Origin of the sequence: Arcobacter pernae (assembly GCF_049472135.1) — a bacterium.
Classification (GTDB): Bacteria; Campylobacterota; Campylobacteria; order Campylobacterales; family Arcobacteraceae; genus Arcobacter_B.
The window spans coordinates 1-57671 of sequence record NZ_JBMOVV010000010.1 but is presented as its reverse complement, the minus strand read 5'-3'; the positions used below and the strand labels follow the sequence as shown (position 1 = coordinate 57671).

The 57671-nt window shown below is 30.4% G+C and carries 51 protein-coding genes and 2 rRNA genes (1 of these 53 running past the window's edge); 24 read left to right on the top strand and 29 right to left on the bottom strand.

Annotation, left to right across the window (positions count from 1 at the left end):
* The 13 genes in view from ACH5BF_RS11385 to ACH5BF_RS11325 are tightly spaced (at most 12 nt apart) and all read right to left on the bottom strand, a layout consistent with a single transcriptional unit that may run on beyond the window.
* Positions 1 to 250 carry the beginning of an NADH-quinone oxidoreductase subunit M gene (locus ACH5BF_RS11385; protein WP_423274355.1) on the bottom strand. Its footprint begins 1277 nt before the window's first position, so the window shows 250 of its 1527 coding nt (coding positions 1–250); its start codon is at positions 248 to 250; its stop codon lies off the left edge, out of view.
* Between the two features lie 12 nt (positions 251 to 262).
* A complete protein-coding gene (gene nuoL / locus ACH5BF_RS11380) occupies positions 263 to 2125 on the bottom strand; it encodes an NADH-quinone oxidoreductase subunit L (RefSeq protein WP_423274354.1) in 1863 nt (620 codons plus the stop codon).
* A gap of 2 nt (positions 2126 to 2127) precedes the next feature.
* On the bottom strand, positions 2128 to 2427 hold the full coding sequence (gene nuoK / locus ACH5BF_RS11375; protein WP_423274353.1) for an NADH-quinone oxidoreductase subunit NuoK: 300 nt from the start codon (positions 2425 to 2427) through the stop codon (positions 2128 to 2130).
* Positions 2424 to 3020, bottom strand: a complete 597-nt coding sequence (locus ACH5BF_RS11370) for an NADH-quinone oxidoreductase subunit J (protein ID WP_423274352.1) — start codon at positions 3018 to 3020, stop codon at positions 2424 to 2426. The genes nuoK and ACH5BF_RS11370 overlap by 4 nt, the downstream gene beginning before the upstream one ends.
* Before the next feature lie 9 nt (positions 3021 to 3029).
* On the bottom strand, positions 3030 to 3650 hold the full coding sequence (gene nuoI / locus ACH5BF_RS11365; RefSeq protein WP_423274351.1) for an NADH-quinone oxidoreductase subunit NuoI: 621 nt from the start codon (positions 3648 to 3650) through the stop codon (positions 3030 to 3032).
* Positions 3651 to 3659: 9 nt separating this feature from the next.
* Positions 3660 to 4652 (bottom strand): NADH-quinone oxidoreductase subunit NuoH, encoded by a 993-nt coding sequence (nuoH, locus tag ACH5BF_RS11360; RefSeq protein ID WP_423274350.1) that lies wholly within the window; start codon positions 4650 to 4652, stop codon positions 3660 to 3662.
* A gap of 1 nt (position 4653) precedes the next feature.
* Entirely contained in the window at positions 4654 to 7128 is a 2475-nt protein-coding gene (locus tag ACH5BF_RS11355; RefSeq protein WP_423274349.1) for an NADH-quinone oxidoreductase subunit G, read from the bottom strand.
* Entirely contained in the window at positions 7128 to 7937 is an 810-nt protein-coding gene (locus tag ACH5BF_RS11350; RefSeq protein WP_423274348.1) for a hypothetical protein, read from the bottom strand. Before ACH5BF_RS11350 ends, ACH5BF_RS11355 begins: the two co-directional genes overlap by 1 nt.
* The gene (locus tag ACH5BF_RS11345) at positions 7937 to 8212 is read right to left on the bottom strand and encodes an NADH-ubiquinone oxidoreductase subunit E family protein (protein ID WP_423274347.1); all 276 of its coding nucleotides are present in this window, start codon (positions 8210 to 8212) and stop codon (positions 7937 to 7939) included. The genes ACH5BF_RS11350 and ACH5BF_RS11345 overlap by 1 nt, the downstream gene beginning before the upstream one ends.
* A 12-nt stretch (positions 8213 to 8224) precedes the next feature.
* On the bottom strand, positions 8225 to 9457 hold the full coding sequence (gene nuoD / locus ACH5BF_RS11340; protein ID WP_423274346.1) for an NADH dehydrogenase (quinone) subunit D: 1233 nt from the start codon (positions 9455 to 9457) through the stop codon (positions 8225 to 8227).
* Positions 9458 to 9463: 6 nt separating this feature from the next.
* Positions 9464 to 10267 carry an NADH-quinone oxidoreductase subunit C gene (locus ACH5BF_RS11335; RefSeq protein ID WP_423274345.1) on the bottom strand — a complete coding sequence of 268 codons (804 nt, stop codon included), beginning with the start codon at positions 10265 to 10267 and terminating at the stop codon, positions 9464 to 9466.
* The gene (locus ACH5BF_RS11330; RefSeq protein ID WP_423274344.1) at positions 10267 to 10776 is read right to left on the bottom strand and encodes a NuoB/complex I 20 kDa subunit family protein; all 510 of its coding nucleotides are present in this window, start codon (positions 10774 to 10776) and stop codon (positions 10267 to 10269) included. Before ACH5BF_RS11330 ends, ACH5BF_RS11335 begins: the two co-directional genes overlap by 1 nt.
* Positions 10758 to 11147 carry an NAD(P)H-quinone oxidoreductase subunit 3 gene (locus tag ACH5BF_RS11325; protein ID WP_423274343.1) on the bottom strand — a complete coding sequence of 130 codons (390 nt, stop codon included), beginning with the start codon at positions 11145 to 11147 and terminating at the stop codon, positions 10758 to 10760. Before ACH5BF_RS11325 ends, ACH5BF_RS11330 begins: the two co-directional genes overlap by 19 nt.
* Before the next feature lie 528 nt (positions 11148 to 11675).
* On the opposite strand from ACH5BF_RS11325, the gene ACH5BF_RS11320 reads away from it, so the two are divergent.
* Entirely contained in the window at positions 11676 to 13589 is a 1914-nt protein-coding gene (locus tag ACH5BF_RS11320) for a methyl-accepting chemotaxis protein (protein ID WP_423274342.1), read from the top strand.
* A gap of 25 nt (positions 13590 to 13614) precedes the next feature.
* On the opposite strand, the gene ACH5BF_RS11315 is transcribed toward ACH5BF_RS11320, so the two are convergent.
* Positions 13615 to 15348 carry an ATP-binding protein gene (locus tag ACH5BF_RS11315; protein ID WP_423274341.1) on the bottom strand — a complete coding sequence of 578 codons (1734 nt, stop codon included), beginning with the start codon at positions 15346 to 15348 and terminating at the stop codon, positions 13615 to 13617.
* Between the two features lie 181 nt (positions 15349 to 15529).
* Here ACH5BF_RS11315 and ACH5BF_RS11310 point away from each other — a divergent pair, with 181 nt between their 5' ends.
* Positions 15530 to 17908 carry a tetratricopeptide repeat protein gene (locus ACH5BF_RS11310; protein ID WP_423274340.1) on the top strand — a complete coding sequence of 793 codons (2379 nt, stop codon included), beginning with the start codon at positions 15530 to 15532 and terminating at the stop codon, positions 17906 to 17908.
* A gap of 8 nt (positions 17909 to 17916) precedes the next feature.
* Here ACH5BF_RS11310 and ACH5BF_RS11305 read toward each other — a convergent pair whose 3' ends face one another.
* Positions 17917 to 18270: a hypothetical protein gene (locus tag ACH5BF_RS11305; RefSeq protein ID WP_423274339.1), complete on the bottom strand. Its 354-nt coding sequence runs from the start codon at positions 18268 to 18270 to the stop codon at positions 17917 to 17919.
* A gap of 122 nt (positions 18271 to 18392) precedes the next feature.
* On the opposite strand from ACH5BF_RS11305, the gene ACH5BF_RS11300 reads away from it, so the two are divergent.
* Positions 18393 to 19010 (top strand): tetratricopeptide repeat protein, encoded by a 618-nt coding sequence (locus ACH5BF_RS11300; protein ID WP_423274338.1) that lies wholly within the window; start codon positions 18393 to 18395, stop codon positions 19008 to 19010.
* Here the strand turns inward: ACH5BF_RS11300 and ACH5BF_RS11295 are convergent.
* Together ACH5BF_RS11295 and nfo are read right to left on the bottom strand one after the other, a co-directional pair.
* Positions 18998 to 19930 (bottom strand): AEC family transporter, encoded by a 933-nt coding sequence (locus ACH5BF_RS11295; protein ID WP_423274337.1) that lies wholly within the window; start codon positions 19928 to 19930, stop codon positions 18998 to 19000. The genes ACH5BF_RS11300 and ACH5BF_RS11295 overlap by 13 nt on opposite strands.
* Before the next feature lie 83 nt (positions 19931 to 20013).
* Positions 20014 to 20859, bottom strand: coding sequence for a deoxyribonuclease IV (gene nfo / locus ACH5BF_RS11290; RefSeq protein WP_423274336.1), 846 nt, complete (start codon positions 20857 to 20859; stop codon positions 20014 to 20016).
* A 351-nt stretch (positions 20860 to 21210) separates the two neighbouring features.
* On the opposite strand from nfo, the gene ACH5BF_RS11285 reads away from it, so the two are divergent.
* Positions 21211 to 22416 carry an NAD(P)/FAD-dependent oxidoreductase gene (locus ACH5BF_RS11285; RefSeq protein ID WP_423274335.1) on the top strand — a complete coding sequence of 402 codons (1206 nt, stop codon included), beginning with the start codon at positions 21211 to 21213 and terminating at the stop codon, positions 22414 to 22416.
* Positions 22417 to 22440: 24 nt separating this feature from the next.
* On the opposite strand, the gene ACH5BF_RS11280 is transcribed toward ACH5BF_RS11285, so the two are convergent.
* The gene (locus ACH5BF_RS11280; protein WP_423274334.1) at positions 22441 to 23403 is read right to left on the bottom strand and encodes a helix-turn-helix transcriptional regulator; all 963 of its coding nucleotides are present in this window, start codon (positions 23401 to 23403) and stop codon (positions 22441 to 22443) included.
* Between the two features lie 93 nt (positions 23404 to 23496).
* On the opposite strand from ACH5BF_RS11280, the gene ACH5BF_RS11275 reads away from it, so the two are divergent.
* Positions 23497 to 24618: a hypothetical protein gene (locus tag ACH5BF_RS11275; RefSeq protein ID WP_423274333.1), complete on the top strand. Its 1122-nt coding sequence runs from the start codon at positions 23497 to 23499 to the stop codon at positions 24616 to 24618.
* A gap of 25 nt (positions 24619 to 24643) precedes the next feature.
* Here the strand turns inward: ACH5BF_RS11275 and ACH5BF_RS11270 are convergent, their stop codons facing one another.
* Positions 24644 to 24919 (bottom strand): hypothetical protein, encoded by a 276-nt coding sequence (locus ACH5BF_RS11270; protein ID WP_423274332.1) that lies wholly within the window; start codon positions 24917 to 24919, stop codon positions 24644 to 24646.
* Between the two features lie 174 nt (positions 24920 to 25093).
* Here ACH5BF_RS11270 and ACH5BF_RS11265 point away from each other — a divergent pair, with 174 nt between their 5' ends.
* From ACH5BF_RS11265 to ACH5BF_RS11230, 8 genes are all read left to right on the top strand, one after another.
* Positions 25094 to 26167, top strand: a complete 1074-nt coding sequence (locus ACH5BF_RS11265) for an epoxyqueuosine reductase QueH (protein ID WP_423274331.1) — start codon at positions 25094 to 25096, stop codon at positions 26165 to 26167.
* The gene (gene lpxB / locus ACH5BF_RS11260; protein WP_423274330.1) at positions 26164 to 27207 is read left to right on the top strand and encodes a lipid-A-disaccharide synthase; all 1044 of its coding nucleotides are present in this window, start codon (positions 26164 to 26166) and stop codon (positions 27205 to 27207) included. Before ACH5BF_RS11265 ends, lpxB begins: the two co-directional genes overlap by 4 nt.
* Before the next feature lie 49 nt (positions 27208 to 27256).
* Complete coding sequence (fabZ, locus tag ACH5BF_RS11255; protein WP_423274329.1) at positions 27257 to 27700, top strand: 3-hydroxyacyl-ACP dehydratase FabZ; 444 nt, start codon at positions 27257 to 27259, stop codon at positions 27698 to 27700.
* Positions 27701 to 27711: 11 nt separating this feature from the next.
* A complete protein-coding gene (gene lpxA, locus ACH5BF_RS11250) occupies positions 27712 to 28491 on the top strand; it encodes an acyl-ACP--UDP-N-acetylglucosamine O-acyltransferase (protein ID WP_423274328.1) in 780 nt (259 codons plus the stop codon).
* Positions 28492 to 28508: 17 nt separating this feature from the next.
* Positions 28509 to 29738 carry an ATP-dependent Clp protease ATP-binding subunit ClpX gene (gene clpX / locus ACH5BF_RS11245; RefSeq protein ID WP_423274327.1) on the top strand — a complete coding sequence of 410 codons (1230 nt, stop codon included), beginning with the start codon at positions 28509 to 28511 and terminating at the stop codon, positions 29736 to 29738.
* Between the two features lie 20 nt (positions 29739 to 29758).
* Complete coding sequence (locus tag ACH5BF_RS11240; RefSeq protein WP_423274326.1) at positions 29759 to 30790, top strand: rod shape-determining protein; 1032 nt, start codon at positions 29759 to 29761, stop codon at positions 30788 to 30790.
* Positions 30783 to 31592 (top strand): rod shape-determining protein MreC, encoded by an 810-nt coding sequence (gene mreC, locus ACH5BF_RS11235; RefSeq protein ID WP_423274325.1) that lies wholly within the window; start codon positions 30783 to 30785, stop codon positions 31590 to 31592. The genes ACH5BF_RS11240 and mreC overlap by 8 nt, the downstream gene beginning before the upstream one ends.
* 119 nt (positions 31593 to 31711) lie before the next feature.
* Entirely contained in the window at positions 31712 to 32626 is a 915-nt protein-coding gene (locus ACH5BF_RS11230) for a response regulator (RefSeq protein ID WP_423274324.1), read from the top strand.
* Between the two features lie 62 nt (positions 32627 to 32688).
* Here ACH5BF_RS11230 and ribE read toward each other — a convergent pair whose 3' ends face one another.
* A complete protein-coding gene (ribE, locus tag ACH5BF_RS11225; RefSeq protein ID WP_423274323.1) occupies positions 32689 to 33309 on the bottom strand; it encodes a riboflavin synthase in 621 nt (206 codons plus the stop codon).
* A 226-nt stretch (positions 33310 to 33535) separates the two neighbouring features.
* On the opposite strand from ribE, the gene mnmG reads away from it, so the two are divergent.
* The 5 genes from mnmG (at position 33536) to recJ (ending at position 41391) form a co-directional block, all read left to right on the top strand.
* Positions 33536 to 35413 carry a tRNA uridine-5-carboxymethylaminomethyl(34) synthesis enzyme MnmG gene (mnmG, locus tag ACH5BF_RS11220; protein WP_423274322.1) on the top strand — a complete coding sequence of 626 codons (1878 nt, stop codon included), beginning with the start codon at positions 33536 to 33538 and terminating at the stop codon, positions 35411 to 35413.
* A 334-nt stretch (positions 35414 to 35747) separates the two neighbouring features.
* On the top strand, positions 35748 to 36581 hold the full coding sequence (locus ACH5BF_RS11215) for a hypothetical protein (protein WP_423274321.1): 834 nt from the start codon (positions 35748 to 35750) through the stop codon (positions 36579 to 36581).
* A 107-nt stretch (positions 36582 to 36688) separates the two neighbouring features.
* Positions 36689 to 38071 (top strand): cytochrome c oxidase accessory protein CcoG, encoded by a 1383-nt coding sequence (gene ccoG / locus ACH5BF_RS11210; RefSeq protein WP_423274320.1) that lies wholly within the window; start codon positions 36689 to 36691, stop codon positions 38069 to 38071.
* Positions 38072 to 38209: 138 nt separating this feature from the next.
* Positions 38210 to 39826: a CTP synthase gene (gene pyrG, locus ACH5BF_RS11205; protein WP_423274319.1), complete on the top strand. Its 1617-nt coding sequence runs from the start codon at positions 38210 to 38212 to the stop codon at positions 39824 to 39826.
* Entirely contained in the window at positions 39826 to 41391 is a 1566-nt protein-coding gene (gene recJ / locus ACH5BF_RS11200; RefSeq protein WP_423274318.1) for a single-stranded-DNA-specific exonuclease RecJ, read from the top strand. Before pyrG ends, recJ begins: the two co-directional genes overlap by 1 nt.
* On the opposite strand, the gene ACH5BF_RS11195 is transcribed toward recJ, so the two are convergent.
* Both ACH5BF_RS11195 and ACH5BF_RS11190 read right to left on the bottom strand, forming a co-directional pair.
* A complete protein-coding gene (locus ACH5BF_RS11195) occupies positions 41386 to 41973 on the bottom strand; it encodes a FlgO family outer membrane protein (protein WP_423274317.1) in 588 nt (195 codons plus the stop codon). The two genes, recJ and ACH5BF_RS11195, sit on opposite strands and share 6 nt — an antisense overlap.
* Before the next feature lie 5 nt (positions 41974 to 41978).
* Complete coding sequence (locus ACH5BF_RS11190; protein WP_423274316.1) at positions 41979 to 42695, bottom strand: FlgO family outer membrane protein; 717 nt, start codon at positions 42693 to 42695, stop codon at positions 41979 to 41981.
* 125 nt (positions 42696 to 42820) lie between these two features.
* Between ACH5BF_RS11190 and ACH5BF_RS11185 the strand changes: the two genes are divergently transcribed.
* The 5 genes from ACH5BF_RS11185 to ACH5BF_RS11165 are packed head-to-tail and all read left to right on the top strand — an operon-like array spanning position 42821 to position 48985.
* Positions 42821 to 43567 (top strand): UDP-2,3-diacylglucosamine diphosphatase, encoded by a 747-nt coding sequence (locus ACH5BF_RS11185; protein WP_423274315.1) that lies wholly within the window; start codon positions 42821 to 42823, stop codon positions 43565 to 43567.
* Entirely contained in the window at positions 43557 to 44315 is a 759-nt protein-coding gene (locus ACH5BF_RS11180; protein ID WP_423274314.1) for a patatin-like phospholipase family protein, read from the top strand. The genes ACH5BF_RS11185 and ACH5BF_RS11180 overlap by 11 nt, the downstream gene beginning before the upstream one ends.
* Positions 44316 to 44354: 39 nt before the next feature.
* Positions 44355 to 47921 carry a DNA polymerase III subunit alpha gene (dnaE, locus tag ACH5BF_RS11175; RefSeq protein ID WP_423274313.1) on the top strand — a complete coding sequence of 1189 codons (3567 nt, stop codon included), beginning with the start codon at positions 44355 to 44357 and terminating at the stop codon, positions 47919 to 47921.
* The gene (gene surE, locus ACH5BF_RS11170) at positions 47918 to 48712 is read left to right on the top strand and encodes a 5'/3'-nucleotidase SurE (RefSeq protein ID WP_423274312.1); all 795 of its coding nucleotides are present in this window, start codon (positions 47918 to 47920) and stop codon (positions 48710 to 48712) included. The genes dnaE and surE overlap by 4 nt, the downstream gene beginning before the upstream one ends.
* A 9-nt stretch (positions 48713 to 48721) precedes the next feature.
* Complete coding sequence (locus ACH5BF_RS11165; protein WP_423274311.1) at positions 48722 to 48985, top strand: hypothetical protein; 264 nt, start codon at positions 48722 to 48724, stop codon at positions 48983 to 48985.
* 21 nt (positions 48986 to 49006) lie between these two features.
* On the opposite strand, the gene ACH5BF_RS11160 is transcribed toward ACH5BF_RS11165, so the two are convergent.
* Genes ACH5BF_RS11160 through moaC form a run of 4 tightly spaced genes read right to left on the bottom strand, consistent with a single transcriptional unit; the run spans position 49007 to position 51829 of the window.
* Complete coding sequence (locus ACH5BF_RS11160; RefSeq protein WP_423274310.1) at positions 49007 to 50323, bottom strand: M14 family metallopeptidase; 1317 nt, start codon at positions 50321 to 50323, stop codon at positions 49007 to 49009.
* The gene (locus ACH5BF_RS11155; protein ID WP_423274309.1) at positions 50295 to 51065 is read right to left on the bottom strand and encodes a D-alanyl-D-alanine carboxypeptidase family protein; all 771 of its coding nucleotides are present in this window, start codon (positions 51063 to 51065) and stop codon (positions 50295 to 50297) included. The genes ACH5BF_RS11160 and ACH5BF_RS11155 overlap by 29 nt, the downstream gene beginning before the upstream one ends.
* A gap of 3 nt (positions 51066 to 51068) precedes the next feature.
* The gene (locus ACH5BF_RS11150; protein WP_423274308.1) at positions 51069 to 51332 is read right to left on the bottom strand and encodes an HP0495 family protein; all 264 of its coding nucleotides are present in this window, start codon (positions 51330 to 51332) and stop codon (positions 51069 to 51071) included.
* 14 nt (positions 51333 to 51346) lie between these two features.
* A complete protein-coding gene (moaC, locus tag ACH5BF_RS11145; protein ID WP_423274307.1) occupies positions 51347 to 51829 on the bottom strand; it encodes a cyclic pyranopterin monophosphate synthase MoaC in 483 nt (160 codons plus the stop codon).
* A gap of 116 nt (positions 51830 to 51945) precedes the next feature.
* Between moaC and rpsU the strand changes: the two genes are divergently transcribed.
* Positions 51946 to 52158, top strand: coding sequence for a 30S ribosomal protein S21 (gene rpsU / locus ACH5BF_RS11140; protein WP_099343194.1), 213 nt, complete (start codon positions 51946 to 51948; stop codon positions 52156 to 52158).
* A gap of 34 nt (positions 52159 to 52192) precedes the next feature.
* On the opposite strand, the gene ACH5BF_RS11135 is transcribed toward rpsU, so the two are convergent.
* The 3 genes from ACH5BF_RS11135 to ACH5BF_RS11125 all read right to left on the bottom strand — a co-directional run bounded on the left by ACH5BF_RS11135 (position 52193) and on the right by ACH5BF_RS11125 (position 57487).
* Positions 52193 to 54103: a sensor histidine kinase gene (locus ACH5BF_RS11135; protein ID WP_423274306.1), complete on the bottom strand. Its 1911-nt coding sequence runs from the start codon at positions 54101 to 54103 to the stop codon at positions 52193 to 52195.
* A 174-nt stretch (positions 54104 to 54277) separates the two neighbouring features.
* Positions 54278 to 54393 (bottom strand): 5S ribosomal RNA (rrf, locus tag ACH5BF_RS11130).
* A 181-nt stretch (positions 54394 to 54574) separates the two neighbouring features.
* Positions 54575 to 57487 (bottom strand): 23S ribosomal RNA (locus ACH5BF_RS11125).
* Positions 57488 to 57671 lie beyond the last annotated feature (184 nt).

Genomic DNA, 57671 nt, shown 5'->3' with positions numbered 1-57671 from the left:
TTAAGAATAATGATACACCATCAACACCAGCTACATAGCCTATACCCATAGAAGAGATTATTGGTAAATTTTGAACAAACTGCATTCCAGCCATACTTGGATCAAAGTGATACCATAAAAGTAAAGCTAAAACAAACTCAACAACAGTTACAACTACACCATATTGTCTCATTGAATCCTTGTGAATTAAGAATCCAACTGTTGCAGCTGCTGCTGGGAAGAATATCAGCATCGATAAAATATTTTCCATTTACATAACCCCTTATATTACCGCTAAAACTAAGGCAAATACAAGACCCATAATAAGTCCAGTAACCATTAGTCTTAATGATGTTGATAAATTACCTGATTGAATAACTCTAATTTTTTCACCTGTTTTGTAAATAAATTTAGCAATTCCATCAATTGTATTATCAATCATTTTAATTTCAACCACTCTAAAGAACCATACTGACATTGCATAATATGGTTTAGAAACAAACTTCTCATAGAACTGAGGAACATAGTATTGGTTGATTAAAAGTTTATATAAACTATTATTCTCCCACTCTTTACTAAATCCATCACCTTTGTAGTACTTCACATAAGCAACTGCAATTCCACCAACTGCTATAGCAGAAGTTACAAGGATTAAAATCCATACTGTTGAACTTGCAGTATTTGAAGCTTCCCACGTTGGAAGAACTTTAGTAACAAAATCAATAAATGCATGTTCAAACCATCCAGCAATTACTGCTAAAACTGCAAGTGGTAACATTGCAGCAATAACAAAACCTTTTGCTTCATGTGGATGGAACTCTTCATTACTGTAGTTTTGTTTTCCGAAGAAAATCTTAAATACAAGTCTAAATGAATAGAATGCTGTTAGACCAGCAGTTATCCATAATGTTGCCCATAAAATATAAGCATCAGCGTTAAATGCAGCTTCTAAAATCTTATCTTTTGAGAAGAAACCTGCTAATGGGAAAATACCAGCAAGTGCTAAAGAAGCAATAAACATAATAATTGAAGTTGCTTTCATCTTTTGGTGTAATCCACCCATTTTTCTAATATCTAACTCGTCATCCATTGCATGCATTACGTTACCAGCACCTAAGAATAGTACTGATTTAAAGAAAGCGTGAGTTGCTAAGTGGAAAAGTGCCACCCAGTATGCTCCAAGACCAGCTGCAACAAACATATATCCTAATTGAGATAATGTTGAGTAAGCAATAATTCTTTTCATATCATTATTTACAAGTGCCATTGTTGCTGCAAAAATCGCTACAAATGCACCTAAACAAGCAATGCCATATCCAACTTCTGGAATTAAAGCATATAACTCATTTGATCTAACTACTAAGTAAACACCTGCTGTTACCATTGTAGCTGCGTGAATCAGTGCTGAAACAGGCGTAGGTCCTTCCATTGCATCTGCAAGCCATGTATGTAATGGGAATTGAGCTGATTTACCCATAGCACCAACAAATAAAAGTACACCAATCCAAACTAAAGTTGAAGTTTCTAATGTTGATACATTAGCAAATACGATGTCATATTGTAAGCTTCCGATATTCCAGTAGATTAAGAACATTCCAAGTAGTAAACCTAAGTCACCTACTCTATTCATAATAAATGCTTCATTTGCAGCCCATGATGCTGATTCTTTGTGATACCAGAATCCAATTAATAACCATGAACAAACACCAACACCTTCCCATCCAATAAACAGAACAGCAAAGTTATCAGACATTACAAGTACAAGCATAGAGAATACGAATGCTGAAAGGTAAGAGAAGTATCTATTAAAACCTTTATCATGCTCCATATACCCAATAGAGTGAATATGTACCATTGTAGATACAACTGTAACAACAGTCATCATAACAACTGATACATGATCAACTACAAATCCCATTGGAATATTTAAACTTCCAGTTACAATCCATTCAAATAAAACTACATTAAAAGTCTCATCTGTAGTGTAAACATGGTGGAAAAGATTTAATGAAGCTACCATAGAAACAGCTAACATAAATGATGTGAACCAACCTGTAAAGGCATTTTTTGGTTGCATTGAGAACAGTGCAGCTACAAGTGAACCAACTAGTGGGGCAAAAAGTGCTATATATATAAATTTTTCCATCATTACCCCTTCATACCTTGAATATCATCTAAGTTAATAGAACCTGTTCTTTTATACCAAAGAATTAATAATCCAAGACCAATAGCAACTTCAGCAGCAGCAACTGCAATAATAAAGAAGGCAAACATTTGTCCTGATAAATCCCCATGGAATTTAGATACAGCTGCAAGTCCTACATTTACAGCATTTAACATAATCTCTGTTGAGAAGAAAAGCATTAGAACATTTTTTCTTCTAATTACTCCAATCAGTCCTATACAAAATAGAAGTGTTGAAAGTATCAAATAGGCATTAAGTGTCATTTTGCCTCCTTAGATTCTTTTTGAGCTTCAGCTTCTGCTTCAGCTGCTAATTTTGCATCAATCTCATCTTCTGGCATTTCAGAATAAGATTCATTCATTTTCTTACCAGCAAGTACGATTCCACCAATCATTGCAACAAGTAACATAATACCTGCAACTTCAAATGGAACTAAATACTTAGTAAATAAAACTAAACCAACATCAGCTGAGTTTCCATATTCAGGATTAATTGGGTAATTAGCTTGAACATTTTCTCCAATTACTGGAGCCATAAAAATAACAACTACAATTAAAGCTACCATACCAGAAAGTAAAAATACTAATCTTGGATTATTTACTTTCTCTTTTACAACAGAAAGTGAATCAAAGAACATCATACCAAAGGCATAAAGTGCCATTACAGCACCTGTATAAACTACAATCTGAACTGCACCTAAGAAGTCTGCACCTAATAAAAAGAAAAATGCAGAAATGAAAATCATTCCCGCTGCCATTGCACTTAGTGCGTATAAGGCATTATTTGTAAGTACTGTAATTAAAAACATTCCAATTGTTAGTACTGAAAACACTATAAAAGCTACTGTTTCAAACATTCAGACTCCTTAGTATGATAATGGAGTTTTCTTGATTTTTTCATCAGCATCTGGAGATACTGAACCAAAACCTGCAAACTCTGTTTGTTGATTTAATTGATCAAATGGCGTTATGATGTCCTCTTTTAAAGAGAAGTGTGCTCTTTGCTCTGATGAGTTTTCATATCTTCCACCATGAACAATAGCAAGCTCTGGACAAACTTCAGCACAATAACCACAGAAAATACATCTTCCCATGTTAATTGTATACTCAGTTACAGCCTTTCTTGAATTCTCATCAATTTTAGTTTCCATTCTAATACAATTTGCAATACAAATCTTTTCACATAAACCACAACCAATACATCTTTCACTTCCTGATTCTAAAAGAACAAGTAATTTATGTACAGCTCTATATCTTGGACCAATAGGTAATTTTTCTGCTGGATATTGAACAGTTGCCATTTCACCTTTGAAAAGTGCTCCTGTCATCATCTTCCAAGTAATTTTAAGACCTGTTAAAAGTTCACCTTTTACAGATCTTTTTAATACTTGTTTAAAAGATTCCCACTCAGTTTTTGGATAATTATCTTCTTGTACTGTTACGTAATCTTCAGATATATTTCTATTTTTAAACTCTTTAAAACTCATAATTACCCCTTATATCATCATCACTAAACCAGTAACTAAAATATTTAGTACTGCAAGTGGCATTAATACTTTCCAACATAACCACATTAATTGGTCAGGTCTAACGTGTGGCCAAGCTGCTCTTGTCCATAAGAATACAAAAATCAATAACATTACTTTTAATACAATTGCTATTCCACCAGGAATAAACCATAATGGCTCAAATCCACCTAAGAAAATAAGTGCAATTAAGAATGAAATTGTAAATAATGCAGCATATTCACCAATGAAGAACATACCCCATCTCATACCAGAATACTCTGTTGCATAACCAGCAACTAATTCAGCTTCATGCTCAAGTAAATCAAATGGTGTTCTGTTTGTTTCAGCAAAACCAGCAATAACAAATAAAATAAATGCTAAAGGTTGGTACCAAATAATCCATTCAGAGATTCCACCAGATTGATAGTTATTAATATCAATTAATGATAATGAGCCAACCATCATGATTGGTGCAAGTAATGCAAGTCCAGATACAATTTCATATGATAACATTTGAATTGCTGTTCTAGCACCACCAATTAATGCCCATTTATTTGCAGAACTCATACCACCTAATAATGGTCCATAAAGTCCAATAGCACCTACTGATAATACAAATAAAACCCCAACATTTACATCTGAAATAATTGGTCTTACTGTATATCCAAAGATTTCAAACTCTGGAAAGAAAGGTACTGCTGACATTGCAATAAATGCAGTTGCAGCTGTAATAATTGGTGCAATCATAAAGATTGGTTTATTTGCATTTGCAGGGATAAAGTCTTCTTTTGTAAATAGTTTAATACCATCAGCTGCAATTTGTAAAAGACCATAAGGACCTACATTTGTAGGACCAAGTCTTCTTTGCATAAATGCTAAAACTTTTCTCTCGATATATGTTGTAAAACCAGCTAACGCAGAAAATACTAAGATTACTGTGAAAACTTTAACAATTGTTTCTATAATAATTCCAGCTTCCATATTATGCCTTTGTCACTTTTGCTTTGTTATATCTATAAGTGTTAAATAAAGCTCTTGAAGGTGAATTCTTCTCAAATGTAGAAACATATGCTATTTCACCATTGATTTGAATATCAACATAAGCATTAAGTTCTAATACTTGGTTATTTGCTTCAACTTTAACCTTATCACCCTCTTGCAATTCTAATTTATCAAATGCACTTTTTGAGAAGAAAACACCTGATTTTAAATCTTTTTTGAATTCATGAGCAATTGCTGTAAATTCATTAAATTGATTAATTGGGTTAGCTTTATAAATTACTACTTCATCTTCTGCAAGCGCTAACTTATCTGATAAGTTTAATTCAACTTCATCACTAGCTTCACTCACTAATACTGATAAATCGTACCCTCTATATTCAACTCTGTCATTACCAAATTCATTTGGTAATGAATCAAATTCTACTGCTTTAAATCCACCAGTTAATGGTAACTGCTCTGTATATTCAATAGTATATTCAACATCATCATTTAATACTACATTTGCAATATCATTTAAAGTATAACCTTTATGAGCAAGTGCCGCATTTGTAGGAATAACTTTTTTATCTACATTTGTAAATGTACCTTCTTGCTGGTTAAGAGCAGGAATATCTAAATCTCCATCACCTAAAGCAGATAGTTCAAAGTCAGCTTTTTCATTGTATCCAACTACAAAACCACTCTCTTCTTTAGCTAAATCACAAATAAGTGATACACCTAAAGTATTTGTTTGTGTAGGTAAAATAACAACATTAAATGGTGTACATCTATCAATAACTCCACAAAGTTTTGCTAAATTTGCTGCGTTTGGATGAGTAATTAAATCTTCTCCAACAATTAAAGAGAATGTATCTTTTTTAGCTAACATTTCATCAACTAGCTCTAAGAAACTCTCATCTTTTCCAAATTCTTCAATAAATGAGTTGTATTCAAATTCAACTTCTTTTTCAACTTTCTTTGGAACCATTTTAGAAACTTCTTTTTCTTCACCTGTTTCTTCATCTTTTACGATTTCAACAACTTTTTCTTTTACAGTTTCTACTACAGTTTTTGTTCTTTTTTCTGTTTTAGAAGTAATAAACTCTGCAATTGAAGCAGGTAAATCTTTTCCAAACTTATAAAGAATGAAATATAAAATAGCTTCTTGAGCCATTGCATCATGATAAATAAAGTCAGTTGTTTTACCTTTTTTACCAATTTTTTCCATTACTGGGTCTGCTACTGGGTGGAAGTATAAAGCAGCACCTTTATTCATAATTACTGAGTTATTAAATGCATATCTTGCATTTGGTAAATCAGATTTTAAATATGAACCAACAGAAATTACAAAGTTAGCCTGGTGAACATCTGTTAATGTTGATGAGTATAAAGATCTTCCAGATGTTGATGCATAGTTCTTTAAGAACTCTTGATATCTTCTTGCATCTTCATTTACAAGTCTAGCACCTCTTTGTTTAGCAAGTTTTTGTAAGATTAATGCTTCTTCATTTGTAATATAAGAGTTAAATTTAATTGTATCAGCTTTACCAAATGCCTCAACAGCTTTATTAAATGCAACTTCGTCTTTTGCTTCAACTTTGTTTTCAAAGTCATATGCAAATCTTCCTGCACCATTTACAGTTGAGAAATGAGGTTCATTTGTAACTCTATAAATTCTTTTTTGAGCATGATTGTCAATTGATTCTTGTTTAATCTCATAATACATAAATGCACAATCAGATGAGTGTGGGTTTGCAGCTGGTATTTTCTTTAATTCCCAAGCATTTGAAGTATATTGGAAATCATGAGATACTAAAGCACCAACTGGACATGCAGAGATACACTCTCCACAATCAGTACAGGCGTCACTATCATATCCAATTAATGACTTATTTAATTTATTCCACATTGCATAAGCATCTTTTGGCATTTCAGCTTTAAATGTCTTATCAATTGCATCTGCTCCTCTTTTTACAGTAGAAAGCGCATTTGATCCAACCATATCTTTACATACAGTTACACATCTTTCACAAACAATACATAATGCTGGGTCATAATTCATAACTCCCCAGTGTTGTGTTGGCTTATGAATATCTTTGATGCTGTAGCTTTGAGAATCCACATTCATGTATAAAGAGTAGTTTTGAAGTTCACATTCACCACTTTGGTCACAAACTCCACACTGTAATGGGTGGTTTACATCATAAACCTCCATAATAGCTCTTCTTTCTTTAGCAATATTAGGAGTAACAGTTGAGATTTCCATCCCCTCTTTAATCTTAGTATTACAACCATATACTTGTTTACCATCTGCTTCAACAAGACAAAGTCTACATGCTAAAGTTGGTGAACATCTTGTTAAATAACAAACAGCAGGAACAAAAATATCATTTGCTCTTGCTGTATTTAAGATAGTTTCACCCTCTTTTGCTTCTACAGACTTTCCATCTATTGTTAATGTAATCATATCACTCATTATGCATCAACCTTTTCTATTTTTACTTGCTTATATCTATAGTTTTTAAAAAGTTCACTATCGCAGTTAGAACTTTTAGCTATTGATACAGTACCATTTAACTTGTCATCAACTTTCAACACTCTTTTTGTTTTTTCACCTGCAAAGTTAATAAAAACTTCATCACCATCTTGAACCTTTGCAATATTTGCAAATGATTGACTACAAGATAAAATATCATTATCTTCTTCATCAATTAATCTATATAGTAAAGTTCCATTGTATGACTTTAAGTCTTCAATATCTTCTAAATCAAAATTTTCGCAAGAGTTAATTTTTTGTTCTAAATCATCATTTAAAACTACTAAATTTAAGTCAGAGTACTTTTTAATTACTGCTAAAATCTTAACAATATTTTCAACTCTATTGTGTTCTATAATATCATCACCGATAATTAGTGTCTTAAAAGAAGCATCACAAGAAGATTCATAAGCTTCTTCGAATTCTTCTTCACCTGCACTACTTTCAGCAGAGATATACCCTAAATCTAAGTTATCAATATAAGCTTTAATATTTTCATCACTATTTTTAACAAAAGCATCAAGAAGTAAAGCACAAACCCCCTCTTCACTTCCCACTTCATATTTTATAAATTGTGTGTAATATAGTTTTATATCAATATTATCAATTGGGTGCATGTAAACAAATTTTGCATTTGTTTTAGCTATTGATTCAATAATTGAGTCTCTATAAGCCTCTTTATTGTTTGAAAGCATTGTTCCTAAAGTAATTACAAAATCACTTTTAGCAATTAGCTCTTTTTTATTCATTATTCAGCTTCCTTTGAAGCTTCTTCCTCAACTTCTCTTGGTTCAGGTTTAACTTTTTTTACAACTAAAGTCCAATCAACTTCATTGAATTTAATAGAGTTCATTAGAGTATAACCTGCTTCATAAATCACATCTGCACTTTTTTGGATATTTTCAAAATCACCGATTTCAAACATAATAATAGCTGTTTCGCCATCAGCAATTTGAGTATCCATAAGTTCTAACATTCTGTCATAGAAGTCGTTTTTTAGTGGTCTTAAATCAAATCTTTTCATACTTCTATTCCCCTATCTATCAATTTCACCAAATACAATGTTTAGGTTACCAATGATAGTAACAACGTCAGCTAATTGTGTTCCAACTAAAATCTCTTCTAAAATTGCAGTATGTTGGAAACTTGGTGTTCTCATTTTTAATCTGTAAGCATATGGCGTTCCATCACTTACAACAAAATACCCTAACTCACCTTTTGGTGATTCAGTTGCAACATAAACTTCACCTTTTGGCGGTCTCATACCTTGTGTTACAAGTACGAAGTGTTGCATTAAAGAGTAGTTTTGAGTCATAATTTGCTCTTTTGGAGCTGAAATATACTCAGGTGCATGAGCCATAAGTTGAGATTCACTTTCCATATACATTGGGAATAATTGTCTTAAAATTTTTGCAGACTCTCTAATCTCAGCGATACAAAGCTTATATCTACCGTATGAATCACAAGTCTCAGAAATTGGAACATCAAAATCTAATTCATCATAAATTCCATAAGGCATCTCTTTTCTTAAGTCCCATTTAATACCAGAACCTCTTAATGGAATACCTGAACATCCCCAATCTTTTGCCATTTGAGGTGTAATAACACCTACATTTTCAAGTCTCATTTTCCAGATTCTATTCTCTGTTAATAAACCTTCATATTTCTCTAATTCTTCATGTAAGATTTTTAAGAATGACTCACAATCATCAATCCAGTTAGATGGTAAGTCTAAAGGAACTCCACCAATTCTAACAGCTGAGTGTGTAAGTCTTGCACCACAATAGTCCTCAATTAAGTCCATTGCGTATTCTCTTTCTCTAAAACAGTATAAGAACATAGACATAGCACCAACATCAAGTGCGTGAGTTGCTAACCAGAATAAGTGAGAAGTAATTCTATTTAATTCTAAAAGCATAGTTCTAATAATCTCTGCTCTTCTTGGTGCTTCAATACCAAGTAACTTCTCAATAGCTAAAGCATAACCATAGTTGTTTGAAGTTGCAGCAATATAGTCCATTCTATCTGTAGTTGGTAAGAATTCGTTATAAATCATATTCTCAGCCATTTTTTCCATACCTCTATGAAGGTATCCAATTAATGGTCTTGATTTTACAACTTCCTCACCTTGTAATTCTAAAGCAAGTCTTAACTGACCGTGAGCTGACGGGTGTTGTGGCCCGAAGTTCACCATCATTGTATTATCTTCTCTCTCGAAGTTTATATTTTCAAAAAAAGGTTTTAATCTATTTGGTTGTTGTGTTTGCATACTCTATTACCTTCTTCTTTTTAAAACTACTGATTCTTCAGGTTTTAATTTTTTCATAATTGGTGTAGCATTATCTTCTTGATAGTTAATAGCTGTTTCTGGTTCAAACTGTGATATATCTGTATCATAAGGTACCTCATGTCCAAGTCTAGCGAATCTAGTTGTGTCATATCTATCAATTGCTGCTGGATCTCTTTGCTCAGGACCTATAATATCTCTTGCTTCTTTTCCAAAAATTTTATCAACTTCATACCATGAAGCTGCCTCATCACCTTGAAGTGGATAAGTTTTCTTAAGTGGATGGTCATACCAATCATCTGGCATGATAATTCTTTTCATATTAGGGTGATTTACTACTTTAACACCTAACATATCGTACATTTCTCTCTCAGACCAATTTGCTGATTTAAATACTGAAGTTACAGACTCAACAGCATCGTCTTTATTAAGGAAACATTTGATTCTTAATCTTTTGTGTTTTGATAATGACAACATTTCATAAAATAATTCATAACCATCTCTTTTTGCTAAATAATCAATAGCAGATAGTTCTATTAACATATCATATTCTAACTCTTCTCTTAAAAGAGTCATTGCATCAACAATAGAATTTTTATCTATGTGCATTACTAAATGAGTATGCTCTATATAAGCTTCTTTTACTTCAACTTTTGATGAAAATGATTCATAATCTTTTGCAAACTGTTCATCTTCATTTACATCAAGTCTAGGTAAACTTGGAGTTACATAAAACCTATCAGAGAAATATGATTTTCTTTGAACATCATCTTTTGGCTTGTACTGTCTCATTAAACTAACCTTCTTTTCTTCTTAGCTCTGAAAATTGATTCTCTTCTAATTTTCTTTTGTAGAGTCATTAATGCATACTGTAAAGTTTCTGGTCTTGGAGCACAACCTGGTAAATAAATATCAACTGGCACAATTCTATCTGCACCTTGAACAGTTGCATAAGTATTAAACATACCACCTGTGTTAGCGCATGAACCCATTGAGATTACCCATTTTGGATCAGGCATTTGATCATAAAGTCTTCTCATGAACTCAGCATGCTTTTTAGTTAAAGTTCCTGCAATAATAATACAGTCAGATTGTCTAGGAGAAGCTCTAAAAATAGTACCAAATCTATCGAAGTCATATCTTGAAGCACCTGTAGCCATCATTTCAATAGCACAACATGCTAGACCATAAGTCATAGGCCAAATTGAGTTTGATCTACCAAAGTTAACAAGCTTATCAATAGTTGTTAACTTAATTGGTGCACCACCATCTTGTAAATAATTTACTTTATGCTGTGCCATTCTAAGGCTCCTTTCTTCCACTCGTATAAGAATCCTATTGATAGAATTGTGATAAATAAAATCATTGCTACGAACCCAAACCAACCTAAAATCTTAAAGTTGATAGCCCAAGGGAACATAAAAATAATTTCCACATCAAAAAGAATAAATAGTAATGCAACTAAGTAGAACTGAGTAGAGATTGTATTTGGTTGCTTTGTTACTTCTGGTCCACACTCATAAAGTGTTGTCTTAAGTTTTTCAGTATCAAGTCTAGCAATCTTTCTACTGATAAATCTTGATAACCATACAGTAGCACCAAATGCAGCAAATGTTACCACAAACATAACAAATGCACCGAAATAAGGATGTGCAAAATCCATATGTGTCATATCGTATATCCTTTATAAAACTTTTTAAAAAGTTTACTTTGAAGCTTAAATATAGTACCTAAATAGTATTAAATAGCCACTTTAGTAGTTATGCAATGATATTTCTATCCCAATAAAAAAAAGCTTATTGGCTATTTTTTTGCTATACATGTAATCAAATTGACACCAAATGAAACACAATGCTTCTATACCAACTTTTTATAGTCTTTTAAAACCATTATAAAAGAAGTATCTAAAATTGGTATGATAAACTTACATAAAATTATCACAAAAAATATAGTTTACTACATTTAAAAACTCACTGTTTCAAAAATGCACATATTTTACTTTTTTTCTATCTTTATATCTCTATTAAATTTTTATATTAATTTATTTTTTTAATTTGTCCATTTTTTCACTATTTTATCGCATTTTCTCATAACTCCCATAATTATTTGTAATATTTAATATAACTTTTAGTTAATTATTATGTAAAATTAATGTAAATTATGTAAAAATTTTTTTACTTTTTTGACCTAAGGAGTTTCATTGTTAAAAAGCATTAAATTTAAGCTACTTGCACTTAGTATGCTTCCTGTTTTATTTACAGTAGTGATTATTAGTATTATTACTATAAATTTGATTGAAAATAATTCTCAAAATACAATCAAAGATTTTGAAAAGGTTATTTTAAATGAAAAAAAGGATTTGCTTAAAAATGAAGTCCTAACGGTTACAACAATTGTTGAAAATATCATAAAAAAATCTTCAAATATTGAAGAAGCAAAGCAAAAAGCTATTGAAGTTTTAAGCAGTGCTAGATATTTAAATGGTAGTGGATATTTTTTCGCTTATGAAAACAAAGGTAATGATTACTATTTCGCTTTTCATGGTACAAAACCACAGCTAAATGGTAATAAAACAGATATCAATAAACCTGATATTAAAGGGTTTGCCTTTAGAAAGGCTTTAATAGATTCTAGAAATGATGATAAAGCTTTTGTTGAATATTACTATAAAAAACCAAATACAGATAAGCTTATAAAAAAGATTGCTTTCTCAAAATATATCCCTGCTTTTAACTGGACTATTGTTACTGGAATCTATATAGATGATATTGCAAAAAAAGTTCAAGTAATGGAAGAAAAGACAATTGAAACATACAACTCTTTAGTATACACTTTAGTTGGAATAACTATTTTTGTATTGATTGTTTTATGTATTTTAATCCCTATTATTTCAAAAATCTCTATTGTTGACCCTATTAAAACTTTAGAAAAAGGATTACTTGATTTCTTAATGTTTATCAATGGGAAAAAAGATGATGCAAACTTAATTGAAGTTACGACAAAAGATGAAGTTGGAAAACTAACTATTGCAATAAATGAAAATATAAAAACAATTAGAGTTAATATAAAAGAAAATCATGAAGTATTAAATAATGTATCTAGTGTGGTTGATAGTGTTGCAAGAGGAGATTTAAGTAAAAAAATAAATGCTTCAACAAGTGATGAAACTATTAATCACTTAACAGAAGCTTTAAATACGATGATTGAATCATTACAAAATCTAACAACTCATACATTAAGTGTTTTAAAATCATATGAAAATAAAGATTTTACTAAAAGAACAAATCTTTCTTGTGAATCACATTTTAATGAATTAATGCAAGGCGTAGATAGTTTAGGAGAAGAGATTTCGAATCTTTTAAAAGATAACCTACATAATGGTCAAACACTTTATAATAACTCTAAAGAGCTAAACAATAATGTAAGTAAGTTATCAAAAGCAGCCACAGAACAAGCGGCCTCACTTGAAGAAACAGCAGCTTCACTTGAAGAGATAACTGAAACTATGAGAGACAACTCTAAAAATATGAATGCATTATTAACTAATGCAAAAGAGCTTGAAGATTCAGTGATAAATGGAAAAGAGCTATCAAATAAAACAAGTAACTCTATGCAAGAAATAAATGAGCAAGTTAGCATGATAAACGAAGCTATAAAAGTTGTAGATCAAATTGCTTTCCAAACAAATATTCTTTCTTTAAATGCAGCTGTTGAAGCTGCAACTGCAGGGGAAGCAGGAAAAGGTTTTGCTGTTGTTGCACAAGAAGTAAGAAACCTAGCCAATAGAGCTTCTCAAGCAGCAAATGAAATTCAAAATTTAGTTGAAGCTGCAACATCAAAAGCAAAAGAAGGTGATGAGATTGCATCATTAATGTATCAAGGTTATGAAAAGCTAAATGAGAATATTGTAGAAACAACAGATATTATAAATAGTGTAACTTCAAGTTCTAAAGAGCAAATGGCAGGAGTTGAACAAATAAATAATGCTGTATCACTACTTGACCAAGTAACGCAAGATAATAGTTTAGTAGCATTAAAAACAAAAGAGATTGCAAATAAGACTTCAATTATGGCAAATGACCTAGTTGAAGAAACATCAAAAAATAGATTTTAAGAAGTAGAAAACTACTTCTTAAGTCTTAGAAAAAACCTACTTTATTTTCAGAATCAAACTGACCTTTTTGCTCTTTTTGAATCTGTTCTTCAAAGTCTTCAACTTTAAATACAGGATTTTCTGTTACAGCTAGTTTATAAGCAGTATTTTTAATCACAAGTTCTATTTGTCCACCAGTAAGTTCGTGTGAAGCTAAAGCCTCTAAGTCAAAATCTTGCTCTAAAGGTAATGTTTCAGGTAAAAGCTTTTTCCAAAGTAATACTCTTTGAGCTTTATTTGGTTTCATAAACTCAATTTTATAGTTAAATCTTCTTGAAAATGCCTTATCTAAGTTTTCAAGTAAGTTTGTTGTAGCTATTAAAATTCCATCAAATCTCTCAATCTGCTCTAAGAAAATATTTTGCATTTGGTTATGCATTTTATCACTACCACTTCCAGCACCTGTAGTTCTTGAACTTAAGAATTGATCTGCTTCATTTAAAAGTAAAATTGGCTCAGATTTTGAGATTTCTCTAAGCTCATAATACTTATCAAAAATAGCTCTTACATTCTTTTCACTCTCACCTACATACATAGAAAGTATTTTTGAACAATCAAAACTAAGAACTTCTTTTTTAAGAGATTTTGCCATTGCTAAAGCTGTTAATGTTTTTCCAGTTCCAGCAACCCCATAAAAGATTATTTTTGCATCAATGCCTCTTTTTTTATCTTTTATTCCCCATTGCTTTAATCTATTTGCAACATTTTTATCAACTTGCTGTAATAAAGCATCTAATGTCTCTTTTGTTTTTTCATTTAAAACAACATCATCCAAAGTCTTTGAAGTATTTATTAGTTCGAACATATCTTGATCTTTAATCACAGAATCAAGTTTGATTTTTGTTCTTCTAGTTTTTTTCTTAGTTGGATGTGAAATTTTATATAAAATTTCATCTGGAATATAGAAGTTTCTATTTATCCCACCAAAGGCAGAAAGAACTTCATCATAATCAACTAATCCCTTTGATACTAAGTTCGAACTCTCTTCTAATAAACTTCTGTATTTGATTTTTTCATAATCATCAGATGATATTAATTCTATTAAAGCATTCATATCTCTAATTGAACCATCACCACCTGAATACTCTTCTTTTAATAAAGCTAAAAATAGTGTTTGTTCTTGATCACCTAAATCATTCTCTTTAAAAAAGTCTTCAAGCATAATAGAACTATTTGTTACTTTTACTCTCTCTTTTATTCTATTTTCTAGTAATACTAGTTTTGATTTTAATCTATTAGAACTAGGAGAGTTAATATCAAAATTTTTTCTAACAACATTTAACTGTTGAACTAAATCAATCTTGAAAAACTGGTCTTGAAGATACTCTAAATGGTCAGTATAACTTTTAATTTCAGGAAGTATAAAATCCCCTGAACTATTTTCAAATAGCTTTAAATATGAACTTGAAAGTGCAATATTTGAATTTAAAAGTTCAAGTTTTGAAACTTCATTTAATTTTATTTGATCAAAGGCAACTTGAACTAACCAACCACACTCTAAAAGGGACTTGATTAGGTCTAATTTATCTAAATGTTCATACTCTTTTATATCGTAAAATTCTGATAGTACATCTATAACAACTAAAGTGTCTCTTCCTCGTACATACTCTTTTGTTAAGTATTGAAGTAAAACTCCTTCTTCTTTTTTACATTTTAATCTTTTATAAAAGTTTGTCTTCGTAATATCCGAAGCTTTTATAAAATTAACTAACTCTTTCATCTATTTAAAATATCCTATATAATATATGTATAATCTTTGATGATACATTAAATTCTCTTAACTATTAATGAACTAATAAAATTAACAAAAAATTATCAAATTGTTACACATAAATTATTTATTAAGAATTATTTACCTATGATGTCATATTTTTTTATTATAATTATTATAAGGACTACTCATGAAAAATATTTTTCTGGCATTAATTGCTTTAGTATTCTTTAGTGCTTGTTCTGTTTCAAGTTTTAATCAAAACAGTATAAGTTCAAAAGAAGAATTAATAGAAAACTCACAAAATGGTGATATAAATGCGATGCTTCAATTAAATGAGCATTATAAATTCCCTGAAACAAAAGAGGGTTTATACTATTTCAACAAATGGTATAAAACACTTGATGAAAAAGATAATCCAAAAGATTTAACTGCTATTGCAAAAATCTATGATAAATACGCTGATATGTTTATCAATGGAAATGAAAAAGCACACAATCTTTATAAACTTTCTGCAAAACTTGGAGATAATGATGCAAATATAGCACTTATAGTCTCTTATTTAAAAAGTTATAAAAGAGAGGAAGCAAAAGCTTTACAAGAAAAAGTGATTGATAGTTTTACTCAAGAACAAGTTCAAGAGCTATACTCATTTTATTCAAAAAACTACTTCTCTAGGCAAACAAAAGATATTGAAGAGTATATGAATAAAAAAGGTTATGAATTACCTTCTGATATTATAATTCAAGAGATTAGAAAGAACTCATATAGAGCAAAAGACAATAAGAAAGAGAATCTACTAATAAATACTCTTTTAAAAAGAAATAATAGCGAAGACATCTATAAACTTGGAAATTTATACTATAAAAAATATCAATTTGAAAAAGCTATACCTTTTTATGAAAAATCATTAGAATTAAATCCAGAAAATGAAAAAGCTTTATTAGAATTAGGTGCGATTTATAGTAGGGGTAACTATAGAGAGAAAGTTGAAAAAGATACTATAAAAGAACATAACTATCTACTTAAAGCCTCTAAGTTAGGTAATGAAGAAGCTAGTTTAAAACTTTTAGAAAGCTACTCAAAGGATGAAAAATATCTTGATAAGTATTTTGCTTTAAAAGAAGAGTTACTTAAAACTGCAGAAAATAAAATAACTTTGGCTAAATTTTATAAGAAAAAAAGACAAGAGACTAAAGCATATGAGTTATTAAAAGAGTTAGCAGAAGAAGGAAATCATGAAGCTATTATTGAATTAGCAACTATTAAAATTTCTAGGTATAACTTTGTACCAGAAACTTTTAAAGAAAGCAAAAAATGGAAAGATTATATTGAAACTTCTAAAGATTCAGAATTAAAAAATAAATACATTAAAAAAATCTCTGATCCATATATGAAAAGACACTTCAAAGAAGAGTATGAAAAGTACTCAAAAAATGAGATTGAAACAAACAATATTTTTGATTTAAGAGAACTATATAGAGTAAATAAATACAGAAATAAAGAGCTTGCATTAAAAGCTATAAATAAGGCTGTAGAGTATGGAGATGTAAAAAGTACATATGATTTAATTAGTTTTTATAAATCAGATAGAGACCATAAAGATTTTAATAAAGTAGTGAAACTTTTAGAAGGTTTAGAGCAACGAGGTGAAAATAAAGCAGCTGAACAATTAGCACAATTATATTTCTCTCCTCCATATGGATTTGATAAATTTAAAGATGAAGAAAAAGCTATTAAACTTTATGAGAAATTAGCAGAAGAAGGAAACTATCAAGCTTCTAGAAAGCTAGTGGATATTTACCTTTGTGGAAGATGTGAAGGTAATAGAATTAACCATAAAAAAGCAAAGTACTATCTAGAAAAACTAGAGCCTAGAGGATACTCTTATGATTTAGCTAATCTTGGATGGGTTAATCAATATGGTGAAGGTATTAAAAGAGATTTATATAAAGCAAAAGAATATTATGAAAAAGCAGCTAAAAAAGGTTATAGAACTGCTTATTACTACTTAACATGGCTTTATTATCAAGATGATGAATCTCCAAAAGATACTATGATTAAACTTGATTATAAAAAAGCCTTAGAATACTTACACGAAGGGCATAAACAAAAAGACTTTAGAGCTACAAATCTAATTGGTGTATTTTATGAAAAAGGTTTTGGAGTAAAAAAAGATAGAGAAAAAGCTGTTAGTTATTATAAATTAGCTGCAAAATATGACATGTTTGCTGCAAATCATTTAGCAGAATATTACTATGATAAAAAAGATTATCAAAAAGCTTTTGATCTTTATAAATTCGCAGATGAAAAAGGGCATAAAGCTGCTACAGTTAAATTAGGAATTATGTATGAGAAAGGGAATTTAGGTAAAGTTGATATAGAAAAAGCGTTAAATTACTATGCAAAAGCTTATAAAAAGTATGATGATAAAGTAGCTGCTTATAATATCGGTCTTATTTTCCACTATGGAAAAGGTGGAATGAAAAAAGATAAAAAAGTTGCTAAAGAATGGTACGAAAAATCAGCTACAAAAAAAGCTAAAAATCAAGCAAAACTTTTAAAATAAAGAAGTATTTACTTCTTTATTTTATCCTTTAACTCTTTATAAAAACTATCAATTTCTTCTTGAGTCTTAAAAGCTATTTTTTGATTCTCATTTAATACAATATCAAATTTTTTAATATCAATATTTTTAATATCACTATATTTATACTCTTTAGAGTTTTTTTCTAAATCAACTGTAAAACTATTTGAGATTTCCAATATCTTGTCACTACATAAAGCTTTGTAAGAGCCTTTTGAATAAATAATAGAGTTACAATTCTGTGATTTTAAATGTTCTTCTATTTGTTGTAGATTTGATGAGTTCATCATATTTAAAGCCAATGCAATTAAAGCTATAAATAAAAAGAAAGCAATAAAAATCATTTAAATTCTCCTAATTAAATCTATGTAAATATTACAAGAATAACTCTTAACTTCGTATAATTATCAAAAATTAGATAGAATATTATGCAAAAATTACAAGCTGTATAGACAAGGAAAAAATTATGTTAAAAAGCACTACAAAACTTTTAGTGACTTCTGCAATAGCTGCTATATTTTTAACAGGATGTAATAATTATGAGCAGTCACTAAAAGTTTTACCAACAGAGTTAGCGCAAGCTAATCAATGTATTAGCCAAGATAAAGAGTTTGAAGAAAACTGCTATGATTTAATCTCTTACAAAAATACAATCGCTATTTTAAGACTTGGTATAAAAAAATATTCAGAAGGTAAATATACAGATGCCTTTACTTTATACACTTTAGCCCAAGAAAGAGGAAACTTCTATGCAAATGCCCTACTTTCAGAGCTTTACTTAAAAGGAAGAGGTGTAGTAAAAAATCAAGAACTTGGTATTGATTTATTAAAAGATACAAAAAAAGTTGACCCTATGGCAGCATACAAACTATCTTTTTATTATCTAAATGAAAAAGATTATGATGAAGCAATAGAGCTTTTAACTTTTGCAGCAAACAATAATGTAAAAAGCGCTCAATTAGAACTTTCAAAAATCTATGCAAATGGTGTATATACAAAAGCCGATACTCAAAAGAGTATCTTCTGGCTAGAAAAATTTGAAAATAAAACTAATAGTTTTATGATGAAAATCTACGGAATTTGATAACTCTCCAAAATCATCAAAATCGCTGAAATTGAAAATATAGAAAGCAATGTCTGCATAGTAATAATCGCAGACATTAGCTTTAAATCCCCTCCAAGTTCCCTTGCTAAGATATAAGCACTAGAAGCCGTAGGCATAGCTCCAAAAAGAACAAGTACCAATAAAGGAAGTCCAGTAACTCCTAAATTTACTGCCACAAAGAAAATAAGTACAGGGAAAAGTGCAAGCTTTATAAATACAGATGAAAATAGCTCAAATTTCACTTCTTTTAAGTGAGTGATATGCAAACCAACCCCAACAGATAAAAGACCTAAAGGAAGTGCAGCAGCACTTAAAAGACTAAGTGTTTTTTCAACAGGAGCAGCTAAAGAAATACCTAAAAAGTTTAATCCTCCTCCAATTATACAAGCGATAATCAAAGGGTTTTTGAAAATTGATTTCATAAAAGATACAAAAGTAATCTTATCACTAGAAGCATAAATAGAGAAGATTCCTATACAAAATACATTTATACTTGGTATTAAAAATGTCATTAAAAGTGCGGCTAAAACCAAGCCACCATCACCATAAATGGCATCTGTTAAAGCTAAAAATACATATGTGTTAAATCTAATAGAACCTTGATAAACTGAAGTTAAAGAAGGGCCGTCAAAAAAGAAAATGATTTTATCAGCTATCATAAGTAAAATTGTAATAATTCCAATAGTTAAAAGTGCTGAGAAAATAAAATTAACTCCATCAATTCCTTCTAGAGAAGCCGTTGAAAGCTTATAAATCAAAAGAGCAGGAAATAATACATAATAAGTAAATTTATCAGCATATTGCCAAAACTGCTCATCAGGAAACTTTATACGCTTTAAAAAATATCCTAAAGAGATAAGTAAAAAAATTGGTATTAGTGCTAGTAGTATGTTTTGCAAAATATATCCTAATAATTTATATAATTAAGATATTATATTTAAGTAGTTTTATTTTTTGTTTAAAACTCTAGCAAAGAAGTAAATTACTTCTCTACTAAGTCATATAAGGCTTGAATTTCCTCAGCCCAGATAGTTTCATCAATTGTTTCTAAAACTAAAGGAATATCATCCATTCTATCATCATTCATGATGAATTTAAATGCATCCCATCCAATCTGTCCTTGTCCTAAACTATGGTGTCTATCTACTCTACTTCCAAGTTCAGGTTTTGAATCATTTATATGCATTCCCATAAGGTATTGTCTTCCTACTACCTCATCAAACTCTTTCCAAGTTTTATCGTATGCTTCTCTTGTTCTAATATCATAACCAGCTGTAAACATATGACATGTATCTATACATACACCAATTCTTGATTTATCTTCAACTTTGTCGATTAAGTATGCTAAATGCTCAAATTTATACCCTAAGTTACTTCCTTGACCTGCTGTGTTTTCAATAACTAGTTTTATGTCATTTGTAGCGTCAATTGCTTGGTTTAAAGATAATGCAATTCTATCTAAACACTCTTCTTCACTTATCTTTCTTAAGTGGCTTCCTGGGTGAAAGTTAAGTCTATCAAGTTTTAAAATCTCACATCTTTCAATTTCATGTAAAAAACCATCAAGTGATTTTTGTCTTTTATCTTCTTCTGGATGCCCTAAGTTAATTAAATATGAATCATGTGGTAAGATATGTTTTGCTTCAATTCCTGTTTCTTCCATCTCTTTAAACCACTTATCTAAAACCTTTGGTTCAAAATCTTTTGCTCTCCATTGTCTTTGGTTTTTTACAAAAAGTGCAAAAGCCTTACAACCTATCTCTCTTGCATTTATTGGAGCATTAAAAACTCCACCTGTTGCGCTTACATGTGCTCCTACATATTTCATATAATCTTCCTATTAATCTAATATTATTTATACTTATTAAATTTATAATATAAGGTTAATTTAATAAGTGAATTTACCTTCATAACTTTTATATTATTTTAAGCTTATCTAAAGTGTCATTTATTAACACCTGTTAAGAAATTTACAATCTTTAGTAAGTTTTTATCATATCCTAAAATGGCTAAGTATAGAATAATTGAATATTTTAAGTTCAAAGCTCGCTATTTATGGGCTATAAAATTTCTGTAACATTTCATGTATATAATTGTTAGGGGTTATGTTATGTTACAAAATACTATATAACTTAAACTTCAAGCACAAGATTAAAATAGTGAAAAAAAGGTTTATTTGATGGAAAAAGTTGTTATTATTGGTGGTGGATATGCTGGTATTTATGCATTAAGAGAGTTAGTTAAAAACAAAAATATAAAGATTACATTAATTGATAAGCATACATATCATAACTTACAACCCGAGGTTTATGACTTAATAGCAAATAAATCTACATTTGCAGATGTAACAATTGACTTAACTACATTATGTCTTGGATTTAACCATGACTATTTAGAATTTAAAAATCTAAAAGTAAGACAGATTGACCAAAAAGAGAAGAAGATTTATACAGAAGAGCAAGAGATTGTAGAGTTTGATTACTTAATCATGGCAGCAGGAACTAGAACTTACTTCCCTCCACAAATTCCTGGACTTGGTAACTCTGATGATATCAAAAAGCTTCATAGAGCAATCACATTTAAACAAAGTTTTGAAAAACAACTTTTTGAAAAAGTAAGAGATGAAGCAAAACAGTGTGCTGATACTCATATTGTTGTAGTTGGTGCTGGTTTATCTGGTGTTGAGATTGCAGCTGAGATGGCATACTACTCAAATAAGTTCTTCAAAAGGGGTAACTTCTCATGTGACAACTTAAAAATTTCACTTATTAGTAGTCCCGATACTATTCTTCCAGGGCTTCCACAAGACCTTATAAACATTTCCCAAAAAAGATTAAAAGATTTAGGTATTAATATTATCACAGGAACTAAACTTCAAAAAGTTGAAGATGGATACTGTCACTTATCAAATGGTACTAAAATTAATCATTCATTTGTTGTATTTACAGGTGGGGTTGAAGCTTCTACTATTACAAGTGAACTTGAAGATGTTGAAAAAAATGGTAGAGGCCAAATCATAGTTAATGAATACATGCAAACACAAAACTATGAAAATATTTTTGCAATCGGTGATATTGCAGAGATTAAAGATAGAAAAGGTGAAATCATGCCTCCAAATGTTACTATTGCTAGAATCAGTGGTACAAATGCAGGTAAAAATGTACTTAATATGATTGCAGGAAGAGGAATGATTAAGTGTGATCCAAAACTTGATGGTATTCTAATCGCACTTGGTGGAACTTACGCTGCAGGTGATTTAAAAGGTATTATTACTGTAAAAGGTAGACTTGCATACGAAATCAAAAAGTATGTGTTTAGCTCATATAGAAAGCCTCTTTTAAAACTTATTAAAACAGGTTATGCAAAACTAAAAAGAATGGCATAATAAAAATAGTTTAGTCTTCAAAGACTAAACTTCATTTTCATAAGCTTCTAAATATAACTTTAACTCTTTTAAAAACTTTTCTTTATAACTTTTAGGTTCTATTATTTGAATATCAGGTAACCATGCTTTAATTATATTATCTATATCCTCTTGCGTTGAGACAGTAAACTTTATAAGTAAAGATGAATCCTCATACTCTTTAAGTATTTCTTGAGAAGGAAGTATCTTCTTTAACTTAAAATTAAAAGCTGCTTTTGGTAAAACTTTTACTTTTACCTCCATCATATTTCCATCTTCAAACCATGCACTGTGAACATTATCTAATATCTCATCAATAGGCTTATCAAGTTCAAACTTATGTTTTTTTATATTTAACTCTTTTATCTCATGAATAAATACTGTTCTTATTTTGTCATCTTTTGTATCTTTCCCAAATAAGTACCATATTCCATCAAAACTAACTACTTTATAAGGCTCTATTAAAAATATCCTATTCTTTAGTTTTAGCTCTACTGTATTATTTAACTCTATAGCTTTTTCTAAGCTATTTAATAAAGAAGAATCCATATCTATATCTTGAAAACTATTTGGCTTTATATAATATGGACTTGAATACCTAGGTGTTAAAAGTTTTGAAAAAATATCATAAGTAATCTTTTCAAAATTCGCATTTATATCTTTTATTTGAGACAAAGATAGATATACAAAAAGCATTTCATCCTCTTTTAGAGTTGTTTTATTTAAAGTAAATCCCTCTATAAACTTATATTGCCCTAAAGATGTTTTCTCAATAGGGAAATATGAAAGCCTTTGGTAAATATCTCTTTGAATAGTTTTAGCAGTTACATTAAACTCTTCTTCTAACTCTTTTCTAGTAGGAAGCTCATTATCACTTAATTTTTGTAAAATAAGCATTAATCTTCTTAAAACTTTATCACTGTTTTTTTCGCTGTTTTTCTTTGGTAAATTATCAAAATTTTTATTCATTTTTTATCTTAACTTTTCTATGCGACACTATACTGTCTTTTTATAAACATAGAATTCTATAAATTTATAATTAAAACCATATTAAGGAATTCTATGAAAAATACAAAATTAGTATTAACATCAATTTTAAGTTCAATCTTATTGATTGGTTGTGGAGGAGGAAGTTCATCAAGTACCTCATCAACAACAGTACAAGTAGAAAGAGGAGCTGTACTAAATGCTACTGTAACAGATGCAAATGGAAATATAGCAAAACCAATAAGTACTTATTCTAATATCTACAGATTTGATACAGCAGTTACTTATCCAATTACAGTTAGTTCTGGAATAATAGATGTAAATGGAAACTCTCTTGTAGATACACAAGATATTAAGTTAAATACACCATTAAAATCATCTTCAAATAAAGTATCATTAATCTCTACTTTAATATATGATTCTGATACAAATAAAGAGAATGAGAATTTAGAAAAGCTTGTAAAACTTGCAAAAGAGGAGCTTGTATTAAATACACTTGATAAACAAACACTTTTAGATTTACCAAGTCAGTCAAAAGAGAGTATGATTTTAACAAATGCTTTATATAAAAATATAAAAGAAAACTCTTCAAATAGTGATGAATATATAGACTCTTTATTTGATGAAAATAATACAAGTAGAATAACTGATGTAAAAGCATTTATTTCTTCATTAAAAACTACCTTTGAAAGTAGTACAGAAAAGAGTTTAAAACAAAAAGCCATTGAACTTGAAAACCAAGTTGTAAATGATTTACAAACATCAAGTTTAATTGAGAAATTAACTGATACAGAAGTTGAAGAAATAAAAGCCAAAATGGAAAAAAACAACAATCAAACAGAAGATAAAACTAATATTTCTTATCTTTTAAATAAAACATTTTATGAATATGAAGAAGGTTATGAAGATCTTTCATATGTAGTTCATACATATACAAACTCATATAAAGCAAAAGTTGAAAGAAATTATAAAAACTTTATGACAAATACTTGGGATATTCAAGATTTAACTAAAGATTATGATTCTGTAAAGATTGAAAATAATAGTGTAGTTACACTATATATGGGATATACTCAAACTTTAAAAATCAAAAGTTTTTCAAGTAATTATTTAACAGTTACTCTACAGTCTGTAAGCTCTGATAAAAGTGTAAATGAATTAAAAGAGATGAAGTGGTATTTTAAATCCCCTAGATAAACAAAAAGGTATTAACCTTTTTGTTTTAATCTCTTCTTATTTTTATAAGAATTCTATTTTCTTTATCCCTATGAACTATCTCTTTTTCATTTTTATTAAAAAGTTCTCTTAAAAACTCTTTTTCGTATGATTTATGTAAGTTCTTTGTATTGAAAACTTCTAGTTTTTCACATCTGAAAGTAGAACTACATATCCTATCCTCATAGATTTTCATATCAAGAACTGCTGTACCTGCACTAAAGATTTGAACCTGTGTATAATCATCATAGTTAAAAATAAATCCTTTATCATAAAACTTCATAGTTGGCGTTTTTATGAGTATCGTGGCACTTGAAGTAAGAGTAGGCTTTTGATTAAAACAGCCTGTAAAAAAAGTAATACAAATAAATAATATGGCTAAATTTCTGATACCTAATCCTTTGTTTTAAAATATTTTACTATAATATCCATAAATTATAAAATCAAAGGTTATTTATTGTTAGTACATATTTGTTGTGCAGTCGATAGTCACTATTTTTTAGAAAGAATACAAGAAGAATATCCAGATGAAAAGTTAGTAGGTTTTTTTTATGACCCAAACATTCATCCATATAGTGAATATAGACTAAGATACTTAGACGTAGAATACTCATGCCAAAAACTAGGAATTGAATTAATTGAAGGTCCTTATAACCTAGAAGAATGGCTTAAAAAAGTAAAAGGTATGGAACATCTTCCAGAAAAAGGTGATAGATGTACTGTTTGTTATGATGATAGACTTGATGTAACAGTTGCAAAAGCAAAAGAGTTAGGTCATGATAAGTTTACAACTACACTTTTAATCTCTCCTAAAAAATCTCAAGAAAAACTTGATAAGATTGGTCATAATCTTCAAAGTTTACATGGAATTGAGTTTATTTTTAGAGATTATAAAGCTGGAAATGGTGCAGAAATCCAAGGTAAAAAAGTAAAAGAAAACCAACTTTATAGACAAAACTATTGTGGTTGTTTATTTGGTTTATCAGCTCAAAGAGAAGCTCAAAAGAAAATCATGGATGAGATGTTTAATCCTATCTCAAATCAGATTTTACCTGAATCAATTGAAGAGAGATTAGAACTTTATAAAAGAAGAAACACTCTTGAAGCAAATGCTGATGAGTATAAAATCATTAAAAATAGATTTTTAAACTATAGACTTTTAAGTGGTAAAGTTCTTGTGAAAAAACAAATTACTCCTTCATATATTTTTCCTTACTCGATGATAAACAGAGGGAAAACAAATGGTAGAATTGAGTATGAAAAAGATGGGGTTAACTATCTAAATCGTGATGAAGTAAAAGTAATAAGTTTAGACAAATACAATGAAATTGCTTCAACAAACTATAGTAGTGTTAAAGAGCTTATGTATAACCCTCCTTTATTTGATGAAGAGATGAAAATAAGAGCAAAAATAATCAAAAGCCCTTATGATTTAAGCTGTATAATTGTTTTAGATGAGATTATTGATGAAAAATATGAAATTTTTATTGATGCTCAAACATATGATGATGTAAGAGAAGAGATAGTATGAAACTTTTAGTATGTGCCATGGAAACATCTTCAAATATTCACTTAAAGGAGCTTAAAAAGCACCTAAGTGATGATATAGAATTTATTGGTGTTTTTGATAAAGAGCTTGGTAAGCCAATGTATGACTTGACATCTTTAGCTATTATGGGATTTATAGATGCCCTTAAAAAGCTTAGGTTCTTTTTTAAATTAAGAGATGAACTTGTAGATGCTGCAAAAGATTGTGATAAAGTTCTTTTAATGGACTCATCAGGATTTAACCTGCCTTTAGCAAAAAAGCTTAAACAAAGGTATCCAAATAAAGAGATTATTTACTATATCCTTCCACAAGCTTGGGCATGGAAAAAAGGTAGAGTAAAAAAACTTGAAGCATACTGTTCTAAACTTTGTTCAATTATTCCTTTTGAGAGTGAACTTTATACTCAAAAAGATAAAATCACTTATGTAGGACATCCCTTACTTGATGAAATACATCACTTTAAAGAAGAGCTTACACAAAGTAATAAGATTGCTTTTATGCCAGGAAGTAGAAAAACTGAAATAAAAAACCATATGCCTATTTTTAAAGAACTAGCAAAAAGAATTCCAAATAAAGAGCATATCTTAATAATCCCTTCAAAATTTGATGATGAATATATTAGTAGAACTTATGGTGATATATCAGATTTTACTATTTCAAGACAAGCTCATGAAACCTTACAAGAAAGTGAATATGCTTTTATTTGTTCAGGTACAGCAACATTAGAAGCAGCATTAATAGGAACACCATTTACTCTTAGTTATATTGCAAAAAAACTAGATTATAAAATAGGTAGAACCTTTGTGAAATTACCATATATTGGGCTTGCAAATATCTTCTTTGATAAAATGGGTAAAGCTTGTATTCATAGTGAATTTTTACAAGATGATGTTAGTGTTGAAGCATTATTAAATGACTATAAAACAATGAATAAACAGAAGTTTTTTGAGGATTCAAAAATCCTTCGAGATTACTTAAAAAATGGAAGTTCGAAAAACGTAGCGAGCATAATTCAAAACTAATTTTTTTTTCGATAAAATATCTACCATTAATTAAATTTTAGGATAATAGATGTTAGATATTACGGAAATTCAAGAAATACTTCCTCATAGATACCCTTTTTTATTAGTAGATAGAATTACTGAAATGCAAAAAGGTGAAAGCATTGTAGGGTATAAAAATATCTCTATAAGTGAGCCTGCATTCATGGGGCACTTCCCTGGACACCCAATTTACCCTGGTGTATTAATTTTAGAAGGTATGGCACAAGCAGGTGGAGTTTTAGCTCTTAAGAGTAATGACTTAACAAATGAAGAGTTACAAAACAAAGTTATTTACTTCATGAGTATTGACAAAGCAAAATTTAGAAACCCTGTAAAACCAGGTGACCAATTAGTTTATAAAATCGAAGTTTTAAAATTAAAAGGTAACCTAATCGTTTTAGATGGAAAAGCTTATGTTGATGATAAGTTAGTTGCTCAAGCTGAATTAAAAGCTATGGTAGTAGACAAATAATTAGGTAAAAAATGAGTAATATTCATAAAACAGCAATAATTGAAGATGGTGCACAAATAGGTGAAAATGTAACTATTGGTGCCTACACAATTATTGGTAAAGATGTAAAAATCGGTGATGGAACTATCATTGATTCACACACAGTTGTAGAGGGTAAAACTACAATTGGAAAAAACAATCATATTTTTTCACATGCTGCTATTGGAACAATTCCACAGGATTTAAAATTTGATGGTGAAGATGTAGAACTGATTATTGGAGACAATAATAAAATCAGAGAGTTTACACTGTTCAATCCAGGAACTAAAGGTGGTGGTTCTATAACAAAAATTGGAAGTAATAATTTATTCATGGGATACACTCACGTGGCTCATGATGTAATTGTTGGTGACAATTGTGTATTTGCTAACTGTGCAACATTAGCAGGTCATGTTGAAATTGATGACTTTGTTGTAGTTGGGGGTCTAACTCCAATTCATCAATTTTGTAAAATAGGAACTCAAGTTATGATTGGTGGAGGTTCTGTAGTAACACAAGATATTCCTCCATTTTGTTTAGCTGAAGGTAATAAAGCTGTATTAAGAGGTCTTAACTTAAATGGTTTAAGAAGAAGATTTGAAAACAGAGAAGACATCAATGCAATCAAAACAGCATATAAAGCTTTATTTGAAGCAGGAAAACCTTTAGCTGATGTAGCAAATGAGTTACTAGAAAATGAAAATAAATATGTAAAAGAATTAGCATCTTTTTGTTTAAACACAAAAAGAGGAATTCCTTATAACAGAAAATAAAAAAATAGGTTTAGAAAATGAGTAAAGTAACGTGTGATTTTTGTGGGGCAACAGATAGCGCTAGCAATCCAGTAATAGCTGGTGACAATGCTTGTATTTGTAAAGCTTGTGTTGGCGCTGCACATGAAATAATGAATGGAAGTACTCCTGAAGATATGGAACACTTACCATCAGTAATTGAAGAAGAAAAAGTTCAAGAAGAGATAAAGCTTAGAACACCAGCTGAACTAAAAGCTATTTTAGATGAGTATGTAATAGGTCAAGAAAGAGCAAAAAAAGTTTTATCAGTTGCAGTTTATAACCACTACAAAAGAATTTTTAGACACAATGAAATTGATGATGACACAGAATTAAATAAATCTAATGTTCTTTTAATTGGACCTACTGGTTCAGGTAAAACACTTTTAGCTCAAACAATTTCTAAATATCTAGATGTACCTTTAGCAATCGCAGATGCTACATCACTTACAGAAGCTGGGTATGTTGGTGATGATGTTGAAAATGTGGTTACTAGACTAGTTCAAGCTGCAAATGGTGATATTGAAAGAGCTCAAAGAGGAATTATCTTTATTGATGAAGTTGATAAAGTTGCAAGAATGAGTGAAAACAGATCAATCACTAGAGATGTTTCAGGAGAAGGTGTTCAGCAAGCACTACTTAAAATAGTAGAAGGTTCTGTTGTAAATGTTCCACCAAAAGGTGGAAGAAAACACCCTGGACAAGATGCACTTCAAGTTGATACTACTAATATTTTATTTGTTTGTGGTGGAGCATTTGATGGACTAGAAGATATTATCAAGAAAAAACAAGGTGCTAACGTACTTGGTTTTAATCAAGATAAAAAATCTAAAAAAGAAGATGAAAAAATCATTTCACAAGTTGAAACAGATGATTTAGTAAAATATGGTTTAATTCCTGAATTAATCGGTAGATTACATATGGTAGCCACTTTAAATGAAATCACTGAAGATGATATGGTACATATTTTAACAGAACCAAAAAATGCACTTATCAAACAATACATCAAACTTTTTGAAATGGATGATGTAAACTTACAATTTGAAAAAGATGCATTAAAAGAACTAGCAAGATTAGCTATTGAAAGAAAAACTGGGGCAAGAGGTCTTAGATCAATTTTAGAAGATATTATGCTTGACATTATGTATGATCTTCCAAAATATAAAAACAAGACAATTACTATTACAAAAGATGTAGTAAAAAAAGAACAAGAACCAAAAATCGCATAAGATAAGAGAGGGAGAATAAAGTGTTTTTAGATAAATTAATTGGTCTATTTTCAAGTGATATGGCAATTGACCTTGGAACTGCTAATACTATTGTTTCTGTAAAAGGAAAAGGTATTATCATAAATGAACCATCAGTTGTAGCAGTACAAAATGATAAGTATGGTAGAGATAAAATTTTAGCAGTAGGTCAAGAAGCTAAACAAATGATTGGTAAAACACCATTAAACATTCAAGCAGTTAGACCTATGCAAGATGGGGTTATTGCCGATTTTGAAATGACTGAAAGAATGATTAGATACTTTATTGAAAAAGCCCACTCTAGAAAATCTTTTATCAGACCTAGAATCATTATTTGTATTCCTTACGGTATTACACAAGTTGAAAGAAAAGCCGTAGAAGAATCAGCAATGAGTGCAGGTGCAAGAGAAGTATTCCTAGTAGAAGAACCAATGGCAGCTGCTATTGGTGCTGGAATTCCTGTATCTGACCCTTCTGGTTATGTGGTTGTTGATATTGGTGGTGGTACTACTGAGATTGGTGTAACTTCTCTTGGTGGACTTGTTCTTTCTAAATCAATCAAAGTTGCTGGAGATAAGTTTGATAAATCAATTATTGATTATGTAAGACAAAACTACAACTTATATATAGGTGAGAGAACTGCTGAGAATATCAAGATTGAAATCGGAACTGCTATTAAACTTGATACTGAACTTAAAATCAAAGTAAAAGGTAGAGATAACTCTGGTTTACTTTCAACTATTGAACTTGGAAGTGAAGGTGTTAGAACTGCAATTAAAGAGCCGTTAAAAGAGATTGTTTCTGCGGTAAGAAGTGTTCTTGAAGATATGCCACCTGATTTAGCAGGAGATGTTGTTGATAATGGTGTTATTCTTACAGGAGGAGGAGCACTTATTAGAGGTTTAGATGAATATATAGCTGATATTGTAAAACTTCCTGTAAAAGTTGCAGAAGATCCACTTCTAGCAGTAGCTTATGGTACAAGCAATGTATTAGATGAGGATGCACTTTTAAAACTAATCACTAATGCGTAAATTCTTTTTTATTGTACTTTTTTTAGTAGTTGGGCTATCTTACCTTCTTGAGGTAGATAGGCTAATTGCTAAAAACTTTACTTTCCTAAATGATATAAAACTATCATATATAAACTCTGTTATTGATATTTCTACAAGTATTGAAAAATACTTTAATCAAGCTTCTAGAATCGATGAACTTGAAATTGAAAATGAAGAACTAAAAAACTATAGAGCCCTATATCTTACAACTCAAAAGAAACTTGAAGGTATAAATAGATTTATTTCTACAAATGAAGAAAATCAAACAAACATAGACATAAAACAAACAAAAGTTTTATCTTATATAAACTTCAATGATTTCACTAAAGTATGGCTTGATTATGAAAAAAAAGATGATACTATTTTAGGTCTTATCACTCAAGATTATGCTGCAGGGATTGTTGTAAAAGAACAAGATAGAGCTGTTGCACTTTTAAATGGAAATGAAAAGTGTTCATATGCTGTCTTTATTGGAGAGAGTAAAACACCTGGTATTTTAACAGCAAAAAAAGATAAATCAATTCTAATCAAATTTATTCCTATGTGGTCAGAAATTAAAGTTGGAGATGAAATCATAACATCTGGGATGGATAATATTTTTATCGAAGGCTTAAAAGTAGGAAAAGTAAAAGAGATTCAAATACTACCACAAATGAAAACAGCAACAGTAGAAATGTATGCTAATGTTTTAAAGAAAAAATATTTCTATGTTTATAAACAAGCTGCTAAAACAAAAAAAGAAAAATTAGAAAAAACTGAAGAACAAACTATTAATAAATAACTAAATCTTCTATTACTTTAAAGACTCCCTACCCTTATATAACGAACTGTTACTTATAATATTTATTTCTTTTTTTAAGAAATAATTGTAAAATATTGTATTAAAAGTAAGGATAATTTATGCGAAACTATATGGAAGTACTTAGTAAATTAACTATTTTATATGTTGAAGATGAAGACTCTGTAAGAACAGAAATGGTAAAGTTACTTTCCTATGTTTTTAAAGATATCATACCTGCAACTGATGGACAAGATGGTCTTGATAAATTTAAAGAGAATAGAGATAAGATTGATATTATTTTATCAGATATAAGTATGCCCGTTTTAAATGGGGTCGAAATGATAAAAGAAATTAAGAAGATTGACAACACTATTCCTACAGTTTTCCTTACAGCTCATGAAGATAAAAGCTATTTATTAGAATCAATCAACATGCAAATTACTCAGTACATCATAAAGCCTATTAGTGGAGATGATTTACTTGATAAGATTTATGTGGCATATCTTCCAACTTTACATAATAAACAAATAAAAGAGAAAAACAAAGAACTTGAAAAGCTAAATGCTCAAATTCTAAGAGAGTCAGAAGAAAAAGTAAAAAGAATTATGAAAGAGCAAGCTAGAACTAAATCTATGAATGACCTTTTTAACGCTCACACGATTAGTTTAGAGTTAGACCTTGAAGGTAAAATCACTTATGCAAGTGACTTATTTTTAAATATTTCAAAATTTAAAAAAGAGGAGCTTATTGGAGCATACTATGACATTATAAGAGAAGAACCTCAATCAAATGAATTTAATGAAATTAAAAAAAGTATTGAAGAAAATGGACATTGGAAAAATAATGTTAAAAACAAAAAACGAAATGGTGGACATTATTGGTTAGATAGTGTTATCTTCCCAGTTTTAAATAGTAATGAAGAAATTGAATCTTATAAATCTATAGAAATAGATATCTCAAGTCTAAAAAAAGTTGAAGAATCTTTAGGTTTCTTATTTGAAGATGATGACGAAGAAGAGTTTAGTATTTACTAATATCTTTAAACATAGAGGAAATCAATTTAAAATTGATTTTACTCTATTAAAATAGAATTTTACTAATATGAAGCCATAATTCTATCTACTTCACCCCAAGAAAGTTGGTCATTTTTATCTTTTGTTCCTTTGAACATATTATAAACATATCTAGCAAACATATCAGTTTCTAGGTTTACTTTTGTTCCCACTTTATATCTTTTAAATAAAGTGTTCTCAATTGTATGAGGAATGATTGTAAGTCTAAATGAGTCTTTCATTACATCATTTACAGTAAGTGAAACACCATCGATTGTCACACTCCCTTTTGGAATAATATATTTTGAATATTCACTTGGAAGTGACACATAAAAATCAGTTGAGTTACCATTGTTTTTAATAGCACTAATTGTTCCTAAACAATCAACATGACCTTGAACTATATGACCTTCAAATCTATCACCCATCATCATAGCAGGCTCAATATGTACTTCATTTCTATAGTTTTCCATTGCCAAAATTTTTTGAGATTCTGGTGAAAGTTCTACTGTAAAAGTATCACTTGTAAATCTAACAACAGTTAAACATGCACCATTTACTGCTATAGAATCCCCTATTTTTGGGCTATACTTTGCTTTTAATGTTAAGAAGTTATTTTTAAGGCTCACTACTTGAGCCATCTCTCTTATAAGTCCAGTAAACACTGTATTCCTTCATATTTTTTATACGATATAGTATCTAATAACATTTAATTTCTAAATTAAGCATTAAATCTTAAAAAAAGTTAAAATATATTTGGAATAATCATATTTTTTTGGTATTATACGAAAAAAATATTCTGAAGCCAATTTTTATACAAAAAATTACTATTCGAAAGCTTCAAATGACTTATAAATAATATAAATACTACCTGATATTTTTGGAGAAACTATGAAATATGATATTATCGTTGTAGGTGGAGGACATGCTGGTATTGAAGCAGCCTTAGCATCTGCAAGAATGGGTAAAAAAACCCTACTTATTACAATGTTAGTAGAGCAAATTGGAGCTGCTTCTTGTAACCCTGCTATTGGTGGACTTGCAAAAGGTCACCTAGTTAGAGAACTTGATGCCTTAGGTGGAGAAATGGGTCTATGTACTGATGCAACAGGTATTCAGTTTAGAATCCTAAATGCTTCAAAAGGTGCAGCAGTTCAAGGAAGTAGAGCTCAAATTGATATGGATAAATATAGAGAGTATATGAGAAAAGTTTGTCACAACACAGACAATCTTGAAGTATACCAAGATGAAGTAAGTGAACTTCTAGTAAATGCCAATAAAGAAGTTTACGGTGTAAAAACAAGACTTCAAGAAGAGTTCGAAGCTTCAAAAGTTATCCTTACAACTGGTACATTTATGAAAGGACTTATCCACATTGGTGAGAATAAGTATGATGCAGGTAGAGCATGGGAGCTACCATCTTCAACTCTATCTATTCAGTTAAAAGAGCTTGGATTAAATGTAGGAAGACTAAAGACAGGAACACCTGCAAGACTTGATGGAAAATCAATCAATTTTGAAAACATGGAAATGCACGGTGGAGATGTAAATCCAGCACCTTTCTCTTTTAGAACAAACAAAGAAGAGTTTAATCCTACTCAATACCCATGTTATATTACATATACAAACCTTGGAACGCATGATACTATTAGATCAAACTTCGATAGAACTCCACTATTCACAGGTCAAATCGAAGGTACAGGGCCTAGATATTGTCCAAGTATTGAAGATAAAGTAAATAGATTTGCTGAGAGAGATAGACACCAATTATTCTTAGAACCACAAACTTCAATGTGTACAGAATATTATATAAATGGTTTATCAACATCATTACCTATTGATGTTCAAAAAGAGATGATTCATTCAATCGTTGGTTTAGAGAATGCAAAAATCATTAGATATGGATATGCAATCGAATATGATTATGTAGACCCTACTGAGTTAAAACACACTTTAGAGACTAAAAAAGTTAAAAACCTTTATAATGCAGGTCAAATTAATGCTACAACTGGTTATGAAGAAGCAGCAGCTCAAGGTCTTATGGCAGGTATTAATGCTGCATTAGCAATAGATGGGAAAGAGCCTTTTATACTAAGAAGGGATGAAGCTTATATTGGAGTTTTAATCGACGACTTAGTTACTAAAGGAACAAATGAACCATATAGAATGTTTACTTCAAGAGCTGAATACAGACTTCTTTTAAGAGAAGAAGGAGCTGACTTAAGATTATCTGGATATGGTCATGAACTTGGACTTATTGATGATGAAACTATTGAAAAAGTAAAATTCAAACAAAAAGCTATTGATGATGCTATTGAATTTATGAGAGAAGAATGGTTCACATCTAAAAAAGAGAACCTTGAACTACTTGAAAGATTAGGACAAGATAAAATCAAAGATAGAGTTCTTTTAGTTGATATTGTAGGAAGAAGTACAGTACAAATAGAACACTTTAACGAATTTTTACCTCAATTCTCTGATTTATCAGACTATTTAAAAGAGCAAATTTTAGTAGAAGCAAAATATTATAGATATGTTGAAAAACAAAAGAAGCAAATCGATAAAATGAAAAAAATGCTTAAAATGACTATCCCTGAAGATTTTGATTACAAACAAATCTCTGGATTATCAAATGAAGCTATTGAAAAGCTAGAAAAATTTAGACCACCTACTCTTTTCAATGCAAGTGAAATTTCAGGAATAACACCAGCAGCAATTGATGTTATTCATATGTATATGAGTGTTAAAAGTTCTAAAAATAGTAATTAACAATATAATTTAAAAAAGGAAAACAATGATTGATAAAATAAAAAACAATAAAATTGCACAAATATTAATAGTAAAGGTGTTAACAATCATTGCAATTGGTGCAAACTTATATTTTTCGTAAGAAATTAAATAAGTTTTCATCTATCCAAATCTTTTCATTACACTTAACATAAAAGTATTATTCTTCTCGTTCTTAATTAAAGAATAATACTTTTAATATTCTTTTCATATAAAACTAATATTTTATTTTAAACTTAATTTAATTAAACCCTTTGTAGCTTTTTAGTATACTATCTACTTAAATATATACAAACCATTATAAAAGGTAATTAATATGCAAGTTTATTTTTATGCAAAAAGTGGTCATGCAATAGGTCTTGAAGGTGCAAAAAGATGTGCAGCTATTGTAAATGAATTAAAAGAGTTTGATCCTATTTTATGTACTAGTGATTTTAGGGCAGGAGCTTTTGCAAAAGACTTATTAGGTATTAGAAGATATGTAAATATTGATGTTGTAAGAAACCTTCATAATATCATGCAAAAAAGAGATATCCTACTTTATGATACTGATGAAACAAATGAGTTAATGAAAGAAGGAATGAATGAGTTTTGTTCACTTGTTTATAATTTAGATGAATTAGGTGAAATTATTGTAGATAAACAACTTTATACAAAAGTTGAAAATCCAAGTATTGAAAAAACTATTTTCTTTGGAGATGATGATTACAATGAACTATTTTTACAAGGGGTAAAAGAGTCTTCTAAACATGAAATTACTCTTCTTATGGGGCATTATTTCTTTTTAGGGAATGAAAAAGTATTTACTCAACACTTTAATGAGGTAATAGATGAAGAAGAGTATGTAGAAACTATTCAAAACAGTAAATACTTATTAACAGCATCACTTCAAACTGCATTAGAGTCTATTTCATGTGGAAATAGTCCTGTTTTATTCAAAAGAGAAGATAAATCATATAATGAAGATTTAATCAAAAAATTAAATATTCCAGTAATAGAAGCAAAATCAATTGACAAAACAATAGAAGAGTTTGATGATATTATAAAATCTTATCCAACTATTGAAAATTTTGAGATTTATGACATTTCACAAGTAAAAAATGAAATTACTCAAAAAATAGAAGCCTATAAAAAGCTTACTCAAGGGTAATAATGAATACTCTTTCATAACATAAGTTTTACTTATAGTTATTTATGGTTATTATAAGGAAGCTTTATATATAATTAAGCTTATAATCATTAACGAAAGGTTTTACAGTGAAAGAGAAAAATCAATTTTTAAGTAAAACTCCTTATAGAATTAAAAGGTATTATGGATATGTATTAGCTACTATCATATCTTTATCTTTACCTTTTATTACTATAGGTGGTAACCACATCTTTTTATTATCATTCGATAAGAAACAACTTCATCTTCTTGGTACTGCATTTGATATGCAAGAATTATACTTAATGCCATTTTTACTAATGCTTCTATTCTTAGGTATTTTTGCCGTAACATCACTTGGTGGTAGAGCTTGGTGTGGTTGGGCATGTCCTCAAACAATCTTTAGGGTTGTATTTAGAGATTTAATTGAAGGTAAACTTTTAGGTCTTAGAAGAATTAAAAACAAACAAAAAGACCCTGACTATTCAAAGCCTCAAAATGCTTCAAAAAGAGTTATTGCAATCATCATTTGGGCATGTTTAGCACTTATTGCTGCTTCTAACTTTATGTGGTATTTTGTTCCACCTGAAGATTTCTTTGCGTATATTCAAAATCCTACTGAACATATGTTCTTAATTGGATTTGTATTAGCAATTGCAGCATTTTTAATTTATGATGCAGTATTCCTAAAAGAAGACTTTTGTGTATATATTTGTCCTTATTCAAGGGTACAATCAGTACTTTATGATGATAACACTTACCAAGCTATTTACTCTACAAATAGAGGTGGTCAGATTTACAATGATAGTAAAGAGAAAATCATCTTTAAAGCAAAAGATTTACCAAATCAAACTGATGAATGTACAACATGTGAATCATGTGTAACTGTTTGTCCTACACATATTGATATTAGAAAAGGTTTACAACTTGAATGTATTAACTGTTTAGAGTGTGTTGATGCTTGTACAACAGTTATGGGTAAATTAGGAAAACCATCACTAGTTCAATGGTCAAGTACAAATGAAATTAAAAATGATAAACCAACTAAAATGATTAGAAAACAAACAGTTATGTATGCAGCTGCACTTACTATTGTTTTAGGTTTACTTTTTGCAATGGGTGGAACAAAAGAGTATATGCTTTTAAATGTTAATAAAACTACTCAATTATATTCAGTAAAAGAGGATAATGTGGTTACGAATAATTTCATATTCTTATTCCAAAATACTGAATCAAAACCTTTAACTTATCACTTAGAAGTTGTAGATAACAAAGATATTGAAATTAAAAGATATAAACCATTTACACTACAACCTGGAAAACTTAGAAAAAAAGTTGTTATTTTACAAACAAATAAAGTTTTAGTAAAAGATAACACAAAAGACACACCAATCACAGTAACTGTTAGAGCTTATGCTAAAGAAGACCCTAAAAGAGTTAGTGTTTTAAGAAAAGCTGTGTTTATTTATCCAAGAGCAGATAAACTAAAATAATTTATTAAATCTTAAAAGGAAGCTTCTAGCTACCTTTTAAGAAACTTTCATAAGCCTAGCTTAACTTATCTATCAACAAACTTTAGCTAAAATCGCGAAATATATTTATGACTATTTAATTTAATTGGAGTATTTTTAATGACTAAATTCATTTTTGTAACGGGTGGAGTACTAAGTTCGCTTGGTAAAGGTATCACTTCTGCTTCTATCGCAACAATTTTAAAACAATCTGGATTCAAAGTAAGTATGCTAAAAATCGACCCTTACTTAAATGTAGACCCAGGTACAATGAGTCCACTTGAGCATGGAGAAGTTTTTGTTACAGCTGATGGTGCTGAAACTGACCTTGACTTAGGAAACTACGAAAGATTTATTGACACAACTTTAACTGCTAAGAACTCTTTTACAACTGGACAAGTTTACCAAAGTGTAATCAAAAGAGAAAGAGAAGGTGGTTACTTAGGTAAAACTATTCAAGTTATTCCTCATGTTGTTGATGAAATCAAAGATAGAATCTATGCAGCAGCTGATGAAAAAGATTTCTTAATCATCGAACTTGGTGGAACTGTTGGAGATATCGAAGGTTTACCATTTATGGAAGCTATTAGAGCTATCAGACATGAAAAGCCAAAAGATAAAACTATGAACATTCATGTAAGTTTAGTTCCTTACATCAAAGCAGCAGGTGAATTAAAAACAAAACCAACTCAACACTCAGTTCAAGAGTTAAGAAGAATTGGTATTACTCCTCATATGTTAGTATGTAGAACAGAAAAAGAGTTACCAAAGAACTTAAAAGATAAATTAGCTTTATCTTGTGATATTGATAGAAATGCAGTTATTGAAGCAGGTGACGCACAATCTATTTATCAAGTTCCATTACACTTTATTAAAGAAGGAATCTTAACTCCGTTATCTGACCACTTTAATATCAAATTTAAACCAAATATGGAAAGATGGGATACTTTAGTTAAAAATATTTTAGTTCCAAAAGACGAAGTTACAATCGCATTTGTTGGAAAATACTTAGATTTAAAAGAGTCATATAAATCATTAATCGAAGCATTAATTCATGCAGGAGCACACTTAAATACAAAGGTAAATATTCACTGGTGTGATTCAGAAAAAATTGAAGATACAGGTGCATACGAAGTTATCGGAAACTCAGATGGTATTTTAGTTGCTGGTGGATTTGGACACAGAGGTGTTGAAGGAAAGTTAAAAGCTATTCAATATGCAAGAGAGAATAAAATTCCTTACTTAGGTATCTGTCTTGGTATGCAATTATCAATTGTAGAGTACTCAAGAAATGTATTAGGTATCGAAAATGCTACATCTGTTGAATTTGATGAAAATGCACAAGAGCCTGTAATTTACTTAATTGATGAATTTATGGATCAAAGTGGTAATAAACAATTAAGAACTCATAAATCACCAATGGGTGGAACTATGAGATTAGGTGAATATCCATTTGAGCCATTAAAAGGAACAAATCTTCAAAAAGCTTATGGAAATGAAGAAATATACTATGAAAGACATAGACATAGATATGAAGCAAACCCAGCTTATAAAGAAAGATTAGAAGAAGCGGGAATGGTTATTTCTGGACAATCAAATGGATTAATTGAAGCAGTTGAAATTAAAGACCATCCATGGTTTGTAGGTGTACAATTCCACCCTGAATTTACATCTCACTTAGAGACTCCAAATCCAATTATTTTAGAGTTTGTTAAACAAGCAAATAAAAAAGACTAATGTCTAAAATTACAAAAAATAGACTTTTTGAAATTTTGTCTGCAAGGCATGTGAATAATCCTTATTCACGACTTGCAGATATACCCTCACCTGATAACTTCAAAGATATTAAACAAGCCTCAACAAGAATAAAAGAAGCCGTACTAAACAATGAAACTATAACTATAGTTGGAGATTATGATGTAGATGGTGTTGTATCAACTACTATTATGTTAGATTTTTTTAACAAAGTTGGATACAAAGTAAATCACATCATACCAAATAGATTCGAGCATGGGTATGGATTATCACCAAAAATTGTTGATATGATTGATAAAGGCTTAGTGATTACTGTGGATAATGGTATTTCTGCAGTTGAAGCAGCTAAAAAGCTTCATGAAAAAGGAATTGATTTAATCATTACAGATCATCATACAGTAGGAGATGAGTTACCACCTGCTATTGCTGTTGTAAATCCAAAACAAGCAGATTGTAATTTTGAGTTTAAAGATATTTGCGGAGCTCAAGTTGCTTGGTATTTGTGTGCCGCAATTAAAAAAGAGTTAAACCTAAATATCAATATGAGTGATTTTTTAGATTTATTAGCCCTTGCTATAGTTGCAGATATTATGCCTATGACTGAACTTAATTATACTATGGTAAAACAAGGTTTAAAAAAAATCAAATCATCAAAAAGAGAAGCCTTTAAAAAGCTAAATGAAGTTATGAGTAAAGAAGCGTTGGTTTCAGATGATATTGGCTTTTTTATTGCTCCTAAGATAAATAGTGCAGGAAGAATGGATGATGCTTCTATAGCTTTATCTTTCCTTCTTTCAAATAACTCTTTTAGAGCAAATGAATCTCTTCAACTTTTAGAAGAGTTAAACAATTATCGAAAAACCCTACAAGAAGAAATTTCTCAAAAAGCCTTAAATGCTTCAAAACAAGAAGATAATGCTGTTGTTGTTTGGGGAGAGGATTGGCATGAAGGTGTTATAGGAATTGTTGCTTCTAAAATGTCTAATCATTTTAAAAAACCTGCTTTTATCTTTTCTATAAATAATGGAATTGCAAAAGGAAGTGCAAGAGCAAATGCTGATATAAACCTTTATGATTTAATTACAAAAGCTAACCACTTATTATTAGGATATGGTGGTCACAAAAATGCTGCTGGTTTATCTATGAAAGAGGAAAACCTTGAAGAGTTCAAAGCTATCATAAATAAAGAACTAGAAGATAAAAAAGATAAATTACATATTGAACCTACAACATTAGGAGAATTAGATGTTTCTTCTGTTGATTTAGAGTTTTTATCTATTATTGAACAGTTTGAACCATATGGACTTCAAAATCATAAGCCAATATTTAAAATCTCAAATGTTAACTTAGTAAAATATGATTTAATAGGAAAAGATAAAAATCATTTAAAACTAACTTTAAATAGCGAGGGTGTAATATTCGAAGCTTTAAAATTTAATGATAGTAATACTGAATTAGCAAATAGACTTGATATGATTGTATCAGTAAATAAAAATGAGTTTAGAGGAGAGCTTAGCGCTCAGTTCTTAATCCAAGATATTTTATAAAACTACTCTTGGTCTAAGAATAATACTTCTTTTTTCTTCACCCTCTAAATCTAAAATTTCTTGATCAATTGAAGTTCTTTCATGAGAAGATGCAAGAATATTTCCAGTTTGAATATCAATAAGCTTGATAAATATATTTAAGCTTCTAGTTGAAATAGAGTATGTTCCAACAACAGCATATCTTGCTTTTGTAACCTCATCTGAAATGATTTTATTTTTATCTCGAACAAGCATATTAAAACCTTGCTGTCCTAACTGAAACTCTTTACCAAAGATTACTTCTTTTACAACTATATCTAAAGATACTAATTTATCTTTTAACATATTTGAAAGTAAAAAACCAAGCTGAGATTTATTTTCTAAATCTTGAATATTTACAAAATCTGATACTAAAACAACTTCTTCATATGCTACATTTTTTTTGATTTTTGCAGCTGACTCATCAACTAATTTTGAAACTAGCGAATGAAAATCATTGGCTCCATCAATTGGATTTTTATAATATGTACATGAAGTTAAAAAAAGAGTTAAAAAACTAAGAAGTAAAAAACTTCTTAAGCTTTTAAAATAAGAGGGTTTCATTTAGATTATTGTTCTTTTACGATTTTTACAGTTCTAGCTGGTCTACAATCATTAAACATCATACAGTCATTTGCTCTTCCATGATGATATGTAGATCTTGCACTTGTGATAATTCTTCCAGTAATATTATCAATTACTCTTGCATTTAAAATTACTTTTTTATACTGTCTAGAGTAAGTTCCAACTACAACATAAGTATTTGGAGTTTTACCTTTCATTTGTCTTACTTTTCTAGTAATAAAATACTCACCATTATCATCAACAGAAACAGCTAATTGACCTCTAAATTCAATAATATTGAAACCTTTGTTTGAAAGTTCGTTAATTAAACTTTCACTTACAATTCTACCAAACTCTGTAGTTTTCTTGAACTGATCTAATCTTACGAAAGAAGTTATAATTACAGGTTTATTTGTTGCAAGCTTTTGATTTCTCATCATTTGAGTTGCTAAAGAGTTAATAGTTCCTTCTAAAGTATACTGTTTAGTTACAAATCTTTCTTGATCATTTGCAATTTTTAAGTACTCTTTAGTAACTTGAACTTCGTTATTTGTTTGTTGAAGGTGACTTGTACTTAAGTTTGCGCTGCCACTATCATCAACTTGCTGACCTTTTACAGTTGGTAATTGTTCTTTCTGTACTATCGTTTGATGTATTTGACATCCCGAAAATAACATAGCAGCTGCAGCTACTAAACAAGTCTTTGTAAAAGTTTTCAACATAAAATTCCCCTTAGTATAATTGTTTAAATTTTATTTAAAACAAACTTATAAAATCTTGAAAAAACCCGTAAATAGCATTTTTCTTTTGTTATTCAATTGTAATCAAACTACTCTAAAATTCGAATATGAAATACAAAAGCATTTTTATATCAGATATTCACTTAGGAACTAGGTTTTCTAAGGCTAAAAAGTTATTAAATTTTTTAAAACACAATGAGAGTGAAAATCTAATTTTAGTTGGGGATATTATAGATGGTTGGGCAATAAAACGAAAATTCGTTTGGCCTCAAACTCACTCAGATGTTATTCAAAAAGTTTTAAAAAAAGCCAGAAAAGGAACAAATGTTCATTTTATCACTGGTAACCACGATGAGTTTATAAGACCCTTTGTACCACTAGTTTTAGGTGACTCTTTAAATATTTCTAATGAACTTGACTATCAGGGAATTAATGGTAAAAAATATTATATAACCCATGGTGATTTTTTTGATTCAATTACTATGACTAAAAAATGGTTAGCCATTCTTGGTGATTATGGGTATGATTTGCTTTTATATTTAAATGCTGCCTTAAACTTTGTAAGACAAAAACTTGGAATAAAAAAATATTGGTCTTTATCAAAATATGTGAAAGACTCTGTTAAATCTTCAGTTTCATTTATAAATGACTTTGAAAGTGTTTTATCAACTCACGCAAAAAATAAAGGATATGATGGTATCATATGTGGACATATCCATAAAGCTGAAATAAGAGACATTGATGGTATAGAGTACCTAAACTGTGGAGATTGGGTTGAGAATTGTACTGCTATTGTCGAGACTTTTGATGGTGAGTTTAAAATAATAGATTGGTTAGATAAGAATGATAAATAATTTAAGCTTAGCTCTTGGTGGAGGTGCAGCTAGAGGTGCTTTTCACTTAGGAGTTTTACACTTTTGTGAACAAAAAAATATAGATATTAAAGCTTATAGTGGCTCTTCAATTGGAAGTATTATAAGTGCTTCTCATGCAAGTGGAATCCCTGCAAAAGAACAACTAAAAATATTTGGAAGTAAAGATGTAAGGCAAGCTTTAAAATTTAACTATTTTAGAAATGGTTTACTTAGAATTGATTCATCAAATAAAATAGTAAAAGAGTTACTTCCTATTGAAAGACTAGAAGATATTCCAAAACCTGTTTATGTAAATGCCTATGACACAAAAGAGAAAAAACTTCACTATTTTAATAGTGGAGATACAGTAACTTTATGTATGGCTTCATCTGCACTAATTCCACTTTTTAGACCCGTAAAATACAAAGGTATGCATTTAATTGATGGAGGTTTATTTGATAATGTACCAATTAAACCTTTATTAGAAAAAGATTATCATATTTTTAGTGTAGATTTATTTCCAAAATCTAATAAAGAAAATATCAAAAGACTTAATCCAATTAAAACAATTCATAAAAAACTTTTCAAACAATTACATGAAAATCATGCACACTCTATTGCTCATACACACGAGTATTTAGGAAGTCCTCATATTAGAGGATTTTCACTTTTCACTTTTAAAGAACTTGAAGAGTGTTTTACTCTTGGTTTTAAAGAGGCTCAAAATCATTTTTTAGATATAATATAAACTATTAATAAACAAAAATTATTTTAAAAAGATTATATTATGTCTGATACACCACAATTTACACATTTACATTTACATACAGAATATTCACTACTTGATGGTGCGAACAAAATTAAACCACTAGCTAAAAAAGTAAAAGAGCTTGGAATGACCTCTGTTGCCATGACTGACCATGGTAATATGTTCGGAGCTATTGACTTTTACAATGCCATGAGAAATGAAGGCATTAAACCAATTATTGGAATGGAAGCATATATTCATAACTCTGATGATATAGGTGATAAAACAAATAGACAAAGATTCCACTTATGTTTATATGCTAAAAATGATACAGGATATAAAAACCTAATGTATCTAAGTTCACAAGCTTATATGCATGGATTTTACTACTATCCAAGAATCAATAAAAAGCTTTTAAGAGAAAATAGCGAAGGGTTAGTATGTTCTGCTGCTTGTCTTCAAGGTGAAGTAAACTGGCACCTAAACTTACAAAACGAAAGAAACGTAAGAAATGGTGCAAAAGGTTATGAAAGAGCAAAAGAGATTGCCTTAGAATATAAAGAGATTTTTGGAGATGATTTCTACCTTGAAATCATGAGACATGGAATTGGTGACCAACATTATGTTGATGATCAAATTCTAAGAATTGCCCATGAAACAGGAATAAAAGTAGTTGCTACAAATGATACACACTACTTAAATCCAAAAGATGCTGATGCACACGAAGCCTTTATGTGTATTGCAATGAATAAACTTTATGATGATCCAAATAGACTTAGACACTCGGTTCATGAATTTTATTTAAAATCACCGGAGCAAATAGCAAAACTATATGCGGATATTCCAGAAGCAATTGAAGCTACACAAGAAATAGCTGATAAGTGTAATTTAGAGATTAAACTAGGAAACCCTACACCTCCAAACTTTAAATTTACAAGAAATAAATTAGAAGAGCAAAATGTAGAGATTCCATTTCCTGATGAAGAATACTCACTTGAAAATGATAAAAAACTATTTATTCATGAGTGTTGGAAAGGTTTAGAAAAAAGACTTGAAATAGTTCCCGAAGAAAAACATGAAGAATATAGAGATAGACTTCAAGTAGAAATTGATATTATCAACAATATGAAATTCCCAGGATATATGCTTATTGTATGGGACTTCGTAATTGTTGCAAAACAAATGGGTATTCCAGTAGGTCCTGGAAGGGGTTCTGCTGCTGGTTCACTTGTTGCTTATTGTTTATTTATTACCGATATTGACCCTATGCCTTATGGTTTACTTTTTGAGAGATTCCTAAATCCAGAGAGGGTATCAATGCCCGATATTGATATGGACTTCTGTCAAAGTAGAAGGGGTGAGATTATTGACTATGTTGTACAACAATATGGTCGTGCCAACGTTGCTCAGATTATTACCTTTGGTAAACTTCTTGCAAAAGGGGTTATTAGAGATGTTGCCAGAGTTCTTGATATGCCTTATGCAAAAGCAGATGCTATGGCAAAACTTATTCCAGATGAACTTGGTATTAACCTTACTGACTCATGGGAAAAAGAACCAAAAATCAAAGAGCTTTGTGATTCAGACCCCTTATCAAAAAGAGTTTGGGAATTTGCCCTAGCCTTAGAAGGTCTAAATAGAAATGCAGGTACTCACGCCGCAGGTGTTGTTATCTCAAATGAACCTTTATGGAAGAAAACTCCTTTATTTAAACCCTCAGGTCTTGATACTCTTGCCACTCAATACAATGGTAAGTATGTAGAAGATGTTGACTTAATTAAATTTGACTTCTTAGGTCTTAAGACCCTAACAGTTATTGAAGAAGCAAATAAACTAATTGAGAAAAGACATGGTAAAAGAGTTGATTTCTTAACAACAGATGTTAATGACAAAGGCGTTTATGAGCTAATTCAAACAGGTAATACAATTGGACTATTCCAGATAGAATCCGATGGTATGCAAGACTTATGTAAAAGACTAGCTCCTTCAAACTTCGAGGATATTATTGCCGTTCTTGCGCTTTATAGACCAGGACCAATGGAGTCAGGAATGCTTGATGACTTTATTGATAGAAAGCATGGTCGAGCAAAGATTGACTACTTCTATGATGAACTAGAACCAGCACTTAAACCTATACTTGAAACTACTTATGGAGTTATTGTATATCAAGAGCAAGTTATGCAAATTGTGCAAAGTATTGGTGGCTTCTCACTTGGTGGTGCCGACTTAGTTAGAAGGGCTATGGGTAAAAAGATTAAAGAAGAGATGGACAGACTTAAAACTGAGTTTGCCGATGGTGCAGAAGAAAAAGGTTATACAAGAGCCTATACAGAAGAGTTATTCGACCTTATTGTAAAGTTTGCTGGATATGGATTTAATAAATCTCACTCAGCAGCCTATGCACTTGTAACATTTTATACTTCTTATCTTAAATGTTATTACCCATCTGAATTTATGGCAGCCTTACTTACACTTGAAAAAGATAATACTGATAAAGTTGTTAAGTATGTTGATGAAGTAAAAAGATTAGGATTAGATTTATTTCCACCTGATATAAACAAATCTGACCTTGTATTCTCGGCTAAAAAAATTGACGGGAAAGAAGTAGTAATGTTTGGTATGGGTGCCATTAAAGGTGCTGGGGATATTGCCATCAACTCTATTTTAAGAGTAAGAAAAGAAGGTGGAGAGTTTAAAAGTTTATCTGATTTTATTTCAAGAATTGATGGAAGTAAAGTAAACAAAAGAGTAATTGAGTCTTTAATTAAAGCGGGTGCTTTAGATGGATTCCATTATACTAGAAAAGCTATGTTAGAACAAATCGAGCAAATTGGTGAAGCTGTTGGAAATGTAGCTAAAGCTAAGAAAATGGCAACTGGTTCACTTTTTGGAGATAGTGAAGAGTTAACTAGAATTGAAATAGAACTAGAAGAGTTAGAAGAGTTTAGTAATAAAGAGCTACTAGAGTTAGAAAAAGCCTCTTTAGGTTTCTATGTATCTGGTCACCCACTTGATGATTATAGAGATCAATTAGATCAAATCAAATATACTTTATCATCAGAAATTGATGATATTGCAGATGGTTCACAAGCATTATTTGTAGGAAAAATTGAGAGTATTACTGAAAAAATTTCCAAAAAAGGTAATAAGTTTGGTATTGCTTCTATCATGGACTTACATGGAAATATAGAACTTATGATGTTTGAAAATAGATTGAAAGAACTTGAAGATGATTTTGGAATTGACCTTAGAAATCCAAGTGATTCAGAACCAATAGCATTTAAAGTAAGAATCTCAAAAGATGAAAACTTTACAAGAATGAATATTCTTAAAATTGAAAGTTTACTAGATGCAAAAAAAGAGAAAGTAAAAACAAAACAAGTTGAAAAAATAGAACCACCTTTAACTGTAGCTATTCCTTTTGATGATAAAGATGATGTTATGTTTAAACTTTTTGATATTATTGCAAATAATCAAGGAAGAAGAGAGTTTAAACTTCTTGTAAAATCTAAACTAGCTGATATTGAGCTTGAAACAGGATTTAAAGTAACTTCTAATGTAGAGAATTTAATTAAACAAATTGAAGGAGCTTATGTAGTAGCATGAGAAAAAAACATATCTTATTAACAAATGATGATGGTTTTGATGCCATTGGATTAAAAGCTTTAATTGAAGCTTTAACTCCTATTGCAAAAATAACAATAGTTGCTCCTGCAAAAAATAAATCTGCATGTGGTCACTCTTTAACTTTAGATAGACCTCTAAAACTTGATAAAGTTGATGACGATTATTATAGAGTTGATGATGGAACGCCAACGGATTGTGTATTTATTTCATTAAACAATTTATTTGAAGATGATTTTAGACCAGATTTAGTAATAAGTGGTATTAATATTGGAGCTAATATGGGTGAAGATATTACTTATAGTGGAACAGCTGCTGCTGCAATGGAAGCTGTTCTTCAAGGGATACCTGCAATTGCTATTTCTCAAGTATGTAAAGATAGATGCAATGATATAAAAAATGGTTGGGATTTTGCACTTGCAAAAGAAACTATTGTAAAATTAGTAACAAAGATATTTGAAAATGAGTTTCCATTAGATGAAAGAAAGCTATTAAATGTTAATATCCCACCTATTAAACCTGAAGAATGCAAGGGAATTAAAATCACTAAAGCTGGATATAGAGAATATGGAAATGATACTCATAGGCATCTAAATCCTAGAGGTGAAGAGTACTTTTGGATTGGACTACATCCTCTTATTTGGCAAGAGAGTTCTGATAAATCTTGTGATTTTGAGGCAATAAAAGCAGATTATGTATCTGTAACTCCAATTATGCTTGATATGACATCTTACAAAGATATCAATTCGTTAGAAAATTGGATAAATAAGTAAAGGAAAAAAATGAATTACACAGAAGCTGTTTTAAATCATATTGATAAATTAGTAGGGACTTTAAGACCTGAAGATGAAATCAAAGATGTATTAAAAAGAAAATTTACTAAAAAAGAGTATAAAGTTTTTGTAGCTTTCGAAGAAGGGAAATCTTTAGAAGAAGTGATGCAAATCGTTAAAGAGGATGAAGAAAGAGTAGAAAAACTTTATAAATCAGCTTGCAAAAAAGTAAATCAAGAACTTTTCAAAAAAGAGCTTGTATCATTTGACTAATGAAAAATAGAGTTTTAAACTCTATTTTTCAAAGCCTACTAAAATCATTCCTATGAATTTTTCATTTTTATAAAATTCAACTCTAAATAAATCCCCATCTTTATCAACAGAAAATCTTTTTTGAATTTCACTTTTATTTACAGTAACACCTGTTTCACTATCAATATTTTTATTTACATAACCAATAATATTTACTCTTAAATCATCAATAGTTTCAATTAAGAAGTTATCTTTAGCATAAACTATATCGCCAAGCTTTACACTTCTTTTCTTTCCATCTATTAAGAAGTTTATACTTCTTTCGTCTTTTATAACCTTAATATAATCAGGATGTAATTTGGCAAGTTTTCTGTTACCATAGTGAATTACATACTCTTTACCTTGTTTTACAATAGTCATCAAAGGATTTGAAGGAGTAAACTCAATAACCCCATCATGGTTTATAGGGAAATATTTTAAAATACTTCTTACTTTACTAAGTGGTAATTTTATTTGCTCGTCATAAAAAGAGATATAAATATCATGGTCAATCACATTTTTAATAGAAGCAGTTGTTATATCAAATTTTCTTTCAAACTCTATTCCCATGATATCCATATATGCTTCAATTGCTAAAAGATGATAATAAACTCTTTCATGTAAAGGTAACTCTTTACTTGCTTCATTTGCAAAAGCTGCTTTCTTATTATTTATAGCAAAGTAAGTAAGAGTTTTTTCCATCTCTTTGTCACCTTGTCTAGTATTAGTATTTTTAACACCATAAATATCTTTTTCTCTTAAAAGTCTCTGGTTTATACTAGATACAACCTTTGTAGAAATTTCTTCAAGATTTCCATATTTTGGGATATCTAAAACAGCTTGGTCTATGATTGAACATTGTCCCCATCTTTTAGGTGAATAAAGGTTATTTATATGTTCTTTTCTATAATAACCACTACCATCATGTAAATTTAGGATTAATTTTACTTCAGAAGCTTTTATATACTTTTTTATTCTTTGTATTGTTTCATAATCTGGATCATCATTTGAAAGTTGCGCAAACTTTCTATTCATATCCCCATAAGGGCCTCTTGACCTTTTGATAATTGAATAAAAATTAAGATTTGGGATAACCCAAACAGAACCTTTTTTTATATCATAATGTGTAGCAACTAAAGAAGCAGCCATAAAAGCTCCTGGCTCATCTCCTTGAATACCTCCTATTAAAAGAAGTGTATTATCATCTTGCTCACCTTTCTTTATAAAATCAAAATCAAAAGTCTGAACTTGGGCATATAGGTTTTGCATTAATAAAAAAATTATTGTAATTTTAAACAGTCGTAATATGCCAAGGTTCATACCTTACCCCATCCTTATTATTAATTGTATATCTAACATCAACATATTTTAATGTTTTTATTTTTTTAAATTCATCAGTAAGTGCAAATCTTGATGTAAAGTTTGCGTGTCCAAACCCTTTCTTTCCAACATCAAAATCTCCTATAAAGTGATAAGTATAAGCAGGTGGAGCTAATGAAATAGCAGCAATTGTAATATTTCCATTAACTGAAGCTATTTTATCAAAGAAAAGTTTTGTCTGTTTCATAACACTTCTAATACCAGAAGTTAAAGTAAGTGTATCTCCAATATCCTTTACCATCTCTTCATAAGTTTCTAAAGGCTTACCTTTAAATAGATAGTGACCTGTTCTTGGAACTTTTACAATCTCTTTTTTATTAATTTCATCTGTAATACTATTTGTAATTCTCTTCCCATAAAATCCATGAGAAGAAGGATTGTAATAAAACATAAATTCTAAAAACTCTAATTGAGACTTAGTAAACTCTCCAATTGAAGAGTTTGATTTTGCAATCTTTAAAGCCTCATCTAAACCTAAGATATTAAAATTTCCATATCCCACATGTCTTTGAATTAAATTTAGTTTTCTTCTAATTTCTTGAAAGTCATTCTCTTGATTTTCTTCTAAATAAAAGTAAGGAGTTCTTATCTCAGGTGGCTCAATTGCTAATAAATCTTTACTTATAAAAGCAGAAGTTATAATTCCAGCTTTTGATATATTTAGGAACTCTCTTCTATTCATAATTTATAAAACCATTTTTATATCGTCATGATTTCCAAGGTTTTCATATAAACCTGTTCTATCATCATCGCTATGAACAAGCAGTTCTAAAGTGTAACTTTTAAATTTACCTTTTTTACTAACTTTAGACTCTTTTACTGAATGTTCTCTTTTAGATATTACTTCTGTAACTACTTTTTTAATATTAATAGTTTCTAAAACAACTATTTTGTATTTCCAGTTACATGGATAATCTAATTTTAATTTTTCTTTATTTAAATCTATCATTTAAAATACCTCTATTAATTTTTCTCTTCTCTTGAAAAGTCACCACTTTTTCCACCAGACTTTTCTTCAAGTTGTACTTTTGAAATAACCATTGATTTATCAATTGCTTTAACCATATCATATATAGTTAAAAGTCCAACACTAACCCCAGTTAATGCTTCCATTTCTACACCTGTCTGTCCGTTTAACTTTGCAGTAACAGTTAATTTAAAACCAGGTAAAGAAGGAAGTTCTTGAACATCACAATTTATTCCACTTAAAAGTAAAGGATGACACATAGGAATTAGTTCACTTGTCTTTTTTACTCCCATAATTGCAGCAATAACAGCAGTTTGTATTACAGGACCTTTTTTAGTATTGTTTTCAATAATTGCATCAAAAGCTTCTTGACTCATAGAAATTTCTCCAGAAGCTACCGCAACTCTTTTAGTTTCATTTTTATCAGAAACATCGACCATTTTTGGTCTATTATTATCATCTAAGTGTGTTAAATTCAAAATAGTACCTTTTTTATTAGTATATTTATTATATTAAAACTTTAGTTAAATTGAAATTAAGTATAATTTAAATATAATGCAAGCTTAATTTTAAAAAGAAAGTAGGTGAACTTTACATGCCAGGCATTAAAGTAAAAGAGAACGAATCTTTTGATGAAGCGTACAGAAGGTTTAAGAAGCAATGTGATAGAAATCTTATTGTTACTGAAACTAGAGCTAGAAGATTTTTTGAGCCAATGACAGAGATCAGAAAAAAGCAAAAAATCAATGCTAGAAAGAAAATGCTTAAAAGATTATATATGCTTAGAAGATATGAATCTAGATTATAAGATTTTGTTCTTTCCACGAAAAAGGTCAGTTGTTTTACAACTGGCCTTTTTTTATAGGTAATTTTATCTCAAAACACGCACCTATAAAATTCTCATTTTCATATGTAAACTCACAATTATGCACTAGTAATTCACCATTAAAATGTTTAGTAATAATCTCTTCACTCATAAACAATCCAATTCCAGTACCTTGAGATTTATGTTTAGTAGTAAAATATGGTTCAAAAACTCTGTCTAAAACATTTTCTGGTATTCCACCTGCACTATCTTTTATAGATATATTAATAAAGTTTTCATCCTTATCAATATTTATTAAAATAAGCTTTCTCTCTTGTTTATCAATAGCATCAATAGCATTATTTAATATATTTATAATAACCTGTATCAACTCATTTTTTAAAGCTTTATACTCATGATGAATTGAATCAAAATTTAATTCAATACTTTTATTCTTTAATTTTAATGCAATAATATCAATACTATCTTCTACAGCAGTTTTTATATCAAATACTTTTTCTTCTTTCTCTTTTTTATAAAAATTTCTAAAATCATCAATTGTCTTTGAAAGATATGTTGTAGATTTCATAATTACTTTAACTGTATCATCAATACTATTGTCATCCAATATATTGTAATCTTTTTTCAATTTTAATCCACTAGCAGCAGTTGAAATAACAGATAATGGCTGTCTCCATTGATGAGCAATATTTTGAAGCATTTCACCTAAAGATGCCATTTTAGATTGTTGAAAAAGTAATTTATCTTTTTCATGATTTAATTTTATTTCTTCTTCAATCTTTTTAGTAATTAAATCAAATTTCATTCTTAGATATTTAACATTATATAGAATAATAAGAATTAAAATAGAAGTTACAATAAAACTTATTGATATGATTTTTAAAGCTAACTCTTTATTTTCATTCTCTAACTCTTTTTGATTAAGTGAAATTATCTCATAAAGGTCATTTTTGTAAAATCCTTTACCAATAACCCAATTCCATTTATTAAGTCCTTTTATAAATGAAGTTTTATAAATATTGTTTTTATATAAGCCAAAAAAATCAGAAGAATAAGTAATATATCCTTCACCTTTTTTACCAATTTCAATAATAGATCTTAGATTATATTTATCTTTATCCCCAAGATCATTTATATTCTTGCTTTTTAACTTATCATTAGGATGAAGTAACACATTACCATCATGATCTAAAATAAAAATATAAGCACCTTTTTCATAATCTAAACTAGATAAATATGATAAAACTTTTTGTTTAATTACATCTTCATAATCTTCAATATAATCACCTGTTCCAACATACATATCAAGTTCTTTTATATATTTATTATATGAAATTTTTTTATACTGCTTTGTAATATCTTGAGGTTTATACCACCACCAAGTCATAAACTCTTCTTTTCCATTTTGTAATGACTCAATTATTGATCTAGTAATATATTTACCTCTTTTGTCTTTAATTCCAAGAAAAGATTTACCTTCTAAAGATTTCTGAATAGGAAGTAATACACACTCTCCTTGCATACTATAAATATAATAATAGCCTCTCCCTTGATTAAATCTTACATCTCTTAATGCAGCTTTTACCAATCTTATTTGTTCATCTTTTGATAAATGTTTGTTATTCTTTATAATTCCATTTATAACAGCATATGCATCATTAACTCTATTTTTTAAATCTACTTTTAATTTCAATTCAGTATCTTGATATTCATATTCTATATATTTAATAACACTATTCACTTCTTCATAGATTCTTTCTCTACTATCTTTAAGATAGTTTTTTTTCAAAATAAATGACTCTTTCTCAAATTTATTTTGATTTTCATAAACTAGATAAGTAGTAATAATAATTGAAAGTAAAATAATTAAAAATGGAGGAAAAACAGTTAATACGTTTAAAACTTTATAAATAGATCTTTTTAACAAATAAAACCCTAAAAAAATAGATAAAAGACAATTTTCTTTAATAATATTATAGTACAAGAAAGTAAAAAAGAGATGAAAAAAAAAGAATAATAAGGGAAAAAAATAGCTAAAAAAAAAGCTTAGTTAAAAACATGTGAAAAATGTTTTGAACTAAGCTTTAGATAAAAACTCAAGAGCTGGCAGCGGCCTACGTTTCCACAAGTGAAACCTGCAGTATTATCAGCGATGAAGTGCTTGACTTCCAGGTTCGGAATGGGGCTGGGTATTTCCACTTCTCTATAACCACCAGCAATATGAGTAAAGAAGATACTGTAAAAAGTATACTCTTTACTCACATTAGGTAATGAGTGTAAAGATAATGTTAAAGTCTTATTGATTCTTAAAAAAATTAATATTTTTTCAAAGAAACTTTGTTAACACATTTATTAAATTTTAATAAACTTAATAAGATAGTAAACCAAGAAATTGATTAAAAAAAAGCCAAACGATCTATTAGTACTAGTCAGCTAAACGTCTTACAACGCTTACACACCTAGCCTATCAACCAGTTAGTCTTACTGGGATCTTCAGGGAAAGTTCATCTTGAAGTTGGCTTCGAGCTTAGATGCTTTCAGCTCTTATCACATCCGTACATAGCTACCCAACGATGCCCTTGGCAGAACAATTGGTACACTAGTGGTACGTTCATCCCGGTCCTCTCGTACTAGGGACAAATCTCCTCAACTTTCCTACGCCCACGGAAGATAGGGACCGAACTGTCTCACGACGTTCTGAACCCAGCTCGCGTACCGCTTTAAATGGCGAACAGCCATACCCTTGGGACCTGCTCCAGCCCCAGGATGCGATGAGCCGACATCGAGGTGCCAAACCTCCCCGTCGATGTGAGCTCTTGGGGGAGATCAGCCTGTTATCCCCGGCGTACCTTTTATCCTTTGAGCGATGGCCCTTCCACACAGAACCACCGGATCACTATGACCGACTTTCGTCTCTGTTCGACTTGTATGTCTCACAGTCAAGCTAGTTTATGCCATTATACTCAACTGGCGATTTCCATCCGCCATGAACTAACCTTTGTAAGCCTCCGTTACTTTTTAGGAGGCGACCGCCCCAGTCAAACTACCCACCAGACATTGTCCTGAATGAGGATAACTCATCCCAGTTAGTAACTCAAATATTCAAGGGTGGTATCTCAAGGATGGCTCACTATGTACTGGCGTCCATAGATCAAAGCCTCCCACCTATCCTGCACAAGAATATCCAAGCTACAGTGTCAAGCTGTAGTAAAGGTGCACGGGGTCTTTCCGTCTTTCCGCGGGTAGGAGGAATTTTCACCTCCACTACAATTTCACTGGATCCCTGGTTGAGACAGCTCCCATCTCGTTACGCCATTCATGCAGGTCGGTATTTAACCGACAAGGAATTTCGCTACCTTAGGACCGTTATAGTTACGGCCGCCGTTTACTCGGGCTTCGATCAAATGCTTCGCATACGCTAACATCATCAATTAACCTTCGAGCACCGGGCAGGCGTCACACCTTATACATCCACTTACGTGTTAGCAAAGTGCTGTGTTTTTGGTAAACAGTCGGGAGGGACTCTTTGTTGCAACCTCTTTAGCTTTCTGGAGCAAGTCCATATACCAAAGTAGGCACACCTTATACCGAAGATACGGTGCTAGTTTGCAGAGTTCCTTAACCAGGGTTCTTCCACGCGCCTTAGAATACTCATCCCACCCACCTGTGTCGGTTTACGGTACGGGCAACATATAATAAACTTAGTGGCTTTTCTTGGCACGACAGTATCATCGATTCCGAATCGTCCCCGAAGGGCGTCAACGGCCTGTAAGATCTCGGTCGAATGTATCCCGGATTTGCCTAAGATACAACCTACATCCTTCGACCCACTATTCCATCAGTGAGCTCGATTAACTCTATGCGTCCCCACATCGCGCTTATATGTTGGTATTGAAATATTAATCAATTTGCCATCGTCTACCCCTCTCGGACTCGACTTAGGTCCCGACTAACCCTACGATGACGAGCATCGCGTAGGAAACCTTGGGTTTTCGGCGTTGAGGATTCTCACCTCAATTCTCGCTACTCATGCCTGCATGCTCACTTCTATCCGCTCCAGCGCTCCTCGCCGGTACACCTTCAACGCTGAATAGAACGCTCTCCTACCACTCAAGTAAACTTGAGTCTAAAGCTTCGGTGCATATCTTAGCCCCGTTATATTTTCCGCGCAGAATCACTAGACCAGTGAGCTGTTACGCTTTCTTTAAAGGGTGGCTGCTTCTAAGCCAACCTCCTGGTTGTCACAGTAACTCCACATCGTTTTCCACTTAGATATGACTTTGGGACCTTAGCTGTTAGTCTGGGTTGTTCCCCTCTCGACATAGGATTTTATCACCCTACGCCTGACTCCTGTGATTACACATATAGTATTCATAGTTTGATAGGGTTTGGTACCGCGGTAAGCAGCCCTAGCCCATTCAGTGCTCTACCCCTATATGCTACTACACAAGGCTATACCTAAATATATTTCGGAGAGAACCAGCTATCACGAAGTTTGATTGGCCTTTCACCCCTATCCACAAGTCATCCGAGGACTTTTCAACGCCCACCGGTTCGGTCCTCCACTGGCTCTTACACCAGCTTCAACCTGCTCATGGATAGATCACTTCGTTTCGGGTCTGCAGCATCTGACTTAATCGCCCTATTAAGACTCGCTTTCGCTACGGCTTCGTACTTGACTTAACCTTGCCAGATACCACAACTCGCAGGCTCATTATGCAAAAGGCAGTCCGTCACCCTGATAAATCATAGGGCTCCGAATGATTGTAAGCTAATGGTTTCAGGTTCTATTTCACTCCCCTCACTGGGGTACTTTTCACCTTTCCCTCACGGTACTTGTTCACTATCGATCTGTAAGTAGTATTTAGGGTTGGAGGGTGGTCCCCCCGGATTCAGTCAAAATATCACGTGTTCCGACCTACTCAGGATACCATTAGAGCTATTGAAAATTTCGAATACAGGAGTATCACCTTCTATGCTGTAGCTTTCCAACTACTTCTTCTATCTTCTTTAGTCTCATATTATGGTCCTACAACCCCCTATGCAAGCATAGGGTTTGCCCTAATCCGCGTTCGCTCGCCGCTACTAACGGAATCTCATTTGATTTCTCTTCCTGTGGTTACTGAGATGTTTCACTTCACCACGTTCGCCCACTTTCGTGTAACATATGTCTCCATATGCTGGGTTGTCCCATTCGGAAATCTCTGGATCAATGCCTCTTGACGGCTCCCCAAAGCTTATCGCAGTCTAGTACGTCCTTCATCGCCTCTTACAGTCTAGGCATCCACCATTAGCCCTTAATAGCTTAATTTTTTATAATTAACTCTTTCGAGTTAACTACCTTGAATAATTATTCCTTGGCTACTATCTTATTAAATCTATCGCTAAATCTAATAAAAAAGTTGTGTTTAAATTGTTTCTTTTTAGTTTCATATAAATAAATTTATATTCGCTAGAAAAATTTTAAGACTTTAACATTATGTTTTTAAATAACT

Coding starts and splice junctions, on each gene's coding strand:
- ACH5BF_RS11160 (WP_423274310.1), bottom strand. CDS start 50,323: ATGAACCTTGGCATATTACGACTGTTTAAAATTACAATAATTTTTTTA.
- ACH5BF_RS11300 (WP_423274338.1), top strand. CDS start 18,393: ATGTTAAAAAGCACTACAAAACTTTTAGTGACTTCTGCAATAGCTGCT.
- ACH5BF_RS11285 (WP_423274335.1), top strand. CDS start 21,211: ATGGAAAAAGTTGTTATTATTGGTGGTGGATATGCTGGTATTTATGCA.
- ACH5BF_RS11150 (WP_423274308.1), bottom strand. CDS start 51,332: ATGATAGATTTAAATAAAGAAAAATTAAAATTAGATTATCCATGTAAC.
- ACH5BF_RS11180 (WP_423274314.1), top strand. CDS start 43,557: ATGATAAATAATTTAAGCTTAGCTCTTGGTGGAGGTGCAGCTAGAGGT.
- rpsU (WP_099343194.1), top strand. CDS start 51,946: ATGCCAGGCATTAAAGTAAAAGAGAACGAATCTTTTGATGAAGCGTAC.
- dnaE (WP_423274313.1), top strand. CDS start 44,355: ATGTCTGATACACCACAATTTACACATTTACATTTACATACAGAATAT.
- surE (WP_423274312.1), top strand. CDS start 47,918: ATGAGAAAAAAACATATCTTATTAACAAATGATGATGGTTTTGATGCC.
- ACH5BF_RS11310 (WP_423274340.1), top strand. CDS start 15,530: ATGAAAAATATTTTTCTGGCATTAATTGCTTTAGTATTCTTTAGTGCT.
- ACH5BF_RS11230 (WP_423274324.1), top strand. CDS start 31,712: ATGCGAAACTATATGGAAGTACTTAGTAAATTAACTATTTTATATGTT.
- mnmG (WP_423274322.1), top strand. CDS start 33,536: ATGAAATATGATATTATCGTTGTAGGTGGAGGACATGCTGGTATTGAA.
- nfo (WP_423274336.1), bottom strand. CDS start 20,859: ATGAAATATGTAGGAGCACATGTAAGCGCAACAGGTGGAGTTTTTAAT.
- ACH5BF_RS11195 (WP_423274317.1), bottom strand. CDS start 41,973: ATGAAACCCTCTTATTTTAAAAGCTTAAGAAGTTTTTTACTTCTTAGT.
- ACH5BF_RS11315 (WP_423274341.1), bottom strand. CDS start 15,348: ATGAAAGAGTTAGTTAATTTTATAAAAGCTTCGGATATTACGAAGACA.
- ACH5BF_RS11280 (WP_423274334.1), bottom strand. CDS start 23,403: ATGAATAAAAATTTTGATAATTTACCAAAGAAAAACAGCGAAAAAAAC.
- nuoH (WP_423274350.1), bottom strand. CDS start 4,652: ATGGAAGCTGGAATTATTATAGAAACAATTGTTAAAGTTTTCACAGTA.
- ACH5BF_RS11190 (WP_423274316.1), bottom strand. CDS start 42,695: ATGTTGAAAACTTTTACAAAGACTTGTTTAGTAGCTGCAGCTGCTATG.
- recJ (WP_423274318.1), top strand. CDS start 39,826: ATGTCTAAAATTACAAAAAATAGACTTTTTGAAATTTTGTCTGCAAGG.
- ACH5BF_RS11185 (WP_423274315.1), top strand. CDS start 42,821: ATGAAATACAAAAGCATTTTTATATCAGATATTCACTTAGGAACTAGG.
- ACH5BF_RS11270 (WP_423274332.1), bottom strand. CDS start 24,919: ATGAAGTTTTATGATAAAGGATTTATTTTTAACTATGATGATTATACA.
- mreC (WP_423274325.1), top strand. CDS start 30,783: ATGCGTAAATTCTTTTTTATTGTACTTTTTTTAGTAGTTGGGCTATCT.
- nuoK (WP_423274353.1), bottom strand. CDS start 2,427: ATGACACTTAATGCCTATTTGATACTTTCAACACTTCTATTTTGTATA.
- ACH5BF_RS11305 (WP_423274339.1), bottom strand. CDS start 18,270: ATGATTTTTATTGCTTTCTTTTTATTTATAGCTTTAATTGCATTGGCT.
- fabZ (WP_423274329.1), top strand. CDS start 27,257: ATGTTAGATATTACGGAAATTCAAGAAATACTTCCTCATAGATACCCT.
- lpxA (WP_423274328.1), top strand. CDS start 27,712: ATGAGTAATATTCATAAAACAGCAATAATTGAAGATGGTGCACAAATA.
- pyrG (WP_423274319.1), top strand. CDS start 38,210: ATGACTAAATTCATTTTTGTAACGGGTGGAGTACTAAGTTCGCTTGGT.
- ACH5BF_RS11345 (WP_423274347.1), bottom strand. CDS start 8,212: ATGAAAAGATTTGATTTAAGACCACTAAAAAACGACTTCTATGACAGA.
- ACH5BF_RS11330 (WP_423274344.1), bottom strand. CDS start 10,776: ATGGCACAGCATAAAGTAAATTATTTACAAGATGGTGGTGCACCAATT.
- ACH5BF_RS11165 (WP_423274311.1), top strand. CDS start 48,722: ATGAATTACACAGAAGCTGTTTTAAATCATATTGATAAATTAGTAGGG.
- ACH5BF_RS11215 (WP_423274321.1), top strand. CDS start 35,748: ATGCAAGTTTATTTTTATGCAAAAAGTGGTCATGCAATAGGTCTTGAA.
- ACH5BF_RS11350 (WP_423274348.1), bottom strand. CDS start 7,937: ATGAATAAAAAAGAGCTAATTGCTAAAAGTGATTTTGTAATTACTTTA.
- nuoI (WP_423274351.1), bottom strand. CDS start 3,650: ATGAGTTTTAAAGAGTTTAAAAATAGAAATATATCTGAAGATTACGTA.
- nuoL (WP_423274354.1), bottom strand. CDS start 2,125: ATGGAAAAATTTATATATATAGCACTTTTTGCCCCACTAGTTGGTTCA.
- ACH5BF_RS11370 (WP_423274352.1), bottom strand. CDS start 3,020: ATGTTTGAAACAGTAGCTTTTATAGTGTTTTCAGTACTAACAATTGGA.
- ACH5BF_RS11355 (WP_423274349.1), bottom strand. CDS start 7,128: ATGAGTGATATGATTACATTAACAATAGATGGAAAGTCTGTAGAAGCA.
- nuoD (WP_423274346.1), bottom strand. CDS start 9,457: ATGCAAACACAACAACCAAATAGATTAAAACCTTTTTTTGAAAATATA.
- ACH5BF_RS11325 (WP_423274343.1), bottom strand. CDS start 11,147: ATGACACATATGGATTTTGCACATCCTTATTTCGGTGCATTTGTTATG.
- ACH5BF_RS11335 (WP_423274345.1), bottom strand. CDS start 10,267: ATGAGACAGTACAAGCCAAAAGATGATGTTCAAAGAAAATCATATTTC.
- ACH5BF_RS11275 (WP_423274333.1), top strand. CDS start 23,497: ATGAAAAATACAAAATTAGTATTAACATCAATTTTAAGTTCAATCTTA.
- clpX (WP_423274327.1), top strand. CDS start 28,509: ATGAGTAAAGTAACGTGTGATTTTTGTGGGGCAACAGATAGCGCTAGC.
- ACH5BF_RS11155 (WP_423274309.1), bottom strand. CDS start 51,065: ATGAATAGAAGAGAGTTCCTAAATATATCAAAAGCTGGAATTATAACT.
- lpxB (WP_423274330.1), top strand. CDS start 26,164: ATGAAACTTTTAGTATGTGCCATGGAAACATCTTCAAATATTCACTTA.